Raw genomic sequence first — 57,671 nt, 5'->3', positions numbered from 1 at the left:
AATATATCAGATTTATAAAGAGCAAGAAATGCTTAAGAGTAAGCTAGAGGAACAATTACAGAATATGATCAATACTGATGACCGTAGATTAGGAGAGAAGTTAATTAGGCAGATGGAGGATTTTCTGAATAATTTATTGGAAAATGGAGTGACTAGAAGTACTATAGATAAGGCGACTATCATTCAATATCAATTACTGAAATTGGAAGGCGCTGCTATGAAGCAAGGAAAGAAAAATGAAAGAGAAAGCAACAGTAATAAAAATCAATTTGTAAATCCAATATTGAGTCGACCTGATGTATTTGAGAATTACAGGAATGAGAATGAAATTTTAAATAGACAAGTATTACCTTTGCGCCAAAATTACCAAGGAAGAATTAAAAAGTATTTTGAGCAAAATGATTGATTTTAATTACGAAGTAGATTTTGAATTGTCAGATATAAACTATTATTCCGATTGGTTAAGTAGAGTTATTACATCTGAATCTAAATTGGAGGGAGATTTAAATTACATATTTTGTGATGACGAATACTTGTTGGGTATTAATCAGCAGTATTTAAATCATGATACCTATACAGATATTATCACTTTTGATTATTGTGATGGTAATACTATCTCTGGTGATATATTTGTTTCAGTAGAGCGAGTTAAGGATAATGCGCAAGAATACAGTGTTAGTTTTGAAGAGGAATTACATAGAGTAATGGCGCATGGTGTATTGCACCTGTTAGGGTATAAAGATAAAAACGACCAAGAAGCGCGTGTAATGCGAGAAAAGGAAAACGAGAAAATTAAATTGTTCCACGTGGAACATTAGAAATTATGTTTGATAAAGAGTATGATGTTATTGTAGTAGGCGCAGGTCATGCAGGATGCGAGGCTGCTGCTGCTGCCGCAAATATGGGATCTAAAGTGTTGTTGGTAACGATGAACTTGCAGACTATTGGACAAATGTCCTGTAATCCTGCAATGGGAGGAATTGCCAAAGGACAAATAGTTCGTGAAATTGATGCTTTAGGCGGGTATAGTGGTATTATTTCAGATAAATCTGCTATACAATTCAAGATGTTAAACAAGTCTAAGGGTCCTGCTATGTGGAGCCCAAGAACACAAAACGATCGAATGCGTTTTGCTGAAGAATGGCGTTTAGCATTGGAAGATACGCCGAATGTAGATTTCTATCAAGAGATGGTTTCTGGGCTTTTAGTAGAAAACAATAGAGCTGTTGGAGTTACAACTTCACTTGGGATTGATATACGTTCCAAGTCGGTAGTATTAACTAATGGTACTTTTTTGAATGGATTGATTCATATAGGAGATAAACAATTTGGTGGCGGCCGTGCTGGCGAAAAAGCAGCAACGGGTATTACAGAACAACTCCTAACTTTTGGATTCGAATCGGGAAGAATGAAAACAGGAACCCCGCCAAGGGTAGACGGTAGATCATTGGATTATTCTAAAATGATACCACAACCTGGTGATGCTATTCCAGAGAAATTTAGTTATTCGCCCACAAAGGTTCTAGCGCATCAACGTGATTGTCATATGACACATACGAGCGAATTAGTACATGATTTGTTGCGTGAAGGATTTGATAGGTCACCAATGTTTAATGGAAGAATTAAAAGTCTAGGCCCAAGATATTGTCCATCTATTGAGGATAAAATCAATCGATTTGCAGATAAAAACAGTCATCAATTGTTTGTAGAACCAGAAGGTTGGGACACTGTGGAGGTTTATGTAAATGGCTTTTCAACTTCATTGCCAGAAGATGTTCAGTTTAAAGCGTTGCGATCTGTAGTAGGTTTTGAAAATGTAAAATTCTTTAGACCTGGTTATGCTATCGAGTATGATTACTTTCCCCCAACACAATTAAAGCATACATTAGAAACTAAGTTGGTTTCTAATTTGTATTTCGCTGGGCAGATTAATGGTACAACAGGTTATGAAGAAGCAGCTTCGCAGGGATTAATGGCAGGCATAAATGCACATTTAAAAATTAATGAAAAAGAAGATTTTATCCTTCAAAGAGATGAAGCATATATTGGTGTTTTAATCGATGATTTAATTACCAAAGGTACAGAAGAGCCTTATCGAATGTTTACTTCTAGAGCAGAATATAGAACCTTATTACGACAAGATAATGCGGATTTAAGACTAACACCTAAGGGTTTCGAGATTGGTTTAGCTAAAGAGGATCGCTTAAAAAGAATGGAGGAGAAGTTGGAAAAATCAGAAAAATTTGTCCAGTTTTTTAAGGATACAAGTGTCTTACCAGATCAAATAAATCCTATTTTGGAGAGTGTAAACTCTGCTTTGGTTTCACAATCGGATAAAATGTTTAAGTCTTTTTCTCGTCCAAATGTTACGATGGATCATATGTTGACTTTAGATGCTGTGGCTAATTTTGTGGAAGAAAATGATATCGATAGAGAGGTATTAGAACAGGCAGAAGTACAAGTAAAGTATTCTGGTTATATTGCTAAAGAAAAGAACAACGCAGATAAATTACATCGTTTAGAAAATGTAAAAATACCAGCTGGCTTTGATTATACAAAGTTGAAATCTTTGTCTACAGAGGCAAGACAAAAACTAACAAATATACAACCAGTGACTATATCGCAGGCATCACGAATTAGCGGTGTTTCACCAAGCGATATAAGTGTACTTTTAGTATTTTTGGGAAGATAATTATGAAAGTAGTATGTAAACAAATCAAGCCCCTAACTGTAAAAATTTTAGGGGCTTTTCTTTTCATATTAACCATTTGGATGATGGTGCAATACCAGCCACCTACAAGCCAAATAGTGGTAATGTTTTTAATTTCGTTTATTCTTTTAGGCTATCAAGTAAGTTTTGAATTTAATAAAGCCTATAAAAACAAACGCTTATTAAAGTTGTTTGGCATAGTGGTTTGGTCGTCAAAACTGGATAGCTTATTCCCAGATTATATTAAAATATATTCGGGGCATTACAAACAAGATAGCGAATTTGGACCAGTATCAGCTTTAGGGAATAGTAGACAGTACGGCTTTTATGCTGTACGCTTTTTTAAGGGAAATAAACATTTTACACTGTTTAAATCTACTCGTATGGAGGAGGCTTTGAGCAAAGCAAAAGAATTGTCAGCACTTCTAGAGGTGGAATTATTGGATAGGTAATCAAAATGTTCCACGTGGAACATTTGCAAATTTTTGTTGTGAAAATAAGATATTTTGTTGTTTCAAGTTTTTAATCATAAGTGATTATTTGGTTCAATTTTTGATGCCATCAGTACTAGCGAACCTATCTAATTCTTATGAAAAAACAATTACTTGTAGTTATTTTAGCAATAGTAGTTCAATCGTGTATTCCATTACGTATTGCTCCAAACATAGAAGATTACAAAATTACTAAGGGTAAAAAATTTAAACGTAGTTTACCAAAAAGACAAATGTTTATTTTTGAGGATTCAAAAGAAGCTCAGGAATTTTATAATTACGTAAACACTAAGTTTCAATTAGATCATATTGATGTGTATGATAATGTCCCTTTTACAATTTTAGATAAACAATATTTTTTCTCTTTTTATGAAGTAGAAATTGTAGACAAAGGGATCAATATAGCAGGTCCAATTTTGGCAGCTGTTGGAAATAAAATGTTACAAATAGGAGATGAACCATCCGAAATTTTTAATACCGATTCTAAGACCTATCGTAACGGAAATTATTATATCGCTGTAGAAGTGTATAGCGATGCTGAAAAAGATTGTCTAGCAGAAAATTCACTTTCTCGTGATGTGGTTTTAGAGTATCTTCGTCAACTTAAAAAAGAATATTTAGCTACGCATAATTACAATGAAATTTTATTTAAAGACTAAAGACCATTCTGTAAGTAAGGAAAATTTTGAATTGCATCTAGATGATAATTTAGACATGTTGGTGACACAACCACAGCCCGAAAATTTAAATCCGTATTACGATAGTGCAGCGTATATTTCGCATACCGATGCTAGCGAATCTTTTGTAGATAAAATTTACCAAGGTGTAAAAAAGATAAACCTTAAGAACAAACTTAAAATAGTTCAGAAGCACAGCAGCGGAAAAAAGCTTTTAGATGTTGGTGCTGGTACCGGAGACTTTTTAGTAGTAGCAAAAGAAAACGGATGGAGTGTGCATGGCGTGGAGCCCAATTCAAAGGCCAATGCTAAAGCTTCCGAAAAAGGACTAGAATTAAAAACTACACTAGAAGATTTCGCTAACCAAAAATTTGATGTCATTACCTTGTGGCATGTTTTAGAACACATGCCCAATTTAACCGACCAAGTAACTAGACTATCAAATTTACTATCCGAAGATGGAATAATAATAATTGCCGTTCCCAATTTTAAATCTTTTGATGCGCTGCACTATAAAAATTTCTGGGCAGCTTTTGATGTACCAAGACATCTTTGGCATTTTTCTAAAACAGCTATTTCAAAATTATTTCAAAAAGAAAATATGCAATTGCTAAAAACCTACCCATTGGTTTTTGATGCATTTTATGTTTCGTTATTATCCGAAAAATATAAAACAGGAAAACAAAACTTTATTGCTGCATTTTGTATTGGATTACGCTCCAATCTAAAAGCTTGGCGAACCAAAGAGTATTCATCACTTATCTACGTCTTAAAAAAGGCTAAATAATCGTTTTAGGCAGTTTTAAGAGCACTTTACGGCGCAAGACTTATAAGTTGTTGTTTGTTTTTAGAACCTTTAAAATAGGGGTGTTTTAGAAAGGCTATTTTGATAGCGATTGTCAATTGTTAAAGATTTATATATAGATATTCCTTATGGCGGTCTTTTTACACTTTTTTAGCCTAAATTTATTTTCTTACAATTCAATACTTCTTACAAAGAAGTTGTAATTATATTAAAACCTAATTCATTTATAACAACGAAAGGTATTAGAGCGTTTGTAAAATGTAGATTGAAATTTTGGAGATTTTTAGGAGCGGCGGGAAATTGGTATTATGTAGATTTAGAGTAATTGGGGACTCCATTAAACTAAAAATTATGAAAATTATAAAACCAGAGGAGTTTCCAATAGAAATGACATTAGAAAATATAAACATCTTAGCCAATATGGCTATGCAAAATATTATTTCTGATGAATGGAGAGAAATCACTCTGAATTTATTAACAGATAAGCAAAATATTTTGATAAATAATAGAATTTGTGAAATTCAAGAAGAACAAGAAAAAATACGATGGAATTCATTAACTCTAGAAGAACAAGAAGATGAAAAACGAAAACTAAAAAAAAGTTACAATGATACAACTAGTTTTAGAGGCAACATTTTGGAGCAAGAGCGTCATTCTATAGATATTGAAAACAAGCGTAAAAAGAATAATTCATAGAACCCCCCTCTAGCGCAAGCTTCACGCTCGTGATACTATTCTAGATCTTTAAATCATGAAGTATTATAAATTAGAAATGGAAAGAAGATTTCCAGAACAAGATCAGGTTCTAGGTCATGCCAACGGCCAGTATGTCCCTAACGGCAAAATGTATTTTGATAAAATTGGCAAGAGAGAAATACTTTTAAACACCCCAATTTTTGATCATTTTCATTTACAAAGTTATGGCCCAGAAAATGAATGGGAATGGAGACTACAAGATGTGCATGGTGGTATTGGTGTTTATCCAAGGGGCGGTTATTGGTACATTTCTAATGATTTTAAATTACTGTTAGAAAATTTTAGCATAGCACCATCTTATCATTTTTATGAAACTAGACTTTTGTACAAAGGAAAAAAATTAGTGTATTGGATATTCCAATTTCCTATAAATCCGTTAGAAAATTATAACTATAAAAAAAGCGAATATTATTTAGACGGGGAAAGAGTAACTGGTTTAAAAAATGCAGATGAATATGATGCATACGATGATGATATTTGGAAAAAAACAAAGAAAAAAATTGAATGGAAAAAATTAGTATTACAAGATACTTATGATTTTTCTATTGGTATTGATGGTAGCAAAATAGTATCAGAAAATTTAAAAGACGCCATTGAAAAAATGCAATTGAAAGGTTTTATTTTTTCAGCCTTAGCTTATGAGGTTGTTGCGCCTGCTAGCGAGGCAATAAAGTAATAAAACAAAAGATTGATTATATTCACAATAATCCATTTGAACAAGGTTTTGTTACCGACCCAATTGATTGAAAATTAGTAGCACAAGAAACAATGCAGATGCCTGTCCTGAGAGTAGTCGAAGGGATGAAACTGTACCAAAAATAGACAATAAAGGAATGCATTTAGGAATGCTTGTCTTGAGCGCAGCCGAAAGGATGGAATTATGAGCGTATGAACTAAATATAGTAGCTGTAACGGCACGAGCGTGACGCTCGCGCTAGCGGGGGAACAAAACTAGTAAGTTGAAAATAAGTACAAATAATAAATATAAAGCAGAACACCCCTATGGTCTGCAGCTCCGTAATAAATGCTTTAAAACCAAATTCGTTTTTAAATTATGAAAAGTATTAGCACATTTAAACATAATAGCCTCAAAGTCAGGAGACTTTGCGGAGCGGGATATTGGTTCGATTCAAAAAAGAACAACAATAGCCCAGATCCAACACCATTTAAAGAAAAGTTTAAACAAATGCTTTATAATTCAAGTACAAATACGTTAACCTTCAAAGGAGAAACCATTTTTAATACTATTTGGGGGAATATATCCCTAAGAGAGAATTTGTTCCCGAGAGCAAATTATCCAAATTTAAATGATAGGCAATATCAAAGTGCTTCAAGATTAGATTTTGGTACATTAATCAGTGATACAAGTAGCAATATAATTAACACTTTTTACAACTTTATCAAAGTAAAATAATATGTTTAAATCCGCAGGCATCAAGAAAGGAATAGAAGAGTTTAAAATAATTACAGATAAATTATTTTATAAGAAAAATGAAAACCATTATCATTTATATGCTGATAAATTAATAGTTGATAGAGAAAATTATGGGTTTTTTTCGTTTGATGATTATTTCGGGTTAAATCACAAAGATAGCACTGACATAATTAATTTAGTATCTGGTTCTAAAACAACAATTCCTACTACTTTTTTTGGAATGGGTTATTATGATAATAATTTTATTACTTCTAAAAATTCAATAAGGGAAGGTGCAGGTTTGTATTCAAGTAATTATCTGATTTGTCAATTATTTCCATTTAAGGAATTGTACGAACTCCCACACAGATATTACGGATCAGGCGATAGATTTAAAAATCAATACATCCAAATACAAAACGAAAGAAAATACATTAAATCTTTATCCCTACTCACAGGGAAATACGAGTGGGAAACCAACTTAGAAAACTTCGGAGAAATACGCAAAATATTAGGAGTAGTTGAAAATAAACTTTGGGTATCATTATATAGGGCGGGTAATGAAAAAAATGAAACCAGATTACTTGCTCTAGACATAGAATCAGGTAAGGTAATCTTTGAATTAGATCATCAATATCCAATCTCAGATTGGTTTATAGAGTTATTGGAAGAGGATAATAGTCTTTTAAGTATATATAGTGGTATTGGCACACAAGCTCTTGATAGCCCTTTAGTAGAAATAGATGCAATAACAGGAAAAGTTTTGCGTAGCCAAAGAATAGAAAGCTTATACAATCAAAACTTAAAAATTGGTTTTTGGAAAGTGCTAGAAAATAAGATATACTTTACAGCCAACCAAGACTATTTAAGCGGAACACATATTGGAGTATTAGATTACAATACCCTAGAATTACTTTGGGTAACCAAAGTAGAAAATCAAAAAGGAGGTTTTAAAGATTTCCAAGTAAATCATAATAATATTTATGTCTTAGACCAAGGAAATCAATTACACATTTTTGAAAAAACAGAAAAAATATAATAAGAACTATGAAAAAAAACCGCTAGCGCGAGCGTCACGTTCGTGCCGGCAACAGTAAGTTAGTATAATATGAAAAATAGTGAATAATAACCATGCGTAAAACACCCCTATAATCCCCTCAAGGGGATAATTGTTAACGTATAAATTCCCCCTTACAAGGGGGTGCCTGAAAGGCGGGGGATGTAAAATGGTGAACAAAACTAGTAAGTTGAAAATAAGAACTAATAATACAAATAGCTCATAATACAACTTCAAGCACTACCTTTAAATGGGTAATTAACTATAACAATTCCTCTGCTCTTAAAAAACAACCATGGCCGAAAATACCCTAATTCGTTTTTTAGAATCTAACATTCCAATTGAAAAGAGTGCAGTTAGCGCCTATGTAAGTACTTTAAAAATTAGAAAAGTAAAAAAGGGCGAACAGCTTTTAAAACAAGGCGATATTTGCCAACATACTTTTTTTGTGGAAAAAGGCTTGTTACGCTATTTTTCTATCGATAAAAAAGGGAAAGAAAATGTGTTACAATTTGCACCCGAAAATTGGTTTATTACTGATCGTGAAAGTGTGTATTTTAACCAACCGTCGAAATATTATATAGATGCTCTTGAAGATTCTGAAGTGCTGGTTTTAGAGAAAAATTTTGTCGAAAAAATTTCAGAACAAAACAATTCGTTCGAAGAGTTTAACAACAAACTTTTACACAACCATATTAGAAGCTTGCAGAAGAGAATAGAACTACTTTTAAGCGCTACTGCCGAAGAACGGTATTTAGATTTTATAAAAGTATACCCCAATCTGTTATTGCGAGTGCCCCAAACATTAATTGCTTCTTATTTAGGGATAACGCCAGAAAGTTTAAGTCGGGTTAGAAAAGAACTGGCGACCAAACACAAAAAGTAACTTCTTACCATACATCAATGCACAGCTTTTAAAGCATAACTAAATTTGTTAGTATAAAAATCAAGGTTATGATTACAAAAAAAGTAGAGCTAGTGGTAGCACCAAAAGAACCGCATTTTGTGGGCGACGGGTTTAGAGTTCATAATTTTATACCGAGCGGTTTTAGATTAGACATGAAACGCATGGATCCCTTTATAATGCTGGATTATAACTCAAAATATAATTTTCCACCAAGTAAAGAACCAAAAGGAGTAGGTGTACATCCGCATAGAGGTTTTGAAACTGTAACTATTGCCTACAAAGGCAAGGTTGCACACCACGATAGTAGTGGTGGAGGTGGCGTTATTGGTGAAGGCGACATTCAATGGATGACGGCCGCATCTGGAGTATTGCATAAAGAATACCACGAAGAAAATTTTAGCAAAGCTGGCGGAATTTTTCAGATGGTGCAATTGTGGGTAAACTTACCAGCAAAAGATAAAATGTCAGCACCAAAATATCAGGCAATTCAGAATAAAACCATAAAAAAATATCCTATAGCAAACAATGGTGGAGAAATAGAGGTAATTGCTGGAGCGTATAAAAATATAAAAGGCGTTGCCAGTACGTTTTCTCCAATACACATGCTGAATGCTAAATTAAAAACAGGCGCAAAGGCAGATTTTAGCTTCCCTAACACGTATAACACAACACTTTTAGTTATAGAGGGCAGCATCACAGTAAACGGCTTAGAAAAAGTGCCTACAGACCATTTAGCGTTATTTGAGAATACTGGGGAGCATTTTGAAATTGAAGCAACGGATGATGCTATTGTTTTGGTTTTAAGTGGCGAGCCTTTAAATGAACCTATTGCAGCACATGGTCCGTTTGTAATGAACACAAAGCAAGAATTAATAGATGCTTTTAACGATTTTAATAATGGAAAATTCGGATATTTAGAATAACAAAATCAAAAGCCATGACAACCAATAGATTAGAAGCATTTAGCGATGGTGTTTTAGCAATAATTATTACCATTATGGTGTTAGAAATGAAAGTTCCTGAAGGAGCGGAATTTTCAACTTTAGCACCAATTTTCCCTGTATTTTTAACCTATTTAGGCAGCTTTGTATATGTGGGTATTTATTGGAATAATCACCACCATTTAATGCAGGCTACAGAAAAAGTAAATGGTAAGGTTTTATGGGCAAATTTACACCTACTATTTTGGTTGTCTTTGTTTCCTTTTGTTACCGGTTGGATGGGGGAAAACCATTTTGAAAATAATCCGGTAGCGTTATATGGTTTGGTTTTAATGATGGCGGCAATAGCCTTTAAAATTTTAAGTAATTCGGTTATCAAGGCAAATGGAACGGAATCTGTTTTAGCAATTGCTTATCAAAAAGATTATAAAGGAAATGCTTCAATTTTAGTGTATTTAATAGGGGTAATCATATCGTTCTTTATCCCTTTAATTAGCATTATACTGTACATAGCGGTAGCCATAGTTTGGTTAATACCGGATAAAAGAATTGAAAAATTATTAAAATAGTAGCACATGGAAAATAAAGAATATTCCAATGGAGAAATTACAGTTTTATGGCAACCTGGCATTTGTATTCACTCGGGTGTTTGTGTAAAAATGTTGCCGCAAGTTTATCATCCTAAAGAGCGCCCTTGGATAAAAATTAATAATGCCGAAACTTCCGAAATTATAAAGCAAGTTGCAAAATGCCCTTCAAAAGCCTTGAGTATTATAGCTAAATAGCCTTTAAATGAAAATTATACAATCAGAAAAAAATACAGCCGGAAAATTTACTGCTTTTATAAACGAAACAGAAGTAGGCCATATTACGTACTCTTGGAGTGGACCACAAAAATTAACTATTCTTCATACCGAAGTACATTCTGAATTTGGAGGACAAGGTATAGGCAAAAAACTGGTGTTACATATAGCTGAATTTGCTAGAAAAAGTAAAAGTAAAATAAAACCCATGTGCACTTATGCAAAAGCCGTTTTTGACAAAACTCCTGAAATACAAGATGTATTAGGGTAAATAGGCATTATCATCTGGTAAACCTCTGCTTTGATCGTTTAGAAAATGTGTTTAACAGTAACTTTTGACAAATAATCCAAAACCTTTTCTATTTTTGCGCAACATTATTAAAAACAAAAGATGAAAAAAATAGTAATGGCTTTAGCAATACTAAGTGTTTTTGCTTGCCAAGAAAGTAAAATTGGTTTTGTTGATAATCAAAAACTAATGGATGATTATCAAGAAAAAGTAGATGTTGAAGCAAAACTTAAAGTAAAAGCAGATGCTTTAACTCAAAAAAGAGATAGTATTTCTCAAACTTTTCAAATGAGACTTCAAGCGTTCCAAGCAAAGGCTCAGAAAATGCCACAAGCGCAAGCGCAAGAAGAGTACGGACAGTTGCAACAAGAAGGTCAATTTATTGGTCAACAATTACAACAACAAGAACAGCAATTGCAAATGCAAAGCCAAACTGAAATGGATAGCATTATCAGTAAAGTAAAAAGAGAAATTAAAGCTTACGGTAAAGCTAACGGTTACACCTATATTTTAGGCGGTGGCGATGGTGGTAGCGTTCTTTATGGAGCAGAAAGTCAAGATGTGACTGCTCCAATTCTTAAAGTTTTAAACGATAAGTACAAGAAGTAATTCTTAGATCACGATAAAAAAAAGCCTCAAGTATTTGAGGCTTTTTTTATGCGGATAAATCAAATTTATTGCAGTAAAAAAAGTAAAAACATGGCAGGTATAAAATAGATGGCAATGGTTTTTGCTCCTTCGTAATCTTTAGCCATGCGCTGTCCAAATAGCAGCATTAATAATGATATGCATGAAAATAATGCTCCATAAAAAGCAAATTGCGTTTTGTTGTGAGCCAAAATTTGATAAATACCTCCTATAGATAAAAATGCTGCAATCATTTCCATGATTAGTAGTATTACCAACAGCATTGGAACCATGTTTTTTAATGGACTTTTAGAAAAATGCTCTTTTAGCCAAGATAAATTACCTTTCCAGTCTACAAGCTTGTCTATGCCACTTTGCAGAAAAGTAATGATTAAAAAAAGCAGTAAAATAATCTCGGTAGCATTGTTTAAAAATGGTTTCATACGTATCGTTTTTTGGGGTTAAGCTACAGTAGCTTTTTTATGTAATAATCGAGTAAGTTTTATAGATAAATCAGTAAAAATAATTTTGGCATTACCGTTTCTTTCAATATGATAACTAGCGCGTTCTAATTCTTCAACAATCTCTTGAATATTGTTTTCGTGAACAAAAGGAGCAAATTTATTCAGGTCAAAACCATCCATATGAATTTTCATAAAGGCCAGCTCGTGCACATTGTAGTTAATAAGCAATGCTTGGCGCATAATGGCAATACAGTATAAAATAAATTTTTTCTGTGTTTCTCTACCTGTTTTGGCAAGTTCCGCACTCCATGAAATTAAATCGTGAATGGCTGCTTTATTTCCTTTGGCTTTAAAGGCACTACGTACCCAATGCACAAACCATTTTTCAAAAACTAAATCTTCAGAATCGTTATTAATTAAATCTAAAGCTTTGTTATAATTTCCATTGGCTTCATGTGCTATTCTCAAAGCTTGTTCTTTGGCGATACCTTTTGCTATTAATCCGTCTGCAATATCATTTTCGGCTAATGGAGGAAAATGCAAAACTTGGCACCTAGATCGTATGGTTTGTATAATCTGCTCCTCATCTTCAGCAATAAGTATAAAAACGGTTTTGCTAGGCGGCTCTTCAATTAATTTTAGCAATTTATTAGAGGCAGAAGAGTTCATTTTATCCGCCATCCAAATAATACAAATTTTATATCCTCCTTCGTATGATTTTAAGGCGAGTTTTTTAACTATTTCCTGTGCTTCATCCACACCAATCTGACCCTGCTTTTTTTCAATATCAATTAATCGATACCAATCAAACAAATTACCATAGGGTTGTTCTTTTACAAAAGATCTAAAATCTTCAATGTAATTATCACTTACAGCATGACTTTTTGCCTTATCGGAGTTAGCCACTGGGTAAGCAAAATGCATATCGGGGTGTGTAAGCGAATTACACTTTAAATTACAAGCCTGTATGGCCTGTTCATTTTTTTCATCGGAAGTAGAGCAGAGTATGTATTGCGCATAGGCGATGGCCATAGGTAATGTTCCACTTCCTTCGGAGCCAATAAACAATTGTGCATGCGGAATCCGACCTGCATCTGCACTAGAAACTAAATGGTTTTTTATGTGAGCTAAACCAAGAATTGAATCAAATAACATACGCCAAATATAATGCATTTAAACGTATTGCTTTCGAGCTAAAATGGCACTTATTTTTTGTGTACCGTACGATTTACGCTTCAGAATTCTTAAAACTTTCTGGAATAAAAAACAATATTGTTAAATCGCACATAATTAGCACCTTTGAATTATTTAGGATAGCTATTAATTTTTACATTTGCGGCTATTCAAATAATCATTCAAAATGAAAACTGTAGACAATTTTAATTTCAAAGGCAAAAAAGCATTAATACGTGTAGATTTTAACGTGCCATTAGACGGAGACTTAAAGGTTTCTGATGCTAGTAGAATTGAGGCGGCAAAACCAACAATTATAAAAATCTTAGAAGATGGCGGTAGTGCAATTCTAATGAGCCACTTAGGAAGACCAGATGGTAAAGTAAATGCTAAAATGTCTTTAAAGCATATTGCAGATAAAGTTTCGGAAATTATTGGAGTAAGTGTAAAATTTGCAGAAGATTGTGTTGGTGAAAAAGCAGAAACAGCTGCTGCAAATTTAAAAAGCGGCGAAATTTTATTGCTAGAGAATTTACGTTTTCATGCTGAAGAAGAGAACGGCGATAAGGCTTTTTCTGAGCAACTATCTAAATTAGGCGATATTTATGTTAACGATGCTTTTGGTACCGCACATAGAGCACATGCTTCTACCACTATAGTGGCAGATTTTTTCCCAGAAAACAAATGTTTCGGTTATTTATTGGCCAAAGAAATTGAAGCTATAGATAAAGTAATGGCTACGGGTGAAAAGCCTGTAACTGCAATTTTAGGAGGATCAAAAGTATCTTCTAAAATCACCATTATTGAAAACATACTTGATAAAGTAGATCATTTAATCATTGGTGGTGGAATGACTTATACTTTTATAAAAGCACAAGGAGGAAAAGTTGGCGATTCTATCTGTGAAGATGACAAACAAGAATTGGCATTAGAAATATTAAAACTAGCTAAGGCAAAAGGGGTTCAAGTTCATATACCTGTGGATGTTTTGGCTGCTGATGCTTTTGATAACAATGCAAATACGAAAGTAGTTCCTGTAACTGATATTCCAGATGGTTGGCAAGGGCTTGATGCCGGACCAAAGACTTTAGAAAATTTCAAAGAAGTTATTTTAAAATCTAAAACCATACTTTGGAACGGACCTATTGGTGTTTTTGAAATGCCAACTTTTGCAAAAGGGACTATTGCCATTGGAAATTATATTGATGAAGCCACAAAAAACGGTGCATTTTCATTAGTTGGTGGTGGCGATTCTGTAGCCGCGGTAAAACAATTCGGCTTTGAAGATAAGGTAAGTTATGTGTCTACTGGAGGTGGTGCAATGTTGGAAAGTTTAGAGGGTAAAACTTTGCCTGGGATAGCTGCAATACTTTAACTACAAAGACGTTATCGATTAACGGACCTTTAATATTTAGGTCAATTTAGAGGTGAAAAATTTTATTTTTTGTAAAAAAAAGTCGATTTTCGTCGACTGCTTTCTATTAAAGGTCTTGTTATGATATATAATCTAAGTAAAAAACTCACGGTATTTTCTCTAATAATTGGTTGTGCTGGTGCATTTGCCCAAACCACGCCAACAGAGAAAAATATTAGAATAATCGAAGCTAAAGATATTCCTTTAGACACCACTGCTCATATAAAAGTTAAAAAGAAAAAGCAGCACAATGTGGTTACTGTAGCAGCTGTTGGCACTACAGACAACCCTAGCATGGTGATTAAAAAAGACGATAAATACAATTTAGAAGATCATGCATTGGCTGCAAAATATGATAGCCTTTGGTTAAAAGAACTTGCGGAGAGCGCTTCACTTTTTGATGAAATGTATGATGAGGTTACTAACCTTGAAATAGACGAAAATTTTATAGGCACGGTAGATACCGAAACCTTAAAAATTCGATTGGAAAAATTAAACCAGAAAACACCTTTTAACGTAGAATATAACCCATCTTTAGAAAGTGTTATTCAGTCTTTTTTGAAAAGAAAAAGAGGACTTATGGAGCGCATGCTTACGTTAAGTCAGTTTTACTTTCCAATGTTCGAACAAGAACTGGCTAATTACAACATTCCGTTAGAGTTAAAATATTTAGCTATAGTAGAATCTGCATTAAACCCAAGAGCAAAATCTAGAGTAGGCGCAACAGGCTTATGGCAGTTTATGTACCCAACAGGTAAAATGTACGATCTTGATGTAAGTAGTTATGTAGATGAGCGTAGTGATCCAATTAAAGCAACCAAAGCCGCTTGCGAATACTTATCTAAATTATATGATATTTTCGGAGATTGGGATTTAGCATTAGCTGCTTATAATTCTGGACCAGGTAATGTAAACAAAGCCATAAGAAGATCAGGCGGACATAAGAATTACTGGAATATTAGAAATAACTTACCAAGAGAAACAGCAGGTTATGTTCCTGCGTTTTTAGCAACAATGTATTTGTTTGAGTACGCTAAGGAACACGGATTACAGCCTAAAAATATAGAGCGCCCTTATTTTCAAACCGACACTATCCATGTAAAAAAACTAATAACCTTCAAACAAATTTCAGAATTAGTAAATGTTGATGTTGAAGAATTAGAGGTGTTAAACCCATCTTATAAACTAAATATTATTCCGTTTGTAGAAAATAAAAATTATGCACTGCGTTTGCCAATTGATGCTATTGGAAAATTTGTAACGAACGAAGAAGCAATATATGCGCATGTAGAAGAAGAGCTTAAAGTAGAAGAAAAGCCGTTACCACAATTTGTAAATACAAAAGACCAAATTAGGTATAAGGTAAGAAGTGGAGATTTCTTAGGAAAAATTGCTCAAAAGTACCATGTGGGCGTAAGTGATATAAAAAGATGGAATGGCCTTCGAAGTAATAATTTAAAGGTGGGTCAACGTTTAACCATCTATACTAAAAACGCACCAAGTACTTCAAATAATAGTGCTGTTGCCTCAACTTCAAAGACAAATGCTAGCGCTTCAAAAGTGCATACGGTGCAACAAGGAGATTCACTTTGGACAATTTCAAGAAAATATCCTGGAATTTCTGTTGAAAATTTACGAAAATGGAACGGTATTAGTGGTAACAATATAAAGTTAGGCACGAAATTAGTTTTGTGCGACTGTCAACCCTAAACTAAGTACACCATTATGAAAAAATTATTAGGTCTTTTAACACTTGTTTTAATTGTAAATAACTCTTGTAAAGATGATAAGGAGGCTAAATATCTTCCAGAATCTATTGGAGCAATTAATTCCTTAGCCGTTGTTATGGATAACCAACTTTGGCAAGGAGAAGCTGGAGATAAAGTAAGAGAGTATTTTGCAGCGCCTGTGGCTGGATTAACCATGGAAGAACCATTGTTTACCATAAATTTTATGCCGCAATCCGTATTTACGGGAAGTATTAGAAATACAAGATCAATTTTATTTATTACCAAAGACAGCACGAGCAAAACGCTTATTAAAACCGATGTGTATGCAAAACCACAAAAGGTTGCGGTAATTTCAGGAACTAATGTTCAAGATATTATAAAAAATATAGAGGCAAGTGCATCAGAGATTATTAATGCGTTTAAAGGCTTAGAAATTACGGAAGCACAAAAGCGTTTCCAAAGATCCTTAAATAAAGAAAAAGTACTTTCAGATAATTTTGGAATTACATTAGATATTCCTTCAGCCTACAAAGTGGGCAGACAAGAACCAAATTTTGTGTGGTATTCTCGTCAAGTACCAAAAGGTGAAATGAGTGTAATTGTGTATGCAATGCCTGAAGATTATTTTAAAACAGACACAACGTTTGTTAAAGACATCATTCGCATGAGAGATTCTATTGGTTCTGTGTATATACCAGGAGAGGATATAGCCGGAAAGCAGAATCATATGATTACTGAAAAGTATTTAGCACCACAAGTATACCCTACCGAAGTTGGTGGCCAAAAAGCTGTAGAAGTTAGAGGATTGTGGGAAATGAGCGACTATCCAATGGGAGGGCCATATCTTCTGTACATTATAAACGATAAGGCTAAAAATAGAAAATTAATAGTAGAAGGATTCACCTTTGCACCTGCCACTCAGAAAAGAGACAATATGTTTGAGTTAGAGGCAATAATTAAATCTATAAAGTTTAATTAAACTATACTATTCAGAAAATAAAAAACCCCTATTGTGTTTAAGCAATAGGGGTTAATTTTTGTAGAAATTTATTTTTATTGAAATGCAAATCCTGTTGATACTCTAAATACAAAAGCAAATACAGAAACAGCAATTAATACAAAACAAAACCAAGCAAAAACCTTTAAATAGTTTTTTATTAAGAAATTCCCCAAGTTCTTAAATGCTTCAAAATAAATCTCTTTCACGAGTAAAATATTCCTCATAATCCCCAAATTAAAAATTAACAATGGTGCAATATCAAATAAACTAATTGCCTATTGAATTAAACTGGTTAAAGTGAGTATTTATTAGTTGAAAAAATCTACCTAGTATTTGTTTGCCATGAAGTGCTTTTTTATTCGATAAAATGCATGGTTACATTTTAGTTATTCTTTAACTTTTCTATCTTATTTTTCAATTGCACTATAATTGGATTTTGCTGAATAAGTGCAAAGGCCCACTCGTAGTTCTTAAGAGCTAGATCTTTTTGTCCGGAGTTGTCATAAGCCTCTGCTAGGCTATCGTAAGTATTAAAGTTATTTGGAAAAAGTAGCTTGTTAATAGTAAAGACGGTAATGGCCTTGTTAAACTCTTTATCATTTAAATAGAGATACCCAAGACCATTAAATACGGTTTCACTTGTAACTATAGTTTTTAATTGTTCTGCTATTTGTGATTGGGTTTGATTAGGGTCATTCAGCAGTTTTTGCAAAATTTCAATGGCGTAATAATTGGGAGTGTAGGTATTTGAAGTGAGAATGTTTTTAATATCCAATTCTAAAGATTCAATAGGGTGTTCAATAATTCGGTTTACTTCTTTACCATCTTTATAGAAAATAAATGTAGGTACACGGTGTATGTTTAAGCCTTTTTCCTCCCCTGTTGGACTTTTTTTATAATTGCTACGCTCATTATCCACAGCAATTACTTTTAATTGATGCATAGGATAATTGGCAGCTTCCAAAAGTTTATAAAATCTTGGCACTTCTTTTTTGCTATCGCCACACCAAGTTCCCATAAAAACCAGAATGGAGTACTGGTTTAATTCGTTGGTAATTTCTGAAATAGTTTTAGCGTTTGGAAGATAAGCATCGTATTCAGTAGTAAACCAAGTTGCATAGGGCAAACTGGTTAAATCATTTTTAGATATTTCACCAAGTAGTTTAGTTGAGGTTTCATTGTTTTGTCCTTGGCCGTTAACCATAACAGTTAAAGTAAAAAAAATAGCGAATGCAAATTGGAGTTGTTTCATTATAATTGATTTTAGTTTATTATCAAACATAATAGCAAAACAGCCTCTTAGAGAAGTCAATTCAACACACAACAATAATAACCATGCAAAAAACACAAAACAAGGCGTAAATGGCTTAAAAGCGCCAAATATGTTGTTTGTACCGTCAAACGGTTCGTTAGTATATAATAGTTAGGGGAAATCATAGTTTTTAAGTACTTTTCTCTTTTATGAGTATATGAAAATTAACAGGCATTATATTTCTAAGGTTTTTATCCATTTGCTTTTTTGGGCCTTGTTTGTATTTGTTTCTTTATTTGTTTTTTCAAGTTATTATTGGAAAGAAAACCCTTTTCTGCAGTACTTTTTTATTCTGGTTGGAATTGTTTATTTCAACAATGGTATACTACTACCATACTTTGTAAAGCGTAAATGGTATTTTTTGTATGCTATAATCATAGGATTTATTGCTTTTTTAGGAACCCAAGCCTATTGCAACTATTTTGCTGAATGTGGTTGCTCTATTATGAAATGTTTGTCGGATTATTTGTGGCAAACCTTAGTTCCTATTGTATTTTTTTCTTTTCTGTGGATGTTATATTCTTATTTAGAAAAACAAGATGAAATAGAAGTTATAAAAAAACAACATATAGAAATGGAATTGCAGTTTTTAAAATCGCAGATAAATCCGCATGTGTTGTTTAACAATTTGAATACGGTATATGCCTACGCATTAGAAAAGCCTAATGAAGTGGCTGACTTAATATTAAAGCTTTCTGACAATTTAAAGCATGTATTATATGAAAGCGCAGCGGATAAAATTTCCTTAGAAAAAGAACTGGATTATATAGACAACTACCTGGCATTTCAAAAAATACGAACCGAAAACCTTAAATCAATTATATACACAAAAGACATTGATAGCAGCGATCATGAAATTGCTCCTTTGTTATTAATAACCTTAATAGAAAATGCATTTAAGCATAGCAGTGCCAAATGCACAATACACATTTCTATAAAGGTGAGTGGCAATGTTTTGTATTGTATTTGCGAGAATGATTATAAGATTACAACCCAAGAAGAATTACGCCCAAAAATTGGATTACAGAACTTAAACAAAAGATTAAAGCTTTTGTATAGAAATAAGTTTAGCATGAATATAGAACAACTCAACAGTTATAAAGTAAGCTTAACAATAGAATTAAAATGAAATGTGTTATTATAGAAGATGAATTACCGGCACAGCGTGTGCTACATAATTATATTTCTAAATTAGTAGATTGCACTATTGTTGGAAGTTACCAATCTGCCTTGGAGGCAAATACAATATTGCAAACAAAGCAAATTGATGTTTTGTTTCTAGATATTAATTTATCCGATATTTCAGGTATTCAGTATGTAAAAACACTATCAAATCCACCAAAAATTATCATTACTACAGCATATCATGAACATGCTGTTGAAAGCTTTGAGTTAGATACCATTTGTGATTATTTGGTAAAACCTTTTTCGTTTGAACGTTTTTTAAAGGCTGTAAATAAAATTAAGCGAGAGGAATATAAAGCAAAAAATAGTAGTGTAATTAATGAGCAAGAAGAACTGGTTTTTTTAAACATTGATAAAACACTTCATAGAATAGCTGTAAATGATATTCAATACATAGAATCTGATAAGAATTACGTTACGTTAAAAACAGCAAAAGGCACTTTTACATATATTGATTCGTTAAAGAATTGGCTAGTCAAACTGCCAGAGGCACACTTTATTCAAGTACACAAATCATATATTATTAACTGCAATTATGTAAATAAAATTACTGGAAATGTATTAGTTATTAATAATCAGAAAATTCCAATTGGCAGATTATACAAAGCTAATTTTCTAAAAAAATTAAAGTTATAATAAGGCATAAAAAAAGAGCGATAAATTAATTTATCGCTCTTTTTTAAATTTTAGAGTCGGAATTTATAACATGAAAAGCTTTTGAGCTAGTCTAATAATTCCGCTTAAAAAATTGTTTCTGTACACTTGAATTTCTTCTTGAGTTGAAGAATGGCTAATTTGTGCTTCCATAGATAAGAGGTTGTTTTGAAAATTAAACTTGGGGTTTATTTTACTTGTTCCGTAAACTTAATAAAAAACGTTTGATTATTATAAATATTGTTGTGAAATAATCAAAAATAGTTGCGAAGGTTATAGTTCATATATGCTATGAAATTAAAGTTGCATTTCAGGAATATTTCCATCGATAATTAAGGTCCCTTCAGTGGCTTCTTTTATTTGTTCTATAGTTATTCCAGGAGCGCGTTCTAACAGTTTAAAGCCATCTTTAGTAACTTCAAGCACTGCTAAATTTGTAACTATTTTTTTTACACAACCCACACCTGTTAAAGGGAGGCTACATTTTTTTAATAATTTAGATTCTCCTTCTCTGTTTGTATGCATCATGGCCACAATAATATTTTCTGCCGAAGCTACAAGATCCATTGCACCACCCATACCTTTTACCATTTTACCGGGTATTTTCCAGTTGGCTATATCGCCGTTCTCAGAGACCTCCATAGCGCCTAAAATAGTAAGATCCACATGTTGACCTCTAATCATGCCAAAACTCGTTGCGGAGTCAAAAAAAGAGGCTCCAGGCAATGTAGTTATGGTTTGTTTTCCAGCATTGATAATATCGGCATCTTCTTCACCATCAATAGGAAATGGACCCATACCTAACACTCCATTTTCACTTTGGAATTCAACACTAATATCATCTCGAACATAATTAGCCACTAATGTAGGAATCCCGATTCCTAGGTTTACATAGTAACCATCTTTTACTTCTTTTGCGATTCGTTTCGCTATACCTGTTTTGTCTAACATTTTTTTATTTGAAAATTTGAAAATGAATTAATTTGAAGATTTTATACGTGAACTTTTTTACTTGTCGAAATAATCTTGGCAATAATTAAAATTATAGAATTTAATTTTTTAATAAGCTTTTCTTCTGGATTTGGATAATGTTCTGAAGATTTGCATAATTCTAACCAATACTGGAGTTCATCTGCTTCTTTCGCTGAAATTTTAAACTTATGAATAAAATCTCTTTTACTTTCTGCATTTTGAGCTTCTCTAATATTTGCACCTATTGATGTTCCACTTCTAAAAATCTGTGAAGCCATTTCAAATCGATTATTTGCTCTTACTTTTTCAGAAAATGAAACGACTTCAAGGGCTAATTCAAATGATAATTTAACTATTAAATTTTCTTTATCGTTCCTCATTTTTATTCAGGTTTCAGCATCTTCAAATCATATCATTTTCAAATTAATTAATTCTTTTTTCTAGTCGTGCGTTGCTCAATTCTTTTCTCGTAGTTCTTTCCTTGAAAAATACGCTGTACAAATATTCCAGGCACGTGTATTTCATTTGGGTTTAATTCACCAGCAGGAACCAATTCTTCTACCTCAGCTACCGTTATTTTAGCTGCGCCACACATACATGGATTAAAGTTACGTGCGGTACCTTTAAAAATTAAATTTCCTGCCTCGTCACCTTTCCAAGCTTTAACAAAAGAAAAATCAGCTTTATAGGCTTCTTCTAACACATACATTTTACCATTAAATTCTCGCGTTTCTTTTCCTTCAGCAACTTCAGTTCCGTATCCGGCAGGAGTAAAGAAAGCCGGAAAACCTGATTGTGCTGCTCTACATTTTTCGGCTAATGTTCCTTGGGGAGTTAATTCCACATCTAATTCACCACTGAGCATTTGTCGTTCAAATTCATCATTTTCACCCACATAAGATGATATCATTTTTTTTATTTGACGCTTTTGTAATAATAAGCCAAGGCCAAAATCATCAACGCCAGCATTGTTAGAAATACATGTTATATTTTTTACTCCTAGCGTTACTAAATGTGCTATCGCATTTTCAGGAATACCACATAGTCCAAAACCGCCAAGCATAAAAGTCATACCGTCATTAACGCCTTTCAAGGCTTCTTGTACATTTGATACTGTTTTTCTAATCATTGTATTATAATAAATTTGATATGCCTCTAAATTACCGATTAAAAAGGAAAAAGCCCTTAACTTTTTCATGAAAAGAGAAGGGCTTTTTAAAATTTTCTTGCTAAAGGTATTAAAAATCTATATCGTCTAAATCGTCTTCAGCAGGTTTACTATTTGCTCTATCTTCCTCACGAACTTTTGAACAATCTAAATTGATAGACATGTTAGCCGGACTTTTAAAATTGCCATCAGATACACCAATTTCCTTATTCGCATAATTTTTGGTCATGTATAGTCCCCAAATAGGTAAGGCCATAGAGGCTCCTTGTCCGTATGCTATACTTTTAAAGTGAGTAGCACGTTCCTCGCCACCTACCCAAACTCCGGTTACCAAATTAGGTACCATTCCCATAAACCAACCATCACTATTGTTTTGTGTAGTACCTGTTTTACCAGCAATAGGATTATTTAAGTTGTAAGGATACCCTGTTATGATTTCTTTATACAAATAATTGTTTTTATTATAACTACCCCTTAATCTTCCTCCGGATCCACCTTCTACAACACCTCGTAATAAATCTACCATAGCAAAGGCCACATCTTTACTTAAAACATCTTTGGTTTCTGGCACATATTCATATAATACTGTTCCGTTTTTATCTTCTATACGAGTAACTAAAACTGGTTTTACATAAACTCCTTCATTTGCAAACGTTCCAAATGCGCCTACCATTTCATAAACATTCACATCAGGAGTACCTAAAGCAATTGATGGCACTTCTGGAATTTCTGCACTAATACCCATGTTTTTGGCCATATTTACCACAGTTCTTGGACCTACTTTATCCATTAACTGAGCAGTTACAGAGTTTACAGACCCTGCCAATGCTTGTTTTAACGACATGTTTTTTAAAGAAAATTTACCATCCGAGTTTTTAGGGCACCAAGCGTCAATATTTCCATGTTTACCAGGTTCAATACAATATTCGTCGTCAGGAAATTGATCGCAAGGAGATAATCGTAATTGATCTATAGCCGCAGCGTAAACAAAAGGTTTAAAAGTAGAACCAGCTTGTCTTGCCCCTTGTATCACATTATCATATTGAAAATGTTTATAATTAAGCCCACCAACCCATGCTTTTACATGACCTGTTTGCGGTTCCATAGACATCATTGCGGTTCTTAAAAACGATTTATAATAACGGATAGAATCTAGCGGTGTCATTAAGGTATCTTTCTCATTTCCTACGCTATTCCAGTCAAAAACAACCATCGGTGTTGGTTTTTTAAAGGAAGCTCTAATTTCTTTTTCAGATTTACCATTACTTTTCATGATTCGCCAACGATCAGAAACTTTCATAGCACGTTCTAAGATTCCATTAATTTCATCAGAAGAAATATCTAAAAAAGGAGCTGTTTTATTTCTGTCTGGTGTATTCTGATTAAAAAACTCAGCTTGTAGGCGCTTCATGTGTTCCTTAACAGCATCTTCTGCATTCTTTTGCATGCGCGAATCTATGGTGGTATAGACTTTTAGTCCGTCTAAATAAATATTCCATTTATCTCTTTCACCTTTCAAAGCGGGCTTTGGATTTTTGCTAATCCAGTCGTTTAAGAATTTTTGTAAATGCATTCTAAAATAAGTAGCCAATCCATCGCTATGAGATTCAGGTGAATAACGCAGTGCTAATGGCGTTTTTTGCAGCGAATCTTTTAACTTTTCATCTATATATTCATATTTAGCCATTTGTGCTAAAACTACATCTCTTCTGTTTTTGGTACCTACAGGATTTCTTTTAGGCAAAGGATTATAAAGAGAGGAGTTTTTAAACATACCAACCAACATGGCGGATTCTGAAACATTTAACTCTTTTGGTTCTTTACTAAAATATATTTTAGCTGCAGAACGTATACCATCTGCGTTATTACCAAAATCGTAAATATTAAAATACATGGCAATAATTTCTTCTTTGGTATACTGGCGCTCCAATCGTGTGGCAATAACCCACTCTTTTATTTTTTGTGTATAACGTTCCCAACCTCTTGCGGCAGTTCCCGTAAATAACTGTTTTGCTAATTGTTGCGAAATGGTACTGGCACCACCCTTAGAGCCTAAATAGGCAAATGCTCTTATGGTACCTCTAGCATCAACACCAGAATGCTCAAAATAACGAGCATCTTCAGTTGCTACTAAGGCATCAACTAAGTTTTTTGGTAATTCATCAAAAGGTATTGGAGTACGGTTGTCATCTAAATAGTACTTACCAAGTGTTTCACCATCAGATGAAATAATTTCTGTTGCTAAGTTTGTTTGTGGATTTTCTAAGCGCTCAAAAGTAGGTAATTCGCCAAACCAGCCCCATGAAGCGGCTAAGAATATAAAAACAACAGCTAAAATACCTGTTGTAAATAAAATCCAAAACCACTTTATAAATTTAGAAAAATTGTTTGTTTGTTTTTTTTTCGGAGCCGTTGCCATAGCTTATTTATTGCTTTTTTCTATTTGATACCCAACATCAGTGATGCCTTCTAAATCTACTATCCCACTTACTTTGCCATTTTTTCGCATGGCATGTGATAGCTTTAAATTATATACGCCTTTTACGGGTAAAACGATGTTTTCCTTATACCATAACTTATTTTCTTTAAGACTTCCATGACCTTTTCCAAGCCATTGTCCATCAGGCAAAGTCATTTCATATTCCAAAGTGTCTTTTATTGATGCGCCATTTGGGTATTCTAATTCGGCGATCAAGAAAATATTACTGTATAGGTAGGAATCGTTATTTCTAAGATTGATAAAAATATTATAAGGTTGTACCGTATCTAATTCTGCGATAGTAAACGCCATGATGGCGTCTTTTTCCCAATTACCAGATGAGGTGGTTTTGTACTCGGATTGTACTATTGAAGAGTCGCAAGATGCTAAAAGCATAAGCGAGAAAAGACATAAAATATACTTAGCCATTATTTGTTGGTCTCTTTTTATTATTTCTTCTTTTATTGTTTCTTTTCGGGTTATTTGCCGTTTTATTTTGCTGATTATCTGGCGTACCTGATTCGTTTTGCGCTTGAGGTTTTTTAGCTTTTGGTCTGTTAGGTTTTACTTTTTGCTGTTCGTTGTTTCTACCTTTTTGACCTTCATTGTTCGCATTAGGATTGCCGTTTGGATTGGGTTTTCTTTTTTTATTGCGATTATTTTTGCTTTGTTTTGGTCTATCAAATCGGGTAAGACTGTCTTGGCCTACAACATTTTCAAAAACTTTTTCTTTTTCTTTCTCTTCAGAAGGTAAAATAGCATACTCTTCTAAACCACTAATTTTTTCGTTCTTTTTGTTTTTTTCAAGTAAAATATTCACTTGCTCTTTGGAAAGGGCATGCCAATTGGCCCAATCGTCTTTATAACAAAACCATAGTGTGGCTTTAAAAATATCTACCTTTTGACAAAGAGCCACTCCTTTTTCGGTAATAATTTTTGTGTCTGAAGCAGGAAAATCTTTTAATGCATCTAAATAAACATCTAGTTCATAATTTAAACAACATTTAAGTTTTCCACATTGACCCGCTAATTTTTGCGGATTTAACGATAACTGTTGGTAACGTGCCGCTGAGGTGCTTACCGATCTAAAATCTGTAAGCCATGTAGAACAACAAAGTTCACGACCACAAGAGCCAATACCCCCTAAACGCTGTGCTTCTTGACGGTAACCAATTTGGCGCATTTCAATACGAATACCAAATGCTTTGGCCATATCTTTAATTAACTGTCGAAAATCTACACGTTCTTCGGCTGTGTAATAAAAAGTTGCCTTAGAACCGTCCCCTTGAAATTCCACATCTGAAAGTTTCATCTGAAGGTTTAATGCAATGGCTAATTCTCTAGAACGCTTTTGAATTTCTGCTTCACGATCTCTACACTTTTGCCAAATATCGATATCTTTCTGAGACGCTTTTCTATAGACTTTTGGTAATTCTTCATTGGTATAATCTTCGTTTTTCTTTTTCATTTGAACTTTTACAAGTTCACCGGTTAAAGTAACCATACCAATATCATGGCCAGATTGTGCTTGTGTAGCTACAACATCACCAATTGAAAGAGATAAATTTTCTGAATTTCTAAAAAACTCTTTTCTACTATTTTTAAATCGGACCTCAATGCAATCAAATGGTTTTTCACCATTTGGAAGTGACATATTCGAGAGCCAATCAAAAACCGTTAATTTATTACAACCATCTGTTCCGCAAGTACCATTATTCTTACAGCCTTTTGGTTGTCCGTCTTTACCAGTTGAACAACTGCTACAACCCATATTTTTTATATTGATTTCTTGTAAACTAGGGGTTCACAAGAAAAAAGGTTCATACTAAAATTTAATAACCGTAAAGATAGTGATTTTTCAATGCGACGGAAATTTTAAAAATGGTATTGAGTTGTGATTACAAAGTATGGAGATCGATTTTAAAAATTATAAGTGAAAAAATGCAAATCTACCAGGCGTCAACCATCAACCAAACACCATCAATTTTTTGAACTTAAAAACCTCAACATAAAATAATTTTACCCAACAATAAGAATCAATATACCTAAGAGCTACTTCTTATACTTCAATACTTCAGATCTACCTTTTTTGAATATAAGATTGCTAACTGTTTTGCCTTTACGTAGTGCTTTTTGCTCTTCGTAGGGTAATGCATGTATGTCTTTACAATCTGTTGAGCAACAATTATCCATGGCCTCAGCACAATCATCACATTGAATAAATAATAGGTGACAAGCTTCGTTAGCGCAATTTACATGGTTGTCGCATGGTTTTCCGCACTGGTGGCAATTGGCAATAACATCTTCAGTAATACGTTCACCTCGTCTATGGTCAAAAACAAAATTTTTACCCATAAACTTATTCTCTAAGTTTTTGTCTTTAACTTGTCTTGTATACTCAATAATACCGCCTTCTAGTTGGTAAACTTGTTTAAAACCTTTGTGTTTGTAATACGCACTAGCTTTTTCACAACGAATTCCTCCGGTACAGTACATGACTAGTTTTTTGTCCTCTTTATGATCTCTTAAATCGTGTTCAATAATATCTAAAGAATCTCTAAAAGTATCTACATCTGGTGTAATGGCATTTTTAAAATGTCCTATTTCACTTTCGTAATGGTTACGCATATCCACCAAAACAGTATCAGGATCCTCAATAAGCTCATTAAATTTTTCGGCATCTACATGAATGCCTTTTTTAGTGACATCAAAAGTGTTATCATCCAAGCCATCAGCTACAATTTTATCACGAACTTTGACTTTTAATTTTAAAAACGATTTGTTGTCTTGTTCAATGGCGATATTAAGGCGAACATTTTCTAAAAATGATATGCTATCTAGATGTTTTTTAAAAGCTTCAAAATTTTCGGCTGGAACAGAAAGTTGTGCATTTATACCTTCAAAGGCTACATAAATACGACCTAAAACATCTAGCTCATTCCAAGCTATGAAAAGATGATTTCTAAAAAGTTGTGGATTTTTAATATGCGCATATTGGTAGAAAGATATTGTAAGCCGTTCTTTTCCGGCCTCCTCAATAAGTGCTTCTCTTTCTTTTGCGCTCAAGGTATTGTACAGTTGCATGCTATACTAATATTTAAGGTTAAAGATATAATTAAGGGGCAAAAATAGGATTTTTAAAGGGGCTGAGCAAAGGATAACTTATTTTAACTATTTTTAATAACGCGAAAAAAATTAAAATGAAAAATCCTATTTTAAAAATATCAATATTCTTAATCCTCATTAGTTCATGTAATAAAGATGACTCAAAAATAGAAATTCCTATTACTCCGGTATCTGATTACGAAATCTTGTCAGAGCTCTATAAATCCAATCCTGAAAGTTTGCTAAATTGGGATTTAGACGATAAGTCAATGGCAACTTGGAAAGGCGTTTATGTAGAAAATGGTAGGGTAAATTGGTTGACTTTTTACGGTTCAAATATTACAGTTTTTCCTAGCAATATGGAAGGACTAACGGAATTAAGAATATTAAATATTCAGCATAATAATTTAACAAGCATTCCAAATTTTATTTTTCAATTAAAAGACCTTCAAAATTTATCATTAGCTAGTAATTCTCTAGAAGAGGTCACTGACGAATTATCTAAATTAAATAAACTTGAGTCACTTTCTTTTTATGAAAATAAATTAAAGGTATTTCCAAAAGTAGTTTTTGATCTTAAAGAGTTAAAGGAATTACATTTAAATTTTAATTCTATTAAAGAAATTCCAAATGAAATTGGAAGTATGGCTCAGCTCACAACGCTATATTTAAAATTTAATGAAATTTCTAGCGTTCCAGAAGGTATCGGGAATCTCAAAAACCTAAAAAAGCTTGCAATTGGAGATTTTCTAGATCATATCCCATTATTTATTTTTGATTTAACTTTGTTAGAATATCTTGATTTAGCAGGCAATCGAATTACAGTACTCCCTAGGGAAATAAATAACTTAAAAAATTTAATAGGATTAAACTTGGGATTTAATAAAATTCAAAATGTTCCTGTAGAAATAGGCAATCTCATCAAACTACGTATTATTGATCTTGGTGACAATCAAATTTCAATACTTCCCGAAACAATGGCTACGTTAAATAATCTAGATTACTTAAGACTATCTAACAACATGTTAATGGGGGATCTTCCAATCGATTATAATAACACTAATCTATTATGGATGTATTTAGATGGTAATATGTTTTCTAATATTGATAAAAATATTGGAAACCTTTCTAATTTAAAAGATTTGTTTTTATATGAAAATCCAAATTTGAAAGAATTGCCTACAGAATTGGGAAATTTAGTTAAACTAGAAAGACTCAGTGTTTACAATACCGGACTTACTTTTATTCCACAAGCTATTTGTGATTTAGAAAAAAATGGGCTTACAATTATTAAAGGAGACAATGTAATCTGCCAATAAAAAAGACCTTGATAGTCCAAGGTCTTTTAAAGGCCACTTTAATTTTTCTTTTTCACAGAAATCTAAATTAATAATAGTGACCACCACTGCCCATTTTCAGAAGAATAATGGTATGTGCTATTGAGTTAGTTTTATGTAAGATGCAGGTTTTCTAAAAAGGTTGCTTTTCAAATTGTTATATGCGAAAAGAATTGGTAATTTAGCCTTTCTAATACAGAAAAAATGAGCGCAGAAAAAGAAGCAAAACTAAAAGCACTAAAACTTACACTAGACAAACTTGATAAAACTTATGGCAAAGGTGCTGTAATGAAAATGGGAGATAGCGTTGTTGAAGACGTTGAAGTAATTCCATCAGGATCTTTAGGTTTGGATATTGCATTAGGCGTAGGAGGTTATCCAAGAGGAAGAGTTATTGAAATATATGGACCAGAATCATCAGGTAAAACAACCTTAACGTTGCATGCCATTGCAGAAGCCCAAAAAAACGGAGGAATTGCTGCTTTTATTGATGCGGAACATGCATTTGATAGGTTTTATGCTCAGAAATTAGGGGTAGATATAGATAATTTAATTATTTCGCAACCAGACAATGGAGAGCAAGGTTTGGAAATTGCAGATAACTTAATTCGTTCCGGAGCTATTGATATTGTTGTGATTGATTCCGTTGCAGCTCTAACTCCAAAAAGTGAAATTGAAGGCGAAATGGGAGATTCTAAAATGGGTCTTCATGCGCGTTTAATGTCTCAGGCTTTAAGAAAACTTACAGGTTCTATTAGTAAAACACATTGTACTGTAATATTTATTAACCAGTTGCGTGAAAAAATTGGCGTAATGTTCGGTAATCCTGAAACTACCACGGGTGGTAATGCTTTAAAGTTTTACGCATCGGTACGTTTAGACATTAGAAGATCTACTCAAATAAAAGATACCGACGGAAATGTTCTTGGTAATAAGACTCGAGTAAAAGTTGTTAAAAACAAAGTTGCTCCACCATTTAAGCAAACGGAGTTCGACATAATGTATGGTGAAGGAATTTCGAAAGTGGGAGAAATCATTGATTTAGGAGTGGAATTCGAAATTATTAAAAAGAGCGGTTCTTGGTTTAGTTATGGCGATACTAAACTAGGTCAAGGTCGTGATGCTGTTAAAAATTTATTATTAGATAATCCCGAGCTCTTTGAAGAACTCGACGGTAAAATAAGAGAAGCCTTAACAACTGTTAAAGCATAGTAAAAATCCCGATGTAAATCGGGATTTTCTTTTTTTAGACGCAACCATTCCCTACTACTCACATCTAACTAGAAAAAATTTGAATCATGAAAAAAATAATAGCCTTTTCATTAATGCTTTTTACAGCATTAACATTTCTAGGATGTAGTTTAGGCGACGATCAAGAAAACTTTCATTTTGTTGCTTTACCAATTACAAGTGTTGAAATGCCAGACTCTTTTGTGTTAAATGAAACCTATCAGATAAAAGTTAAATATCTTAGGACTTCTGATTGTGAGTATTTTGAAGGTTTTGATATTGTAAAGGAAGAAACAACTGTTCGCAACGTTGCTGCAATTGGTTCTAAGTTAAGCGATTCTGATGATTGTCAAGAAATAGAACAAGAAATAGAAACTTCATTTAATTTTGTTGTACTCTATAATCAAACCTATACTTTTAAATATTTTACAGGAAATGATGAAAGTGGTGAGGCACAATATTTAGAAATAGAAGTACAAGTTACAGAATAACAAAAAAACCTCTTAATAAACATAACCAACATTTTGAGTCTAGAAGAACTCATAAAAAATTGCGAAAAAGGCAATAGAAAAGCACAAGAGCAATTGTACCGAGATTATTCTCGTGTGCTCTATGGCGTATGTCTTAAATATTCGCGTAATAAAACCGAAGCAGAGGATAATTTGCATGATAGTTTTATGGTTATTTTTAATAAAATAGGTCAGTTTAAACATAAAGGTTCGTTCGAAGGCTGGCTTAAAAGAGTTACGGTAAATACGGTTCTTCAGAAATATAGAAAAGAAGCTGCATTAAGCATTGTATCAGACACAATAGAGGAAGAGGTTGAGGTTGAGTCAGGGTACTTAGATATTAGCTTACCAATATTGTTAAAACACATTCAAGATTTGCCAAACAAGTATAGAATTACATTTAACATGTATGTTTTAGATGGTTATTCACATAGCGAAATAAGCGAAGCCTTAGGCACTTCTATAGGAACGTCTAAGTCTAACCTTGCTAGAGCACGAATGATTTTAAAAGAAAAAATAGAAAAAGAGTACAAACAAGATAGTATTTCACAACCGATGGAATAATGTTTTGTAAAGAAATAGTAAATAGAATAATTGCATAATTTTTTGCAGGATGAGTAAAAAAAGTATTGATGAATTGTTTAAAGAACGATTCAATGATTTTGCTGAAACTCCGGATCCAAAAGTCTGGGGTAACATTGAAAAATCATTAGACAAGAAAGCTTCAAAAAGAGTAATTCCTATTTGGTGGAAATTAGGCGGAATTGCTGCAGCTATTGCTGTATTTTTATATGTAGTAAATCCGTTTAATACAGTTACTGATAATAACATACAAATTAGCAACACACAAGAACAAGCTAAGGATAGTACAGATAGTAGTATTAAAACAAAAGCACCAAATCAAGAAGGGTATACTCATTCAGATTCACAAAAAAATGATGTTTTAGAAACAGAACAGCAGGTACAGGAAAATGTATCTAACACACCTTCTTATGTTCAAGAGAATAGTTCATCAAAAGAACAGGAAAATAACACTTCAAAATCAGCGTCTAAAAATAAGATAAAACAACAATTTAACCCTTCAAATGATGCTTTGGTTCAGGAATCACAAAAGCCTAAAACCAATACAGATTTAACAGCTGTGGCTAAAAATAACATTCAAGACAAGAGTAATGAAAACAAAGGCTTAGTTGCTAACAAAGAAGAAAGCGCAGTTGCTACAGCAAATGAATCAAAGAATGGAAAAACCATTGAGCAAAATAGTGGTACTCTAACCAAAACACCACAAGAGAAAAATATGAATCATGAGCAAAGCCAAAATGCCATTGCTGAGGTAGCTCAAAAAGAACTATTAGAAGCAAAAAAACCTGATGAAAAGAAAAAATCTATTTTAGATGAACTTGAAAAAGAAAAAGAGGTAATTGCTGAGAATAAGAGCAATAAATGGTCTGTTGGTCCAAATGTAGCTCCAGTGTATTTTAACGGAATGGGTGAAGGTTCGCCCATACACTCGTCATTTGCCCCAAATTCTAAATCTGGAGATGTAAATTTGAGTTATGGTGTTTCCGTGGCTTACGAGGTAAGTAAACGATTAAAAGTTCGTTCTGGCGTGTACAAAGTAGATTATGGTTACAATACAAATGAAATTGAGTTTAGTTCATCACTTGGCTCGTCATTCGCATCAAATGGTGACCCTCAAATAAGTAATATTAATTATAAGAGTACCTCAAAAAGTATTGTTGTACAAAGTACTGCTTCCGAACGCGTTAATTCGCTTTCTACACCTTCCTTTGCAAGTGATGCAACAGCAAAAAGTGCAGCACTACAGGGTAGTTTAACACAGCAATTCGGATATATAGAGGTACCTTTTGAACTTAATTACACAGTGCTAGACAAAAAATTTGGGGTTAATTTAATTGGTGGAATGAGTTCTTTATTTCTTGTGAATAATGATATTTTATTAAATTCTGGAGATCAAACTACAGAAATGGGAGAGGCCAATAATATTAATTCGGTGAATTTTAGTACTAATTTTGGTTTCGGGATTAATTATAAATTCACACCAAAGCTTCAATTTAATGTGGAGCCGTTATTTAAATATCAGTTAAATACATTCTCTAACAGCGCGGGTAATTTTCAGCCTTTTTCTGTTGGGGTGTATAGCGGAATTAATTTTAGGTTTTAATAGGCAATTACTACTGTTAGTTTTGAGTCAAATCATGCAAAATAGTTTCACGAATTTCTTCTCGTAAACTAGCTTTATGAGCTTCGTCTAAGTTTTCAGTTTCAAAAAAGCGATGCACTTTTACTCTTGTTTGCCCTGGCTTGCCTTTTGTTAAAGTAAATGGCAAACGTTCCTTATTATCAAAAAATGTCATTGGAACAATTGGTATTTTATGCGCAATAGCCATTTTAAATGCACCGTCTTTAAATTCATCAAGTAGCACATATTCTTCAGGCACTCCGCCTTCAGGAAAAATACAAATACTCAAACCTTGGTTCAGACGTTTTTGTGCTCGGCGGTATACTGCAGTTCTACTTCTACTATCTCCACGGTCTACCATAATGCAAACTCGTTTATAAAAAAACCCAAATACCGGAATTTTCACCAATTCCTTTTTACCTACAAATACAAAAGGATTGGGACTTACTTTCAACATGAGCATAATATCAAGCATGCTGGTATGATTTGCTACTAGCATATAACTTTTGCCTTTTACTAATTGTTGCTCTCTTTTTATTTTAGGCATGCAGCCCATGCCATATAAAATAAAATTAGCCCAAATATTGCGGGCAACCCAGAAAAATTGAGGATACCATTTTTCTGATGCTGATAGTAGTATAAGCAGCGGAAGAAAAATAAAAATTGGTATGGCAACTAAAATATAAAACCAAATTTGAAATAAAACACTGCCAGTTTTTTTGAAAATCGAAATCATAAAAGTAAAAATAACAATTTTACTAGGTTCTAGGATTTGTTTTACCTTTGCTTCTTAATTTTTTATTTAAAATGGCTCGAATTTTAACAGGAATACAAAGTACAGGTACTCCACATTTAGGAAATATTCTAGGCGCAATTATCCCTGCAATTAAAATGGCGAATGATCCAAAAAATGAATCTTTCCTTTTCATTGCAGACATGCATTCGCTAACACAGATTAAAAATGGCGAAGAACTTAGAAATAACACCTATGCAGTTGCAGCAACATGGCTTGCTTTTGGTTTAGATATTAGTAAAACTGTTTTTTATAGACAAAGTGATGTGCCGCAAACGGCAGAGCTAGCTTGGTATTTGAGTTGCTTTTTTCCGTATCAGAGATTAACACTTGCACATTCTTTTAAAGATAAAGCGGATCGTTTGGAAGATGTCAATGCCGGTTTGTTCACGTATCCAATGTTAATGGCGGCAGATATTTTGTTATATGATGCTAATGTAGTTCCTGTCGGAAAAGATCAATTGCAGCATATAGAAATGACACGAGATGTTGCTTCACGTTTTCATGCTCAATTGGGCGATACATTTGTACTACCGGAAGGGAAAATCCAAGAAGAAACCATGTATATTCCAGGTACAGATGGTGCAAAAATGAGTAAGAGTAAAGGCAACTTAATCAATCTTTTTCAGACCGATAAGCAGTTGCGGAAGCAAATTATGGGAATCCAAACCGATAGCACACCAATGGAGGATCCTAAAGACCCAGATACGGATACTATTTTTGCACTTTACAAAATATTGGCTTCTGAAGCTCAGATTGCTGAAATGCGCGCTAATTATCTTAATGGAAACTATGGATATGGTCATGCAAAACAGGCATTGTATGAAGTGATTGTTGAAAAATTTGCCGATGCTCGCGAAAAGTTTGATTATTATATGAACCACAAAGATGAAATAGATAAAGCCTTACAAATAGGTGCTGAAAAAGCACGAGGTGTTGCTAATGAAGTACTAAAAAGAGTTCGTACCAAAGTCGGATATTAAAACTACATTGCTCAATCACCCTAAAATATAAAACCGACTCGCAAGTCGGTTTTTTTTATTTGTAATCTTGATTTTACGCTTCTAAAATTTGATTTGCGTTGTTTTTTTATCGTTGTATGGTTCATAAAACTACATTTTATCTTAAAATTTAAGGTCAACAAACCCATTGGTTTGTTTAAAATGTTTAAAGTCAAGGGTAAATTACAGTTTAAAACCTATTATTTCATGCTTTTAGACAAAGCTAATAGCGCATCGATGGCTTTTTGTGCATCTTTCTGTGCTACAAAAATATGATCGTGAAAATAAGCCGCTATAACATTACAACTTATCTGGTGTTTGGCTAATTCATTAGAAAACGCAGCTGTTAATCCAACAGCATCTAAAGAAGAATGTACCATTAAAGTAATCCATGCGGCAACGTAGTCGTATGCCAGATGTAATTCATCTGCTGTGCTTTTTTCAAGAATTAATGTGGTGCCTTCAGGTTCTTTAAATTCACATATAATAGCAGTTCTATCAATGGCAATGGGTTCTTTTACTGTTACAAAAACATAGGATCCTTCATTAAGTTTCGGAGTCATGTTTTTAATTAATTCCTCTAAATTAGTTGTGCCTGCCATGGGGTATAATTAATTTGTTGCTACCATTTTTAATCCCACAATTGAAATCACTAAGGTAGAGATAAAGAACAACCTCCAAAAAGTAGCCGGTTCTTTAAAAACCAGTATTCCCACTAAAACAGTTCCCACGGCACCAATACCTGTCCAAACAGCATAGGCTGTACCCATTGGTAAACTGCGTGTGGCATAAATAAGCATTAGAAAACTAATGGTGGCACACACTAAAAACCCTCCAAACCATAAATACATTTCATTGTCGGTTGTTTCTTTGGTTTTTCCTAAACAGTACGCAAAAGCAACTTCAAATAAACCTGCAAAAATTAAAATAATCCAATTCATAATTTTGTTTATAAAGCTTCAAATAATTTTCCTGGTAAAGGTCGTATAACTCCTTTCATCTCCATATTTAATAGTGTTGCGGAAATTTTAAAAATAGGCATTTTACAATCCAACGCAATACTATCAAGAAGTTGCTTACCGCTTTTTTGCAAATAAGTGTAGATTTTTTGTTCGTCTTCGTCTAGATCAATAAATAATTGTTTTTGTACTGTTTTGGTTTTATTATCTTCTAATTCCCATCCTAAAAGATAAATTAAATCGGCCGCTGAGGTGAGCATATGAGCCTTTTGCTGTTTAATTAAATTATTACATCCGGTACTATACTTGTCTTCAGCGCGACCTGGAACCGCAAATACATCTCGATGGTAACTATTGGCAATATCTGCAGTAACTAAACTTCCGCCTTTCTCGGCAGATTCTATCACAATTGTAGCTTCACTCATACCAGCAATAATTCTATTTCTTTTTAAAAAATTCTCGCGTTCAGGATTACTCGTTGACCAAAATTCGGTGTAAAATCCACCATTTTTTTCTACATCCTTTACATACTTAGCATGTGCTTTTGGATAAATCTGATTAAGACCGTGGGCTAAACAACCTATAGTTTGCAAACCGTGTTTAATGGCTGCTTTCTGCACACAAATGTCTACTCCATAAGCAAACCCACTAACGATTATTGGGTTTAAAGGCGCTAAATCTTCAATAAGTTTTTCGCAAAAAGCACTACCGTAACTGGTGATATTACGTGTTCCGACAACGCCAATTATTTTTCGATTCTCTAAGTCTATATTCCCTTTTTTGAAAAGTATAATCGGGCTATCTATACAATGTTTTAAATAAGATGGGTACGCTACATCATTAAAAGTGACAACTTCTAGGTTATTTTTTTTGATAAAATCTAATTCCAATTGTGCTGCTTCAAGATAGGCAGCATCATGTAAATTTTTTAAAGTAAACTGGCCAATCCCGTCAATTTTTAATAGATTTTGCACTTTATCTTCAAAAATTGCGTTTGCACTTCCACAGTGTGCAATGAGTTTTTTTGCCGTTACATCACCAATATTCGGAATTTGCTGTAATCTTAAGGTTGAAATAAGCTCAAATTCAGTCATTTATAATTTTTTAGATGCGTTTACAAATTACAGGAAATAAAATGTTAATAAAAAGTAATGTGAATGGTTTTAAACCCTGTGTTTTTTTATAATATTTGTTCCAATGAGATTAGAACACTACATAGAAGAATTACTTTACCGATATAATTGTGTTATAGTTCCGGAATTTGGGGCATTTTTAACGCAATCCAAAGCAGCTTTTATTAAAGAAGAAACACATACTTTTTACCCACCATCAAAGGTAGTTTCGTTCAACGAACAATTAGTATCTAATGATGGCTTATTGGTTTCTTATGTTGCCGAAGCCGAAAAAACCACTTATGAAGATATGCTGCAACGTTTATCTGTTATAGGTAAAAATTGGAAAAAACAACTTTCCAATGGGGAACGATTAGTAATAGGTACTATCGGAAAGCTTTGGTTAAATACTGAAGGAAAAATTCTTTTTGAACCATCTGGTCAAGTAAATTATTTAACAAGTTCTTTTGGATTATCTTCATGTATTTCAGGTAAAATTACTCGTGAAATTTTAAAGACTGAAGTTGAAAAATTAGAGGAAGAAATTCCGTTTATTATTACCCCAGAGCAAAGAGAGAAAAAAGAGTTTAGACCCTATTTGAAATATGCAGCTGTAGTTTTCTTAAGCCTAGCTATGGGATTATCTGGTTATAAATTTTACCAACAGAATACAACTACCGATCAATTAGTGCAGCAAGATGCGCAAAAACAAGTATCTAAACACATAGAAGAAGCTACTTTTTTTGATACTACTCCATTAGAATTACCGGCATTAAACTTAAATGCTTCGGTAGTTGCAAAAGAACCAAAGACAATGTATCATATTATTGCTGGTGCTTTTAAGGTGAAAGAAAATGCCGACAAGAAAATTGAGCAATTAGTAGCAAAAGGATTTAATGCATCGTACATTGGTGTAAATAAGTTTGGTTTTCATGTGGTTAGTTTTGAAAGTTTTACAGAAGCAGACAAAGCGTTGAATTATTTACGTACCATTAAAAGAACAGAGTCAAACGACGCTTGGTTATTTCAAGAATAATCTACAATTTTTCATTATAGCAATTTAAGGGCTTATCTTTGCGCAAAAAATTAGCATATGAATTCTAAGACTCCGAGCGAATCTAGAACGGTAATGACCGATATGGTTTTGCCAAGTGAAACAAATCCATTAAATAATTTATTTGGAGGAGAATTATTAGCACGTATGGATCGCGCGGCTAGTATTGCGGCACGTCGTCATAGTAGACGAATTACGGTTACGGCATCTGTAAATCATGTTGCCTTTAATCAGTCAGTACCTGTTGGTAGTGTGGTAACTGTAGAGGCAGCCGTTTCTAGAGCCTTTAAAACTTCAATGGAGGTTTATATAGATGTTTGGATGGAAGATCGTTTTACAGGCACTAAAACAAAAGCCAATGATGCGATTTATACTTTTGTTGCTGTAGATGATACGGGTAAACCAACTGAAGTACCACAAATAGTACCGGAAACTGCTCTTGAAAAAGAACGATATGCTGCAGCTTTGCGAAGAAAACAACTTAGTTTAGTGTTAGCCGGTAAAATGAAACCTCACGATGCAACAGAGCTTAAAGCTTTGTTTATGGAGGGTTAAAAGATATTATTTAATAAGCCTTAAAGCTTCTCTTTTACTTAGGGGATTTAAGGCTTTTTTTTGAGTAAAATTCACCACCCATTCTGGATTTGTTCTGCTATATTCTCGCAAAACCCACCCTATAGCTTTATTTATAAAAAATTCTTTGGAGCCCAATAAGCTTACTATACACTTACTTAATAGTTGAGTATCTAGCCCCTCTTTATATTTTAACTGAAATAATAATGCTGATCTCTGTAGCCAAATATTATTGGATTTTAACCATTTGTCTACATACATTTCCTTTAGTTCAGGGAAGGTTTTAAAGTAATTGCCCATAAGTTTTACAGCAATAAAATCTACTGTTTCCCACCATGATTTGTTTACAACCATGTATTCATAAATAACAATATCTTGTTTTTGTACTTGCTTGGCGTATTTAAACACTAATTCTTGGGTAAAATACTGGTATTCGCGTTGTTCTTTTTGCCAAAGTTCTTGGGTTAAGACAAACAAATCTTTTTTTGGAGGTAGAAATTCTTTGATTAAAAAAGGACGTTGAATTGCTCTTCTAATAGTGGTTGTTAGTCCATAATATTGAAATTTATTACGAACATATGCTTGTTGGTTCGCGGCAATATGTGGGTTGGCATAAGATTCGAATTCATGTTTTAATGAATCAATAAAATCTTTACTTGTAAAATTAGCCATCGGTAACTGATTAAAAAACGCTTAGCAATGAAAAAAAAGCGAATAGAACTATAGCTGATAAATCCATTCTTCCGGATTTAATTTTGACGTATCTTGATACAAGTAAAATTTTAAAAGAGTTTGATTGTTTAGAACGTTGGTAAAAATTTCACCTAATTCCTCTTTGGTTTTAACTTTATCTCCTTTTTTCACATATACCTTAGAAAGATTGTAATAGGTGCTTATAAAGTTACCATGTTTCATTTGTACACCTTTATTTCCGCCAGGAACACTTATAACAGCAATTACTTCACCTTCAAAAATTGCTCTTGCTTTTGCGCCTTGGTCTGTTGCAATGATAACTCCGTTGTTCTGATGCTTAATACCAGGGTAAACAGCATCGTTATAAACACCAAAACCAATGCTCTTTATACCTTTTTCAACAGGCCAGATTAATTTGCCTTTGTTCGCCGAGAAATTGTTTGCAATTAATTTAGCTTCAGGTGTTAAAACAAACTTATCGGTTTTAGTGGTATTTCCTGCCTTTTTGTTAGAACTAACAATAGCACTACGGATTAAACTTTCTATTTGTCGATCTATTTCACGAGCTTCTTTTTGCTTTTTTTGAATCGCTGCGGTGTATTGACTTTCATTTTTTCGGATAGTAGCCAATAATTCGTTTTGCGTACTTTTTTCGGTTAAAAGTTGTTTTTTGGCTTCCGTATTTTCAGCGATTAAGCGGTCTTTTGTTTTACGCTGTTCCGTAAGTTCAATATTTAATCTTTTTAGTTCATCAGTCTTAACAACAATTTGTTCCCCTTGTTCTTTTCTGTATTTGGTGTATTGCTTCATGTATTGAAGCCTTTTAAAGCCTTGGTAGAAACTTTCTGAAGAAAGTAGGAACATGAGTCTACTTTGTTTTGATTTGTTCTGATATGACTTCTGAATCATTGTGGCGTAATCTTCTTTCAGCAGTTCTAGTTCCTCCCTTAGCTTACTAATATTTCTAATATTTGCATTAAGTTGGCGATTTAAAAGGTTGGATTGTTCATTGGTAACCCTAATCAATTGTTGCCGCACAGAAATTTTCTTATCTAAAGCATTCATTTGATCTAAAACATTCCCTTTTTCTTTCTTTTCCTTGAATAAGAGTTGGTTTATTTGTTGAATTTCTTTCTGCAGTTTTTCGCGCTTAGCTTCCAAGTTTTTTTGCTCGGTAGTTTGACTAAAACCAATTGAAGAAAACAGCAAAAAAGCAGTAAAAACAGCAAAAAGTCGATATGTTTTTGTTGCCAACATATTATTCTAGAATAATTTCTTTAAATCCTTTTGGGATATCATAAGGGAATTTTAAACTTCGGTTGAATTCTATATTTTTATATTCAATAGCAATTATACTCTCGTTACCATCCATAATTGCAGAAATATTTATTTCATTAGGAATTATTTTCTGATCTATTTCTTGATAATTTTTATAAGTGATATCTAATAAACGTCCTTTTTCTGGTTGGGAAATTTGTTGTGTACCAATTTTATAATGCTTGGGTTCTATTTGAAATAATATTTTAAATAAATCTAGTGCTTTTTTTGGTTTTAACTCGTAGTTTTCACTAGCAATAGAAACATCATATTTGTCTTTTCTTAAATCTAAAAGTGCTTCTCCCAAAAGTAAATTTTGCACCTTTTCAAAGTCTAATTCAGTGCCTAATAATTTACTTAAATATGAAAAATCACCATCAAAATACGTATTATCTAGCCTGTTGTAAAACGATACTCTGTTAGGTGTTATATACGCTTTTACCACTCCTAACGTAGCACTAATCCATATGGCTTTATCTTTTTCCATTCTTAGACTAACACTAAAACCCTGTGATGCATTTTTATCTTCGTAGTCTATTTTCATTTTGCCAGAAATAGTTTTAAAAGCTAATGCATTGGCATAATGCGACTTAATTACGGCTTTAGAGCTTAAATTGGTATCAACTTCACCACTGGTAATTATTTTTGTTGATTTACAGGAAGCGAATACAACAAGTAAAATACTAAGTACAATTTTTTTTATCACGCTAGTTTAAATTTAAAATCCTGGTCTAATTTTTCTTAGATATATGTTTGCTTTTACGCTGTTGTTTAATCCAGTATAAGCAGTTGAAAGTTCTTTATAAATTTTATTGGCTAATGAAATGTCATCTAGCATATAATCTAATGATTCTTCTAAAATACTTGCCGCTTCACGGTATCTCTTTTTCGTGTTTAAGGCCAATCCGCGAGCGTAGTAAAAATAAGGCTGCGCAGGATAATTTTCTAGAGCCTCTTTTGCAACCGTATCAAGTATTAAAAAGTTTTTAGCACGAATGATGTTTTCTATATTGTATCTATAATGGTCAATTGTACCTGTTTCATTAGTGGTAGAATCTGAATTAACAGTTGTGCTAAACGAAAATGTTTCGGTATTTTCTTCTTGCTCTTTTAATCCCATTTTTAATTTGGAATTAAGGTTTTCGGTAAATGCTGAATTTTTTAATGTATTTAAAACCTGAATGGCACTTTGGTAATTTTCCATCTGATAATACACTAAAGCTAAATTTTGTTTAAGATTAATATCTTCACTCGGAATTCTTGAAGCCACTTCAGAAATTCCACTTTGCTTTAGATTTAATATCGTAACAAGATTTTGTAAATACCAGATGTTTTCAGGATCGGAGTTTACAGCGTTGATTGCATAATCTTGAGCTAAATCTAGTTGTTTTGTTTCTCGGTATACCTTGGCCAATTCGTGGTCAACAGCTTTGGTCTCAGGATCTAGTTTTTTACAATCTAAAAATAGATGTATAGCTTTATCGTAGTTTTCGATCCCTTTTTGCTTCAGAGCTTCAAAGAATTTTTCTTGAAATTCATCAGAATAATCCTCAAGGTAAACAGAGGCGTTATCTTCTTCAGCGGTATTTTGTTCTTGAGAATAAGAAAGACTTGAGACTAAAAATAGCCCAAATAATAGAGGTGTTATGTATATCTTTCTTTTCATAAGTCTTAAAATCTGACCTTCCGTGTTCAAGAGAAGGCCAGTTATTCTTAAAGTTATTTTAGACTATTCTAAAATAGAATAATCTCCAATGCTAATGGACTCAAAATTTCCATTATAATGCACATGATTACCAATCATAGCATTGTCTAAATTAGCATTCATAATTTTAGTATTGGTCTGAATTAAGCTATTCTTAACAGTTGAATTCTCAATTACGGTATTTTTACCGATAGATACATAAGGACCAACAGTCGTATTTTTTAAAACTACATTTTCACCTATAAAGCAAGGTTCTATAATATTGGCATTTTCTAATTTTGCTGATTTAGCTATTAATTGCTCACCATCTGCAGCTAAAAACCCTAACATTCGCTGATTGGTTTCTATAGTAACTTCCTTATTTCCGCAATCCATCCATTCGCTAACGGTACCTGTTTTAAATATTTTACCGTTGGCCATCATACGTTTAATACCATCGTTAATTTGATATTCCCCGCCATTAATAATGTTGTGATCTAACACATACTGCAGTTCTTTCTTTAAGACAGCAACATCTTTAAAATAGTAGATACCAATTACGGCTTGGTCACTAACAAAAGTTTCAGGCTTTTCTACTAACTCTATTATTTCATTTTTGTCGTTTAAATTCACCACGCCATAAGCAGATGGGTTATCAACTCTTTTCGTCCAGATTACGCTGTCTGCCTCTTTGTCTAAATCAAAATCAGCACGAATTAGGGTATCTGCATAGGCGATAACAGCAGGGCCACTTAATGAAGGTTCTGCGCACATAATGGCATGTCCAGTACCTTTTGGTTCTAATTGACGATAAATACTACATTTAGCTCCTAACTCGGCGGATAGGGTTTGTAAATGTTCTATAACATCATCTCCGAAAAATGCAGGATCTCCTAAAATAAATGCAATTTCTTCAATTTTTTCATTTAAAACTCCTGCAATATCAGACACCAATCTATGAACAATTGGTTTTCCTGCAACAGGAATAAGCGGTTTTGGTACTGTTAAACTATGTGGTCTTAATCGTGAACCACGACCTGCCATGGGTACAATAATTTTCATTTTTAAAATATCAAATATGTTAATGTTTGTGCTTTGCTGTTATTGATAACGGTAGCATTGTATAAATATTTCCTTTTATTTCTCCATTGGAGTACATAGAATATTTATTTTAAACCAGTGCTTCCAAAACCACCTTCACCTCTTTTTGTTTCAGATAGGGAATCCACCAAATTCCAATCGGCACGTTCATGTTTTGCAATGACCAATTGTGCAATTCTTTCTCCATTTTCTACAACAAATGGTTCGTTAGATAAATTCACAAGAATCACGCCAATTTCTCCTCTGTAATCGGCATCGATAGTGCCTGGAGAATTTAATACGGTAATTCCTTTTTTAGCCGCTAACCCACTACGTGGTCTTACTTGCGCCTCGACACCAACAGGTAATTCTATGAATAACCCTGTTTTAATTATTGCGCGCTCTAAAGGTTGTAATGTAATTGCTTCTGGAATATACGCACGAAGATCCATTCCTGCTGAGGCATTGGTTTCGTAATGCGGTACATCGTGATTAGATTTATTGATAATTTTTATATTCATTTTTTAAATAGTATTTGTCTAAGTTTTTCATGTTCTAATTTATATACTAATGCCAGGAAAAGGATCAAAAATACGAGTCCGACTATAAAATGCTGATTGAAAACATAAAATGAAAGAATAGAAAAAAGAATAGAAACGGATAAATAGAATGTTATTTTGCGCGTATTATATGGAATAGGGTAATGTTTTTTACCGATGGAGTAAGAAAGCATCATCATTGTACCATACGCTAATAGTGTTGCAACTGCTGAAGCCATGTAACCAAATTTAGGGATGCCAAAGAAATTAATTAAAAGTGTTATAATTGCTCCAATAAGCGAAATAAAGGCTCCATAGCGTGTTTTATCAGTTACCTTATACCAAACCGATAAATTGTGATAAATACCAAGAAAAAAGCTCGCTAATATTAAAATTGGCACCACGGGCATTGCCTCCCAATAGGCCTCGTTTTTTACAATTAGTATTTTTAGTAAATCGGCAAAAACCACTACGCCTAATAGAATAATGCTCCCCAGAATTACAAAATAGTTGGTAATTAGGGCGTATGCTTTTTTAGGGTCTTTAGAGTCTGCATGGCTAAAGAAAAAAGGTTCAATACCCAATCTAAAACCTGTGGCAAAAAGCGTCATAAAAACAGCAATTTTATAACAGGCCGAATATTTACCAATTTCAGATTCTGCAATATTTTCAGGAAGGAGCCACTGAAGTAAAATTCGGTCGAATACTTCATTTATGGTAAATGCTATTCCAGCAATTAAGACTGGCATAGCATAATTAATCATTTTTTTCCAGAGCTCTTTATCAAAGTCATACTTGTTTTTCAGATAAAGTTCTAGCATTAATAATAGCGTTACTCCACTGGCAATTAAATTTGAAATAAAAATATAAGATATTTGATAGTCTAGTTTATACATCCAAGCGAAAACACTTGAAGGATTGGCAGTGACTATTTTTGGTAGATAAATTAGAAAAAAAACATTTAGACCTAAATTAATAGCAACATTACCAATTTTAATGATGGCGTATTTTGTGGATTTTTCGGTAGCTCTAAGCCATGAAAAAGGAATAATTACCAGCGCATCTAATACCAAAATGTAAATGGTAAACTGAATATACTTGACATCAATGCCACTCCAATTTGCCAATTGCTGTTGTAAAATTAAAGCCAATATAAAAAACACTACCGTAGAGACGATGATGGAGATGAGCGATGTAGAAATTACTTTATTCTTGTCTTCCGCTTTATAGAAAAACCTGAAAAAAGCAGTTTCCATTCCGTAGGCTAAAAACACATTAAAAATAGCTAGCCAAGAAAAGATTATAGAAACTTCGCCATACAATGCCGGATTGGGCATTACAGCGGTGTAAATAGGCACCAGAATAAAGGAAAGCATTCTTGGAAGAACGGTTGCTAAGCCGTAAACAAAAGTTTGCTTAAAGAGTTTTTTAAATGGATTCAACCTATGAAAATTAGGCCTTAAAAGTAGGTATTAATAAGGTGTCTACAAAGTTAGTTTTTTGGTTTGCTAGAATAAATTAGCGGCTGTAGGTCTTTTATACCTGAAATTTTTGTGTATTTCATAGTTTTCCCATCACCAATGATATATGAAATTACTGCTTCGTCGTTTTTTAATTCAAATGGAAATTCTGCTTTTTCACCAGTTTTTAATTTAGGAGGCTGATTACCAAACTCCTTTTTTGGATCGGCGTGCATGATAATGTCTGGTTTCTTTAAGTTTCCATTAGAAAATCTACCAATTGCAAAACGTTGACCATTTACTGTTTCAGTAGAAATATCTGTACTATCACCTCTAAAATAAAGTTGTTGCATTAAAATGGATTCTGTTTCTAAGTTGGTTAAAGGTATTCTAACCTCTAAACCAGAACCACTGCTTTCCATTCCACCAGTCCATTTTTGACAAGTTGGCCCATCAACAGTAAAAGGAGGGTTTGTTTGTAATTTTTTTTGCGAACTACAACTACTTAATCCCATTATTGCAAGTATCGTTAAGTAAAGAAATTGTTTCATGGTACTGTAAATTATGTATTGTAAAGGTATTATTTCAAAAGTAATGCCAAAAAGTCAAGGATAAAAGGTTTAAGCGCGATCAATTTGATGAAATACGTTTAGATCGATACTTTCTTTAAAGCATTTCTTCTCCAATTTTTGCATTCTCATCAGCTAACTTCATTTTTTTCATAGCAGATAACGTAATGATAAACGCAATAAATAAAAACAAAGCAGCTAGGGCGTAGGGGGCGCCTGGAAAATAGACATTCTGATTTGGACGTATAAAAAAATAAAAGACAGAAGAGAAAATTAATTGGCCTAAAATAGCAGTAAGGCTTAACAAACTTGTAATAGCGCCTTGAAGGTTTCCTTGTTCTTTTTCAGAAACTTGATTTGATATAACGCCTTGTACAGTAGGACCGGCAATGCCACCCAATGCATACGGAATAAGGAAAACATAGAGCATCCAAGGGGAACTGGCTATAGAGAATAAGAACATACCTATGGTCCAGAGTAGAAATCCGAAAGTGATAACTTTTCTTTTTCCAAATTTTTTGACAAGAACCCCAACTAAAAAGCCTTGAACAAAAGCAACTAACAGGCCAACAATCATTAACGATATTCCAATTTGTTTGGGATTCCATTGATAGCGTTCAATACCATAATAAGACCAAACCGATGGTAACGATTGCCCTGCGAGGTTAGCTAGAAAAAACGCTAGAATTAATAAAAGAACCCCTTTGTAATTTTTAAAACTTAATAATGAAACGCCTGGAATCATTTTAAATAATTGTGCGGGTCTTCTATTTTCCGAAATTAATGATTCAGGAACCAAAAATAGCCCAAATAGAAAATTGGCGAAAGTTAGTCCAGCGGCAATATAAAAGGGTAGGCGGATATCTATATTCCCAAAATATCCTCCAATACCAGGACCAATAATAAACCCTAATCCGAATGCTGCTCCAATTAGTCCAAAATTCTTAGGTTTATTCTCTTTGGTGCTTATATCAGCAATATATGCTGAGGCTACCGTAAAACTCGCACCCGTAATACCAGCTAAAAACCTGCCTAAAAATAGCCAAAAGATAGAAGGAGCCCATGCGTGAATAAGATAATCAATGGTGAGTCCAAATAACGCTAGTAATAAAATAGGGCGTCTGCCATACTGGTCCGATATTTCTCCAAGAATAGGGGAGAATAAAAATTGCATGCCAGCGAAAGCAGCAGTCAGCCACATGCCGTAAATAACTGCCTTATGAATGCCCTCTCCAGTTAGTTCCATTATTAAATCGGGAATTATGGGAAGAATGATTCCTATTCCAATAACATCGACTAATATCGTAATGAATATAAAAAGTAGTGCGCTTTTCTTTGGTTTCATAAGTGCCACAAAAGTCGATTAATTTCTGCATTTCTTTAGAATTAATCAATTTTTTTAAAGGTAAAAACCTCCCAAATTGAGAGGTTCTCCAAAGTTAATTATTCTAAAACAAAGATTTAAGTATATTTTATACTAGCTTTTAAGTTCTCTTAGAATAGCAAGTTCTTTTCTTATTTGTGTAAAAATTAGCATACCTAACAAAAGCAACATTACTAATGCCGAAACGATAATGTAGTTATAGAAACCTGATGATAGGTTGGCCTTAAATGCTGGCAGAAGGAGTATAAATCCTATGCTATAGAGCAGAATGATTATAGGGGTCCAAATTAAATGTGTATTAACCCTTGTTTTATAGTAGTTAATCATTCTTATTTTAAAATTTTCTACCGTAGTACTTACATTAAGATTATTGAGCATTTTAATACTCCGCATTTCCAAAGCTACTCGTGTTGCTAAAGATATAATCATTAAAAGCAACGAAAATGTTACTAGCAAATCGTTATAAGCTGAAATGTAAATGAAAAAGAATATAAGTACTATGACCGTTATGACTAATATAACATTAGTAAGCTTTTGCTTTTTTTTAATAGTGTTAACCTTTCTAATAATTAGTTCATGCCCATTTTCAGCTGGAACTTGACTCTTCTGAGAGTTCCATTGCGATTGTATTTCATCAAATGATTTCATTTTTGAACACATTTAGTTAATTCATTTTTAATTCTGTGTATTCTAACACGGATAGCTTCGTGATTTAAGCCCATTATTTCAGCAATTTCTTTTTGTGGAATTCCTTCTAATTCTAATAAAACGATACTTTTATTTTCCTTATTTAAGTTTTCAATACAGCGGTATAGACTGGCTAATTTTTGCTCTTTTTCTACTGTAGAATTTTGTTCTTCTTCAGGATGACTTTCAAGATTGTTTAACAGTTTTAATACCGGAATATCTTTCTTTTTTCTTAAATATAATAAGCATGTATTCACAGTTATTCGATATACCCAAGTTGAAATAGCTGATTCTTGTCTAAACGATGATAAATTTTCCCATGCTTTTATAAAAACCTCCTGACATAGCTCATTAGCTTGTGTACTATTTCCTTTCATATAACCAAGACATAATCTATATACCTTTGTATAATTCGTCTGATAGAGGTCTTTAAAAAGGGATTCTAAATGGGTCATATTTCTTTATAAAGCCGTTTTTATTTCGTTTAATAACCATACAGGTTGGTCATACATAATAAAATGTGCTGATTTGGGTGCAAATTTTATGGTATACCCTTCTAGATTTTTATACTGTTCTTGATAGGTCTGTTTTACGGTAGTTTCTCCATAAGGTTCTGTTGCAGCTAAAATAGTTAATGGAGATTTAATACTGGAAATAGAATCTCTTAAGTCTAATTTAAGTAAATCGGTATATCCATAAACATACGTTTCCCTATCAGATTGAAGTATCCAATTTTTTATTTGCGCTCTTTTGGATTCCGTTAATGTCATTCCTTGTGCCATTTGATCTGCCATTTTTTCAAAGTTAGCTTTGTCCATGTTAAGAAGCTGAGTGTTGTAAGGGTTGTCATATACCATATATTCGCTTTTAAAATTGGGCATCATTAAAGCTCCTGTTGAGGGTAACGCATCTACGACAATAATTTTGTTGTAATTGTCATGTTCTGAGGCTAACCATAGCGCTAGTGCCCCTCCTAGGCTGTGACCTATTAAGGTGGGTTTATGAAGTTTTTCTTTAAGAATATAGACTTCTATACTTTCCTTTATTTTTGATAGCCAAGGTTTTTCTATTGCTGGTACTTCGCCAAAACCAGCAAATGTAAATACATGACATTCGTTCGTTTTAGAAAGTTCTTGCACAACATCGGTCCATACCGCTTCAGTGCAGGTGAATCCAGGGAAGAGTAAGATAGGTTCTCCTTGGCCAATAACAGACACTTTAAAAGCCTTGTCTTGGGCATTACCTGTTGATGCCAAAATTAATAATACTAATGCGGCAATAGTTTTAAAAGTTTTCATGGTAATTAATTTAAGTTGTTTCCCTTTAGATGCATATAGAAAAAAATGTTACATTAATTTGAAGTAAATAATGAAAAAACCCCGCATTTGCGGGGTTTTTAAATTGTAAAAAGCTTTTCTTTTCTAAGAATATGACTTCGCTATCGCTATGTCTAATTGTTTAACGCTTCTGCTATTTTCTAATTTGACTTCGCTATCGCTACGTCTAATTGTTTAATGCTTGCGCAATTTTTAATTTGACTTCGCTATCGCTACGTCTAATTGTTTAATGCTTCTGCACCACCAACAATTTCTAAAATTTCGTTGGTAATAGCTGCTTGTCTCGCTTTATTATAGGTTAATTTCAACTGATTTCTTAATTCTGTTGCGTTATCTGTTGCTTTATGCATAGCCGTCATACGTGCGCCATGTTCACTAGCAAAAGAATCACGGATACCTTTGTATAATTGTGTTTTTAACGATTTAGGAATCAATTGCTCAACGATTTCTAATTTAGAAGGCTCGTAAACATAATCAGTGTTATTATTTGCCTCACCTTCCATAGGAACAATTGGTAAGAATTGCTCAGTCATTACAATTTGAGTTGCTGCATTCTTGAACTTGTTATACACAATTTCAATCTTATCATAAGTGCCATTCGTAAATAATGCCATTAATTCTTCAGCAATAGCAGAAATAGCATCAAAAGTCAAATCTTCATAAACTGAGCTATGATTTTCGATAACGGTATATTTCTTTTTAAGAATATCATTGGCTTTCTTTCCGATCGCCATAAATTCTACCTGCTTACCTGCATATGTTTGGTTTGCTAAAAGCATACTCTGCTTGATAATGTTGGTATTGAAAGCGCCACATAAACCTCTGTTTGAAGTTATAGCTACTACCAATACTTTATTTACCTCACGGTTTTGTGCATATACACTACCAGCATCACCTTCAAGACTAGCACTTAAACTTTGTAAAAGCTCAGTAAGCTTGTCGGAATATGGACGCATAGCAGTAATAGCATCTTGGGCTTTCTTCAATTTTGCAGCAGATACCATTTTCATGGCACTAGTAATCTGCATTGTGGAAGATACCGAAGCTATTCTGTTACGTATTTCTTTTAAGTTTGCCATATATTTTAGTATTTAGTATTGCCTACAAAATAGTTAGAGAAAATCTGAACTTTTTGTACGCAATACTCTTGACTCAATACTCAGTACTAATTTTTATATTTCGCTGATAGATCTTTGCAAACTGAAGTTAATACATCAATAACTTCATCTGTTAATTTACCTGCTTTTAAAAGATCTAAAGAATCTCTATGCTTTACATTTAGGTATTCAATAAAATCTTTTTCAAATTCTTTTACTTTCTCCACAGGAACATCTCTTAACAAGTTCTTAGAACCTGCATAAATGATTGCTACTTGGTCTTCTACAGTAAAAGGATCGTTTTGTGCTTGCTTTAAAATTTCAACGTTACGACGTCCTTTTTCAATTACGTTTAAGGTAGCCGCATCTAGATCAGATCCAAACTTAGCAAATGCTTCTAATTCACGGAACTGAGCTTGATCTAGTTTTAAAGTACCAGCAACTTTCTTCATGGATTTAATCTGAGCGTTACCACCCACACGAGATACTGAAATACCTACGTTAATAGCTGGTCTAACACCTTGGTTGAATAAATCTTGTTCTAAGAATATCTGACCATCAGTAATCGAAATTACGTTGGTTGGGATATAAGCAGAAACGTCACCCGCTTGCGTTTCAATAATCGGCAATGCAGTTAATGAACCACCACCTTTTACGATAGGCTTTAAAGCATCAGGAAGATCGTTCATGTCCTTAGCAATCTTATCATTAGCGATAACCTTTGCAGAACGCTCTAACAAACGAGAGTGTAGGTAGAAAACGTCACCTGGATACGCCTCACGTCCTGGTGGTCTTCTTAATAAAAGAGAAATCTCTCTATAAGCAACCGCTTGCTTCGATAAATCATCGTAGATAATTAAAGCTGGTCTACCAGTATCTCTAAAATACTCGCCAATTGCAGCACCTGCGAAAGGAGCGTATACTTGCATAGAAGCTGGGTCAGATGCATTAGCAGCAACTATTGTTGTATATGCTAAAGCTCCGTTATCTTCTAAAGTTTGTGCAATGTTTGCTACTGTAGATGCTTTTTGACCTATAGCAACATATATACAATAAACTGGCTCACCAGCATCGTAAAATTCTTTTTGATTTAAGATGGCATCAATACAAACTGTTGTTTTACCAGTCTGACGGTCACCAATAACCAACTCACGTTGGCCAAGACCTACAGGGATCATAGCATCAATAGCTTTAATACCAGTTTGTAATGGCTCAGTAACTGGTTGACGATAAATTACACCAGGCGCTTTACGCTCTAATGGTAATTCATACAATTCACCAGAGATAGGACCTTTACCATCTATTGGCTGCCCTAATGTATTTACAACACGACCAACAATACCTTCACCAACTTTGATAGATGCAATTGTTTGGGTCCGTTTTACTACTGTTCCTTCTTTAATATCTCTAGATGGACTCAACAATACAACACCCACGTTGTCTTCTTCTAAGTTAAGAACGATACCTTTTAATCCGCCTTCGAATTCAACTAACTCACCATATTGTACGTTAGATAATCCGTAAACTCTTGCGATACCATCACCAATCTGTAGAACTGTACCTACTTCATTTAAAGAGGCTGTTGCTTCAAATCCTGATAATTGCTTTTTTAAAATTGCTGATACTTCAGCGGCTTTTACTCCTGCCATGATATTAAAGATATAAGGTGTAGTACAAAGGTAAATTTTGTAACCACGTTATTTTATTAATTATAAACTGTTTGTAAACTCTCTTTTTAAATTTCCTAATTTACTTGAGATGCTTGCATCATACTGTAAATCTCCTACGCGAAGCACAAAACCTCCAAGAATAGTAGCATCAACTTTATTTTCAATAACTACTTTTTTACCCGTAAGTTCAACCACTTTTTGAAGGATTTTTTTCTCCAAATCTGCAGTTAAAGGTACTGCCGTAGTAACAAATGCTACACCCTGTCCTTTTAAATCTTCGTTTAAGATGATGTATTTCTGAGCTACTTCGTACAACAAACCTATTCTTTTATTGTCTAACAAAGCTGTGATTAAACCTTCTGTAATTTGGTTAGATCCCTTAAAAACTTCAGAGATAACATTTTTCTTATCAGAACTTTTTACTACGGGACTGTTTAAATAATCAGAAAGTTCTTTACTCTCCGTAATTGTTTCTGCAATAGAACGCATATCTTTTTCTAAAGCATCCAAAGCCTTATTTTCTTTGGCTAGGTCTAAGGTTGCTTTTGCGTATCGTACCGCTGCTCTAGATTCGCTCATGGTTCTAATTTAATTTGATATCACCTAACATGTCTTCAACCAATTTTAATTGCTTGTCTTTGTTAGCTAATTGTTCTTTAATTACTTTTTCAGCGATTTCTACAGATAATGTAGCTACTTGATTTTTGATATCAGCAACGGCAGCTTTTTTCTCGCTAAGAATAGCTTCTTGGGCTTGAGCTAACATCTTGTCGCCTTCTGCTTTAGCTTGTTCTTTTGCATCAGCAAGCATATTATCTTTTATTTCACGCGCTTCTTTTATCATTGCTTCTCTTTCTGCACGTGCTTCTTGTAATAAACGCTCACTATCCGCAGTAATGTTCTGCATTTCTTTCTTTGCATTTTCAGCTGCAGCTAAAGCATCAGCAATACCAGTTTCTCTTTCGTTTAAAGAATTCAATATTGGTTTCCAAGCAAATTTAACCATTAATGCAATTAAGATTAATAGGATAAAAGCTTGCATGAAAAATAAGCCTATTGGAAAATCGTTAAAAATATCCATACGATGTTATTCTGTGTTATTTATTAGTTTACTTTTTAAAGCACAGTAGTAACCAACCGTTAATACTGTGCTTCAATTTGCTTTGATTGGAAATTATTATTTTCCTAAAAGTAAAGCACCGAATGCTAAACCTTCTAATAATGCTCCAATAATGATCATCGCAGTTTGGATTTTACCAGCTGCTTCAGGTTGACGAGCAATACCTTCCATTGCTTTACCACCAATCATACCTAAACCGATACCACCACCGATTACGATTAATCCTGCTCCAATTAAATTGTACATACTAAATTGATTTATATTAAATTAAAAAATAAACTCTGATTAAATAAAATCGCCTCTTACATCTTCTGCATCACTTACTTCGTGTCCATGAGCATCATGCGCATGCTCATGATCGTGTTCAGCTACTGCCATTCCAATAAATAGTGACGACAACATGGTGAAAATATATGCTTGTAAAAAGGCAACTAAAACTTCAATTACTGTTAAAAATAAGGTTAGTAATACAGATATTCCGGTAGCACCAGCTGTTCCGAATTGTGCTTTTAATAAAATCATTAATGCAGCGATACCCATTACTACAGAGTGACCCGCAGTGATGTTGGCAAATAAACGAACAAATAGTGAAAACGGTTTTGTTAATATACCCAATAATTCAACTGGAATTAACGCTATTTTCATCAATACAGGAACTCCTGGCATCCAGAAAATATGCTTCCAATAATCTTTATTTCCATTAAATTGGATAATCAAAAATGTAAATAACGCTAAACATACGGTAACTGCAATTTGTCCAGTCACGTTAAACCCAAGTGGAGTTAATCCTAATAAGTTTAGAATCCAAATAAAGAAAAACACTGTTAGTAAAAAACCCATGAATTTACGGTAGTGCTTGTCTCCTATGTTTGGTCTTGCTATTTCGTCGCGCACATATAATACTAACGGTTCCAATACACGAGCAAATCCTGTAGGGATTGGGCTTTTCTTATAACCGCTAGCTAAGGCTCTAAAACCTATAATCATTAACAAACCAGCTAATAACATTCCGAAAACACTTTTAGTGATTGAGAAGTCTAATGGTTTATGTACATTTTCTGGGTGATGGTGTTCATCGAAGCTAATTGCAGTTGCATTAGCGTCTAACTCGTATATTACACTATGTAATTTTGTGAATTTAGAACCACCGCGATTTACGATAACTTGACCGTTATCATCATGATGAAATTCTGATGACATAAAAGTAACTAATCCATTACTTGACCATAAGATTACAGGTAGTGGAAAACCAATATGTTTTGTCTCCCCAGCATCATTTGTATAAGAAAATAAATGAAAATCATGAGAATCTTTAAGGTGATGTTTGATATAATTGTCAATCCCCTCCTTAGTATTAATCTTGCCTTCATTTGCTTCAATTTTCTCTTCATGTTCTGGATCAGACATGGAAAACCCTTCAAATGAGAAGGTAAGGATAAATAATAAAGCTACTCTACTAATATATTTTAATGCTATATTCATTATAAATAATTCGAAAATTGACTCCTTAAAATTTTGCGCAAAGGTAGTTATTAAAAATAAAAATCAAATATTTTTCATGTAATAATTACTGCACTAGATTTTCTTTAGAATTTTTGAAATAAATATGACCTCTACAAATAGAAATAGAAGCAATGGAATTAACATTGAAAAGCGTTCAATGCGAGGAATTATAATATCACTAAAAACCGCATTTTTAAAGAGTATTGTAAAGAAGATGAGCTTTAAAAATAGCGCTGCTAAATAGACTAAGCCAAGCTGTGTTTTTAATAAATCAGCAAATGCTAGATAAGCAAAAAGAATACAGATACCTAAAGAAAATAGGTAATGGTACAAGTACATTTTACCTAATGGGAAAGCTATTTCGTTATTAATAATTAGCAAATGAACGTATTTACCTATGAAAAATAAGAGCGTAAATACGATGAAGTATTGTAGAATAGATTTAAGCAAAACATTATTTGTTAAGGTTATTGGCTTGACGTATCATGGAATACATAGATGCAAATATAGCAACAAGTGTTATAGAAATTTCTAAATAATTGGTGTCATATTTTTTGTCAAGCCAAGAACCTAATAGATTACCCAAATAGATAGTTAACCCCATTTGAATACCAATACCTGAAAGTTTTGCTGCTGTTTGTAAGCCTTTATTTATTTTTTTATGAGGCTTTTGCGGTTCCATTTGCCGTATTAACTGGTTTGTTCTGTGCAGGCATTTTGCCACCGCCCATTGTACACGACGCATTAAAAGTTGCGCCAGGTTCTACCGCTAGTTTAGAAACAGATACGACACCTTCAATAACTGCAGACGATTTTAAAGATAATAAATCTGAGACGATAAGTTCGCCATTAAAACTACCTTCAATATCTGCATTTACACATTCAACTTTACCATGAATATAACCATCTTTACCAATGACTACTTTACCTGAAGTTTTAACATTGCCATCTAATTTACCATCAATTCTAAAATCTGCTTCTGAGATAATATCACCTTTAATTCTGGTGTTTTTTTCAATCCTGTTTGGTTGTCCTCCTAGTTCTGTCATTGCTTTAGGTTTTTTGTTGTCTGAAAACATGTTCTACGGTTTTGGGGTTGTTATGCGATTTTTATAAGCTGTCAAATTCTTATGTACTTGAAGAATTTGATAGTTAGAAGATAAAATTACGAAATTCTCATTCGCGATGCTATAGTCTTTGTTGTTTTTTATCAATTCTGCAAATCCTAATGTATAATCTTCTGATTTGAAACCATGAACAACTACAAATTTATTTTCTAAATCATAAATATCTATAGAAACGGTATTTCTATATTTTAAGTCTTTAATTGCTTTTTCTAATTTTATTTTTAAATCTTCAGCCTTCTGAGTATCTGATGTTTTAAACGGAAATATTAATTTCCAGTTTTCTGCTTTCTTAGAAACATTGGCATCAACAAACTCTTTCGCTGCTAATTTTGGTAATTGGTCCGCTATAATTTCTTTGGCTTTTTTTCCTTCAGGATTGTTAGGATAATTTAATGCAACATAATTTAATGCTTCTTCAAAAGCCGAATATCCCTGTATACGTCCAATGGCATTTGCTTTTAATAATTCCAATTTCGGCACAATAGGATCGCCCGTAAATTTGCTAATATTTTCTTCAGAACCTGTAATTACTTTTAAATACTCTTGATTGATAAATTGTCTATATAGTTCTGCATATTTTGCATCTGGACTATCTGTATCGCCTTCTAAAACAGCTTGCGGATTTAATAGTATTTCTGCATATCTAGAATCTGGATGATTGGTAATGATATTATTTTTCATTTGTGCCATTAACGGACTACCAGATTCTTCATATATTTTGTAAAGGTTGTATTTAGAAGGAAGTATTAGGCGTTCTTCGGGATCAGAATTTAGTACTTTTTCTAATTTTCCTGCCGCCAAAAGGTTTTCTTTAAATTTCTCTTTATAAATTAATCCTAATTGATAATTGGCTAAGTTTCTTTCTGTTTTTAAGCTGTCTATTATAGCAATATCTGTTGGTATTTGTTTCATATAAAAATCAACAGAGTATTTTTCTTCTTCGGTAATAGGCACATTTTCTTGTGTTGCATTATCCGCCAATTGTTCTTCAATACCTTCCGAACTATTTTTATTCGCCCAGCGCCAGTTATCCTCTAAACCACGATCTCCCCAACGGGTTTTAAAATCGGTTTTCCCATAACCCAAACTTGTGATGTTGTAGAAATAGAATTTACCTTTGTTTTGTTTTCCCGCCTTAGTTTCTGCAAAAGCGTTAATGCCTTTGGTTTGGCGCTCAAACTCCCTTTTGCTGGCTAAAGAATCTTTTTCTTTTAATTGTTTTATATACGCTCCAAAATAGGCAAATTGCTTGTCTATAGGCATATTGTACAGTGTAATTACGCTATCCGCTTTTTGCACAATGTCTTCGTAGCTAATAACGTCTTCTAAATTATCAAGCTTCTTTTTTATAGCTCGATATTTTTTAGTGTTTTCGTTTAAATTAGTTAGGGTACTATCGTAATATGCTCCTGCAATTTTATATTCATTTTTATCAAAATTAAACTCCCCAAGATTTTCATAATTCAAGGCATTTAATTGAGGTTTGTTTTGAGTATTTCT

Annotated in this window: 66 protein-coding genes (2 of these 66 cut by a window edge); 29 read left to right on the top strand and 37 right to left on the bottom strand. The window is 33.3% G+C overall.

Features of this window, described 5'->3' with window-relative positions:
• From B8963_RS04105 to B8963_RS04030, 16 genes are all read left to right on the top strand, one after another.
• A protein-coding gene (locus tag B8963_RS04105) for a hypothetical protein (protein WP_084060139.1) crosses the window boundary here: on the top strand, nt 1-406 show its end. The gene continues 3,050 nt to the left of window position 1, outside the view; only the last 406 of its 3,456 coding nucleotides appear in the window; its start codon lies off the left edge, out of view; it ends in the stop codon at nt 404-406.
• A complete protein-coding gene (gene ybeY, locus B8963_RS04100; RefSeq protein WP_084060138.1) occupies nt 399-818 on the top strand; it encodes an rRNA maturation RNase YbeY in 420 nt (139 codons plus the stop codon). Before B8963_RS04105 ends, ybeY begins: the two co-directional genes overlap by 8 nt.
• A gap of 5 nt (nt 819-823) precedes the next feature.
• The gene (gene mnmG / locus B8963_RS04095; protein ID WP_084060137.1) at nt 824-2,692 is read left to right on the top strand and encodes a tRNA uridine-5-carboxymethylaminomethyl(34) synthesis enzyme MnmG; all 1,869 of its coding nucleotides are present in this window, start codon (nt 824-826) and stop codon (nt 2,690-2,692) included.
• A 2-nt stretch (nt 2,693-2,694) separates the two neighbouring features.
• A complete protein-coding gene (locus tag B8963_RS04090; RefSeq protein ID WP_084060136.1) occupies nt 2,695-3,162 on the top strand; it encodes a hypothetical protein in 468 nt (155 codons plus the stop codon).
• Between the two features lie 137 nt (nt 3,163-3,299).
• Nucleotides 3,300-3,860 (top strand): hypothetical protein, encoded by a 561-nt coding sequence (locus B8963_RS04085; RefSeq protein ID WP_084060135.1) that lies wholly within the window; start codon nt 3,300-3,302, stop codon nt 3,858-3,860.
• Nucleotides 3,838-4,665, top strand: a complete 828-nt coding sequence (locus B8963_RS04080; protein WP_084060134.1) for a class I SAM-dependent methyltransferase — start codon at nt 3,838-3,840, stop codon at nt 4,663-4,665. Before B8963_RS04085 ends, B8963_RS04080 begins: the two co-directional genes overlap by 23 nt.
• 369 nt (nt 4,666-5,034) lie before the next feature.
• Nucleotides 5,035-5,379 carry a hypothetical protein gene (locus B8963_RS04075; RefSeq protein ID WP_084060133.1) on the top strand — a complete coding sequence of 115 codons (345 nt, stop codon included), beginning with the start codon at nt 5,035-5,037 and terminating at the stop codon, nt 5,377-5,379.
• A 55-nt stretch (nt 5,380-5,434) separates the two neighbouring features.
• Nucleotides 5,435-6,115: a hypothetical protein gene (locus B8963_RS04070; RefSeq protein WP_084060132.1), complete on the top strand. Its 681-nt coding sequence runs from the start codon at nt 5,435-5,437 to the stop codon at nt 6,113-6,115.
• 378 nt (nt 6,116-6,493) lie between these two features.
• A complete protein-coding gene (locus B8963_RS04065; protein ID WP_084060131.1) occupies nt 6,494-6,853 on the top strand; it encodes a hypothetical protein in 360 nt (119 codons plus the stop codon).
• 1 nt (nt 6,854) lies between these two features.
• Nucleotides 6,855-7,892 carry a PQQ-binding-like beta-propeller repeat protein gene (locus tag B8963_RS04060; protein WP_084060130.1) on the top strand — a complete coding sequence of 346 codons (1,038 nt, stop codon included), beginning with the start codon at nt 6,855-6,857 and terminating at the stop codon, nt 7,890-7,892.
• A gap of 313 nt (nt 7,893-8,205) precedes the next feature.
• Nucleotides 8,206-8,796, top strand: coding sequence for a Crp/Fnr family transcriptional regulator (locus tag B8963_RS04055; RefSeq protein WP_084060129.1), 591 nt, complete (start codon nt 8,206-8,208; stop codon nt 8,794-8,796).
• A 68-nt stretch (nt 8,797-8,864) separates the two neighbouring features.
• Nucleotides 8,865-9,740 carry a pirin family protein gene (locus B8963_RS04050; RefSeq protein ID WP_084060128.1) on the top strand — a complete coding sequence of 292 codons (876 nt, stop codon included), beginning with the start codon at nt 8,865-8,867 and terminating at the stop codon, nt 9,738-9,740.
• 14 nt (nt 9,741-9,754) lie between these two features.
• The gene (locus tag B8963_RS04045) at nt 9,755-10,327 is read left to right on the top strand and encodes a TMEM175 family protein (RefSeq protein WP_084060127.1); all 573 of its coding nucleotides are present in this window, start codon (nt 9,755-9,757) and stop codon (nt 10,325-10,327) included.
• A gap of 6 nt (nt 10,328-10,333) precedes the next feature.
• Nucleotides 10,334-10,543, top strand: a complete 210-nt coding sequence (locus B8963_RS04040; protein WP_084060126.1) for a (4Fe-4S)-binding protein — start codon at nt 10,334-10,336, stop codon at nt 10,541-10,543.
• A gap of 7 nt (nt 10,544-10,550) precedes the next feature.
• Nucleotides 10,551-10,832 (top strand): GNAT family N-acetyltransferase, encoded by a 282-nt coding sequence (locus B8963_RS04035; RefSeq protein WP_084060125.1) that lies wholly within the window; start codon nt 10,551-10,553, stop codon nt 10,830-10,832.
• A 120-nt stretch (nt 10,833-10,952) separates the two neighbouring features.
• Entirely contained in the window at nt 10,953-11,459 is a 507-nt protein-coding gene (locus tag B8963_RS04030; protein ID WP_084060124.1) for an OmpH/Skp family outer membrane protein, read from the top strand.
• A 65-nt stretch (nt 11,460-11,524) separates the two neighbouring features.
• Here the strand turns inward: B8963_RS04030 and B8963_RS04025 are convergent, their stop codons facing one another.
• Nucleotides 11,525-11,920 (bottom strand): DoxX family protein, encoded by a 396-nt coding sequence (locus B8963_RS04025; protein ID WP_084060123.1) that lies wholly within the window; start codon nt 11,918-11,920, stop codon nt 11,525-11,527.
• Between the two features lie 18 nt (nt 11,921-11,938).
• Nucleotides 11,939-13,096 (bottom strand): DNA polymerase III subunit, encoded by a 1,158-nt coding sequence (locus tag B8963_RS04020; RefSeq protein WP_084060122.1) that lies wholly within the window; start codon nt 13,094-13,096, stop codon nt 11,939-11,941.
• Between the two features lie 205 nt (nt 13,097-13,301).
• Between B8963_RS04020 and B8963_RS04010 the strand changes: the two genes are divergently transcribed.
• From B8963_RS04010 to B8963_RS04000, 3 genes are all read left to right on the top strand, one after another.
• On the top strand, nt 13,302-14,489 hold the full coding sequence (locus B8963_RS04010) for a phosphoglycerate kinase (RefSeq protein ID WP_084060120.1): 1,188 nt from the start codon (nt 13,302-13,304) through the stop codon (nt 14,487-14,489).
• 120 nt (nt 14,490-14,609) lie between these two features.
• On the top strand, nt 14,610-16,238 hold the full coding sequence (locus B8963_RS04005) for a lytic transglycosylase domain-containing protein (RefSeq protein ID WP_084060119.1): 1,629 nt from the start codon (nt 14,610-14,612) through the stop codon (nt 16,236-16,238).
• Between the two features lie 15 nt (nt 16,239-16,253).
• Nucleotides 16,254-17,237, top strand: coding sequence for a DUF4837 family protein (locus B8963_RS04000; protein WP_084060118.1), 984 nt, complete (start codon nt 16,254-16,256; stop codon nt 17,235-17,237).
• Nucleotides 17,238-17,311: 74 nt separating this feature from the next.
• On the opposite strand, the gene B8963_RS16180 is transcribed toward B8963_RS04000, so the two are convergent.
• The gene (locus B8963_RS16180) at nt 17,312-17,482 is read right to left on the bottom strand and encodes a DUF6747 family protein (RefSeq protein ID WP_317043687.1); all 171 of its coding nucleotides are present in this window, start codon (nt 17,480-17,482) and stop codon (nt 17,312-17,314) included.
• 158 nt (nt 17,483-17,640) lie between these two features.
• A complete protein-coding gene (locus tag B8963_RS03995; protein WP_084060719.1) occupies nt 17,641-18,510 on the bottom strand; it encodes a thioredoxin domain-containing protein in 870 nt (289 codons plus the stop codon).
• 421 nt (nt 18,511-18,931) lie between these two features.
• Between B8963_RS03995 and B8963_RS03990 the strand changes: the two genes are divergently transcribed.
• Entirely contained in the window at nt 18,932-19,699 is a 768-nt protein-coding gene (locus B8963_RS03990) for a sensor histidine kinase (RefSeq protein ID WP_234989605.1), read from the top strand.
• Nucleotides 19,696-20,391, top strand: coding sequence for a LytR/AlgR family response regulator transcription factor (locus B8963_RS03985; protein WP_084060116.1), 696 nt, complete (start codon nt 19,696-19,698; stop codon nt 20,389-20,391). The genes B8963_RS03990 and B8963_RS03985 overlap by 4 nt, the downstream gene beginning before the upstream one ends.
• Nucleotides 20,392-20,706: 315 nt before the next feature.
• Here B8963_RS03985 and B8963_RS03980 read toward each other — a convergent pair whose 3' ends face one another.
• From B8963_RS03980 to trhO, 7 genes are all read right to left on the bottom strand, one after another.
• Complete coding sequence (locus tag B8963_RS03980) at nt 20,707-21,360, bottom strand: CoA transferase subunit B (RefSeq protein WP_084060115.1); 654 nt, start codon at nt 21,358-21,360, stop codon at nt 20,707-20,709.
• Between the two features lie 41 nt (nt 21,361-21,401).
• The gene (locus B8963_RS03975) at nt 21,402-21,761 is read right to left on the bottom strand and encodes a four helix bundle protein (RefSeq protein ID WP_084060114.1); all 360 of its coding nucleotides are present in this window, start codon (nt 21,759-21,761) and stop codon (nt 21,402-21,404) included.
• Nucleotides 21,762-21,808: 47 nt separating this feature from the next.
• Complete coding sequence (locus tag B8963_RS03970; protein ID WP_084060718.1) at nt 21,809-22,510, bottom strand: CoA transferase subunit A; 702 nt, start codon at nt 22,508-22,510, stop codon at nt 21,809-21,811.
• 109 nt (nt 22,511-22,619) lie between these two features.
• Complete coding sequence (locus B8963_RS03965; protein WP_084060113.1) at nt 22,620-24,968, bottom strand: penicillin-binding protein 1A; 2,349 nt, start codon at nt 24,966-24,968, stop codon at nt 22,620-22,622.
• 3 nt (nt 24,969-24,971) lie between these two features.
• Nucleotides 24,972-25,457 carry a gliding motility lipoprotein GldH gene (locus B8963_RS03960; protein WP_084060112.1) on the bottom strand — a complete coding sequence of 162 codons (486 nt, stop codon included), beginning with the start codon at nt 25,455-25,457 and terminating at the stop codon, nt 24,972-24,974.
• Nucleotides 25,450-26,799 (bottom strand): PSP1 domain-containing protein, encoded by a 1,350-nt coding sequence (locus B8963_RS03955; RefSeq protein WP_084060109.1) that lies wholly within the window; start codon nt 26,797-26,799, stop codon nt 25,450-25,452. Before B8963_RS03955 ends, B8963_RS03960 begins: the two co-directional genes overlap by 8 nt.
• Before the next feature lie 281 nt (nt 26,800-27,080).
• Nucleotides 27,081-28,112, bottom strand: coding sequence for an oxygen-dependent tRNA uridine(34) hydroxylase TrhO (gene trhO, locus B8963_RS03950; RefSeq protein WP_084060106.1), 1,032 nt, complete (start codon nt 28,110-28,112; stop codon nt 27,081-27,083).
• Nucleotides 28,113-28,228: 116 nt separating this feature from the next.
• Between trhO and B8963_RS03945 the strand changes: the two genes are divergently transcribed.
• From B8963_RS03945 to B8963_RS03925, 5 genes are all read left to right on the top strand, one after another.
• On the top strand, nt 28,229-29,452 hold the full coding sequence (locus B8963_RS03945; protein WP_084060103.1) for a leucine-rich repeat domain-containing protein: 1,224 nt from the start codon (nt 28,229-28,231) through the stop codon (nt 29,450-29,452).
• Nucleotides 29,453-29,674: 222 nt separating this feature from the next.
• Nucleotides 29,675-30,682 (top strand): recombinase RecA, encoded by a 1,008-nt coding sequence (gene recA, locus B8963_RS03940; protein ID WP_084060100.1) that lies wholly within the window; start codon nt 29,675-29,677, stop codon nt 30,680-30,682.
• Nucleotides 30,683-30,768: 86 nt separating this feature from the next.
• A complete protein-coding gene (locus B8963_RS03935; protein WP_084060097.1) occupies nt 30,769-31,191 on the top strand; it encodes a hypothetical protein in 423 nt (140 codons plus the stop codon).
• A gap of 33 nt (nt 31,192-31,224) precedes the next feature.
• Nucleotides 31,225-31,773 (top strand): RNA polymerase sigma factor, encoded by a 549-nt coding sequence (locus B8963_RS03930; protein ID WP_084060095.1) that lies wholly within the window; start codon nt 31,225-31,227, stop codon nt 31,771-31,773.
• A 49-nt stretch (nt 31,774-31,822) separates the two neighbouring features.
• Complete coding sequence (locus B8963_RS03925; protein ID WP_084060093.1) at nt 31,823-33,394, top strand: hypothetical protein; 1,572 nt, start codon at nt 31,823-31,825, stop codon at nt 33,392-33,394.
• Nucleotides 33,395-33,410: 16 nt separating this feature from the next.
• On the opposite strand, the gene B8963_RS03920 is transcribed toward B8963_RS03925, so the two are convergent.
• Complete coding sequence (locus B8963_RS03920; RefSeq protein ID WP_084060090.1) at nt 33,411-34,148, bottom strand: lysophospholipid acyltransferase family protein; 738 nt, start codon at nt 34,146-34,148, stop codon at nt 33,411-33,413.
• A gap of 71 nt (nt 34,149-34,219) precedes the next feature.
• Between B8963_RS03920 and trpS the strand changes: the two genes are divergently transcribed.
• Nucleotides 34,220-35,188, top strand: a complete 969-nt coding sequence (gene trpS / locus B8963_RS03915) for a tryptophan--tRNA ligase (protein WP_084060088.1) — start codon at nt 34,220-34,222, stop codon at nt 35,186-35,188.
• 218 nt (nt 35,189-35,406) lie between these two features.
• Here trpS and B8963_RS03910 read toward each other — a convergent pair whose 3' ends face one another.
• From B8963_RS03910 to dprA, 3 genes are read right to left on the bottom strand one after another with little or no spacing between them, the layout of a single operon-like run.
• Entirely contained in the window at nt 35,407-35,808 is a 402-nt protein-coding gene (locus tag B8963_RS03910) for an ACT domain-containing protein (protein WP_084060085.1), read from the bottom strand.
• A gap of 9 nt (nt 35,809-35,817) precedes the next feature.
• Nucleotides 35,818-36,147 (bottom strand): DMT family transporter, encoded by a 330-nt coding sequence (locus B8963_RS03905; protein WP_084060083.1) that lies wholly within the window; start codon nt 36,145-36,147, stop codon nt 35,818-35,820.
• Between the two features lie 8 nt (nt 36,148-36,155).
• Nucleotides 36,156-37,259, bottom strand: a complete 1,104-nt coding sequence (gene dprA / locus B8963_RS03900) for a DNA-processing protein DprA (RefSeq protein ID WP_084060081.1) — start codon at nt 37,257-37,259, stop codon at nt 36,156-36,158.
• Nucleotides 37,260-37,362: 103 nt separating this feature from the next.
• Here dprA and B8963_RS03895 point away from each other — a divergent pair, with 103 nt between their 5' ends.
• Nucleotides 37,363-38,313: an HU domain-containing protein gene (locus B8963_RS03895; RefSeq protein WP_084060080.1), complete on the top strand. Its 951-nt coding sequence runs from the start codon at nt 37,363-37,365 to the stop codon at nt 38,311-38,313.
• A 57-nt stretch (nt 38,314-38,370) separates the two neighbouring features.
• On the top strand, nt 38,371-38,886 hold the full coding sequence (locus tag B8963_RS03890) for an acyl-CoA thioesterase (RefSeq protein ID WP_084060079.1): 516 nt from the start codon (nt 38,371-38,373) through the stop codon (nt 38,884-38,886).
• 6 nt (nt 38,887-38,892) lie between these two features.
• Here B8963_RS03890 and B8963_RS03885 read toward each other — a convergent pair whose 3' ends face one another.
• From B8963_RS03885 to porW, 22 genes are all read right to left on the bottom strand, one after another.
• Nucleotides 38,893-39,576, bottom strand: coding sequence for a DNA alkylation repair protein (locus B8963_RS03885; RefSeq protein ID WP_084060076.1), 684 nt, complete (start codon nt 39,574-39,576; stop codon nt 38,893-38,895).
• A 48-nt stretch (nt 39,577-39,624) separates the two neighbouring features.
• Complete coding sequence (locus tag B8963_RS03880) at nt 39,625-40,854, bottom strand: murein hydrolase activator EnvC family protein (protein ID WP_084060074.1); 1,230 nt, start codon at nt 40,852-40,854, stop codon at nt 39,625-39,627.
• A gap of 1 nt (nt 40,855) precedes the next feature.
• The gene (locus B8963_RS03875) at nt 40,856-41,620 is read right to left on the bottom strand and encodes a lipoprotein insertase outer membrane protein LolB1 (protein WP_084060072.1); all 765 of its coding nucleotides are present in this window, start codon (nt 41,618-41,620) and stop codon (nt 40,856-40,858) included.
• Between the two features lie 12 nt (nt 41,621-41,632).
• Entirely contained in the window at nt 41,633-42,580 is a 948-nt protein-coding gene (locus tag B8963_RS03870) for a tetratricopeptide repeat protein (protein ID WP_084060071.1), read from the bottom strand.
• Between the two features lie 63 nt (nt 42,581-42,643).
• Nucleotides 42,644-43,660 (bottom strand): sugar phosphate nucleotidyltransferase, encoded by a 1,017-nt coding sequence (locus B8963_RS03865; protein ID WP_084060070.1) that lies wholly within the window; start codon nt 43,658-43,660, stop codon nt 42,644-42,646.
• Between the two features lie 104 nt (nt 43,661-43,764).
• Nucleotides 43,765-44,199 carry a dUTP diphosphatase gene (gene dut, locus B8963_RS03860; protein ID WP_084060069.1) on the bottom strand — a complete coding sequence of 145 codons (435 nt, stop codon included), beginning with the start codon at nt 44,197-44,199 and terminating at the stop codon, nt 43,765-43,767.
• A complete protein-coding gene (locus tag B8963_RS03855) occupies nt 44,196-45,659 on the bottom strand; it encodes a lipopolysaccharide biosynthesis protein (RefSeq protein WP_084060068.1) in 1,464 nt (487 codons plus the stop codon). Before B8963_RS03855 ends, dut begins: the two co-directional genes overlap by 4 nt.
• Before the next feature lie 50 nt (nt 45,660-45,709).
• Entirely contained in the window at nt 45,710-46,228 is a 519-nt protein-coding gene (locus B8963_RS03850; RefSeq protein ID WP_143312467.1) for a hypothetical protein, read from the bottom strand.
• Between the two features lie 115 nt (nt 46,229-46,343).
• Entirely contained in the window at nt 46,344-47,591 is a 1,248-nt protein-coding gene (locus B8963_RS03845) for a TCR/Tet family MFS transporter (RefSeq protein ID WP_084060066.1), read from the bottom strand.
• Between the two features lie 132 nt (nt 47,592-47,723).
• Nucleotides 47,724-48,278, bottom strand: a complete 555-nt coding sequence (locus B8963_RS03840; RefSeq protein ID WP_143312465.1) for a hypothetical protein — start codon at nt 48,276-48,278, stop codon at nt 47,724-47,726.
• Nucleotides 48,275-48,772: an RNA polymerase sigma factor gene (locus B8963_RS03835; RefSeq protein WP_084060064.1), complete on the bottom strand. Its 498-nt coding sequence runs from the start codon at nt 48,770-48,772 to the stop codon at nt 48,275-48,277. Before B8963_RS03835 ends, B8963_RS03840 begins: the two co-directional genes overlap by 4 nt.
• A gap of 6 nt (nt 48,773-48,778) precedes the next feature.
• The gene (locus B8963_RS03830; protein ID WP_084060063.1) at nt 48,779-49,615 is read right to left on the bottom strand and encodes an alpha/beta hydrolase; all 837 of its coding nucleotides are present in this window, start codon (nt 49,613-49,615) and stop codon (nt 48,779-48,781) included.
• A 257-nt stretch (nt 49,616-49,872) separates the two neighbouring features.
• The gene (atpG, locus tag B8963_RS03825; protein ID WP_084060062.1) at nt 49,873-50,733 is read right to left on the bottom strand and encodes an ATP synthase F1 subunit gamma; all 861 of its coding nucleotides are present in this window, start codon (nt 50,731-50,733) and stop codon (nt 49,873-49,875) included.
• A gap of 86 nt (nt 50,734-50,819) precedes the next feature.
• Nucleotides 50,820-52,400, bottom strand: coding sequence for a F0F1 ATP synthase subunit alpha (gene atpA, locus B8963_RS03820; protein WP_084060061.1), 1,581 nt, complete (start codon nt 52,398-52,400; stop codon nt 50,820-50,822).
• A 60-nt stretch (nt 52,401-52,460) separates the two neighbouring features.
• Nucleotides 52,461-53,000 carry an ATP synthase F1 subunit delta gene (gene atpH / locus B8963_RS03815; protein WP_084060060.1) on the bottom strand — a complete coding sequence of 180 codons (540 nt, stop codon included), beginning with the start codon at nt 52,998-53,000 and terminating at the stop codon, nt 52,461-52,463.
• A 4-nt stretch (nt 53,001-53,004) separates the two neighbouring features.
• A complete protein-coding gene (locus tag B8963_RS03810; RefSeq protein ID WP_084060059.1) occupies nt 53,005-53,502 on the bottom strand; it encodes a F0F1 ATP synthase subunit B in 498 nt (165 codons plus the stop codon).
• Nucleotides 53,503-53,598: 96 nt separating this feature from the next.
• Nucleotides 53,599-53,787: an ATP synthase F0 subunit C gene (gene atpE, locus B8963_RS03805; RefSeq protein ID WP_013550335.1), complete on the bottom strand. Its 189-nt coding sequence runs from the start codon at nt 53,785-53,787 to the stop codon at nt 53,599-53,601.
• A gap of 39 nt (nt 53,788-53,826) precedes the next feature.
• A complete protein-coding gene (atpB, locus tag B8963_RS03800) occupies nt 53,827-55,023 on the bottom strand; it encodes a F0F1 ATP synthase subunit A (protein ID WP_084060058.1) in 1,197 nt (398 codons plus the stop codon).
• A gap of 93 nt (nt 55,024-55,116) precedes the next feature.
• Nucleotides 55,117-55,494: a DUF6168 family protein gene (locus B8963_RS16230; RefSeq protein ID WP_394334730.1), complete on the bottom strand. Its 378-nt coding sequence runs from the start codon at nt 55,492-55,494 to the stop codon at nt 55,117-55,119.
• Nucleotides 55,495-55,498: 4 nt separating this feature from the next.
• The gene (locus B8963_RS03795; RefSeq protein ID WP_084060057.1) at nt 55,499-55,726 is read right to left on the bottom strand and encodes an AtpZ/AtpI family protein; all 228 of its coding nucleotides are present in this window, start codon (nt 55,724-55,726) and stop codon (nt 55,499-55,501) included.
• Complete coding sequence (locus B8963_RS03790; RefSeq protein ID WP_084060056.1) at nt 55,704-56,123, bottom strand: bactofilin family protein; 420 nt, start codon at nt 56,121-56,123, stop codon at nt 55,704-55,706. Before B8963_RS03790 ends, B8963_RS03795 begins: the two co-directional genes overlap by 23 nt.
• 3 nt (nt 56,124-56,126) lie before the next feature.
• Nucleotides 56,127-57,671 carry the 3' portion of a type IX secretion system periplasmic lipoprotein PorW/SprE gene (porW, locus tag B8963_RS03785; RefSeq protein ID WP_084060055.1) on the bottom strand. 1,005 nt of this gene lie beyond the right edge of the window, so 1,545 of the gene's 2,550 nt are visible here — the last part of the coding sequence; its start codon lies beyond the right edge, outside the window; its stop codon occupies nt 56,127-56,129.

The sequence above is a fragment of the Cellulophaga tyrosinoxydans genome (genome assembly GCF_900176415.1).
Classification (GTDB): Bacteria; Bacteroidota; Bacteroidia; order Flavobacteriales; family Flavobacteriaceae; genus Cellulophaga; species Cellulophaga tyrosinoxydans.
This window is presented reverse-complemented; position numbering and strand designations above follow the sequence as displayed.

Coding starts and splice junctions, on each gene's coding strand:
- ybeY (WP_084060138.1), top strand. CDS start 399: ATGATTGATTTTAATTACGAAGTAGATTTTGAATTGTCAGATATAAAC.
- B8963_RS03795 (WP_084060057.1), bottom strand. CDS start 55,726: ATGGAACCGCAAAAGCCTCATAAAAAAATAAATAAAGGCTTACAAACA.
- atpH (WP_084060060.1), bottom strand. CDS start 53,000: ATGAGCGAATCTAGAGCAGCGGTACGATACGCAAAAGCAACCTTAGAC.
- B8963_RS04065 (WP_084060131.1), top strand. CDS start 6,494: ATGAAAAGTATTAGCACATTTAAACATAATAGCCTCAAAGTCAGGAGA.
- B8963_RS04030 (WP_084060124.1), top strand. CDS start 10,953: ATGAAAAAAATAGTAATGGCTTTAGCAATACTAAGTGTTTTTGCTTGC.
- B8963_RS03910 (WP_084060085.1), bottom strand. CDS start 35,808: ATGGCAGGCACAACTAATTTAGAGGAATTAATTAAAAACATGACTCCG.
- B8963_RS03840 (WP_143312465.1), bottom strand. CDS start 48,278: ATGAAATCATTTGATGAAATACAATCGCAATGGAACTCTCAGAAGAGT.
- B8963_RS03925 (WP_084060093.1), top strand. CDS start 31,823: ATGAGTAAAAAAAGTATTGATGAATTGTTTAAAGAACGATTCAATGAT.
- mnmG (WP_084060137.1), top strand. CDS start 824: ATGTTTGATAAAGAGTATGATGTTATTGTAGTAGGCGCAGGTCATGCA.
- atpE (WP_013550335.1), bottom strand. CDS start 53,787: ATGTACAATTTAATTGGAGCAGGATTAATCGTAATCGGTGGTGGTATC.
- B8963_RS03895 (WP_084060080.1), top strand. CDS start 37,363: ATGAGATTAGAACACTACATAGAAGAATTACTTTACCGATATAATTGT.
- B8963_RS03985 (WP_084060116.1), top strand. CDS start 19,696: ATGAAATGTGTTATTATAGAAGATGAATTACCGGCACAGCGTGTGCTA.
- B8963_RS03845 (WP_084060066.1), bottom strand. CDS start 47,591: ATGAAACCAAAGAAAAGCGCACTACTTTTTATATTCATTACGATATTA.
- atpB (WP_084060058.1), bottom strand. CDS start 55,023: ATGAATATAGCATTAAAATATATTAGTAGAGTAGCTTTATTATTTATC.
- B8963_RS03835 (WP_084060064.1), bottom strand. CDS start 48,772: ATGACCCATTTAGAATCCCTTTTTAAAGACCTCTATCAGACGAATTAT.
- B8963_RS03955 (WP_084060109.1), bottom strand. CDS start 26,799: ATGGGTTGTAGCAGTTGTTCAACTGGTAAAGACGGACAACCAAAAGGC.
- recA (WP_084060100.1), top strand. CDS start 29,675: ATGAGCGCAGAAAAAGAAGCAAAACTAAAAGCACTAAAACTTACACTA.
- B8963_RS04045 (WP_084060127.1), top strand. CDS start 9,755: ATGACAACCAATAGATTAGAAGCATTTAGCGATGGTGTTTTAGCAATA.
- B8963_RS03970 (WP_084060718.1), bottom strand. CDS start 22,510: ATGATTAGAAAAACAGTATCAAATGTACAAGAAGCCTTGAAAGGCGTT.
- B8963_RS04070 (WP_084060132.1), top strand. CDS start 5,435: ATGAAGTATTATAAATTAGAAATGGAAAGAAGATTTCCAGAACAAGAT.
- B8963_RS04020 (WP_084060122.1), bottom strand. CDS start 13,096: ATGTTATTTGATTCAATTCTTGGTTTAGCTCACATAAAAAACCATTTA.
- atpG (WP_084060062.1), bottom strand. CDS start 50,733: ATGGCAAACTTAAAAGAAATACGTAACAGAATAGCTTCGGTATCTTCC.
- trpS (WP_084060088.1), top strand. CDS start 34,220: ATGGCTCGAATTTTAACAGGAATACAAAGTACAGGTACTCCACATTTA.
- B8963_RS03810 (WP_084060059.1), bottom strand. CDS start 53,502: ATGGATATTTTTAACGATTTTCCAATAGGCTTATTTTTCATGCAAGCT.
- B8963_RS04050 (WP_084060128.1), top strand. CDS start 8,865: ATGATTACAAAAAAAGTAGAGCTAGTGGTAGCACCAAAAGAACCGCAT.
- B8963_RS04085 (WP_084060135.1), top strand. CDS start 3,300: ATGAAAAAACAATTACTTGTAGTTATTTTAGCAATAGTAGTTCAATCG.
- B8963_RS03790 (WP_084060056.1), bottom strand. CDS start 56,123: ATGTTTTCAGACAACAAAAAACCTAAAGCAATGACAGAACTAGGAGGA.
- B8963_RS04005 (WP_084060119.1), top strand. CDS start 14,610: ATGATATATAATCTAAGTAAAAAACTCACGGTATTTTCTCTAATAATT.
- B8963_RS03920 (WP_084060090.1), bottom strand. CDS start 34,148: ATGATTTCGATTTTCAAAAAAACTGGCAGTGTTTTATTTCAAATTTGG.
- atpA (WP_084060061.1), bottom strand. CDS start 52,400: ATGGCAGGAGTAAAAGCCGCTGAAGTATCAGCAATTTTAAAAAAGCAA.
- B8963_RS03965 (WP_084060113.1), bottom strand. CDS start 24,968: ATGGCAACGGCTCCGAAAAAAAAACAAACAAACAATTTTTCTAAATTT.
- B8963_RS04055 (WP_084060129.1), top strand. CDS start 8,206: ATGGCCGAAAATACCCTAATTCGTTTTTTAGAATCTAACATTCCAATT.
- B8963_RS03880 (WP_084060074.1), bottom strand. CDS start 40,854: ATGTTGGCAACAAAAACATATCGACTTTTTGCTGTTTTTACTGCTTTT.
- B8963_RS16180 (WP_317043687.1), bottom strand. CDS start 17,482: ATGAGGAATATTTTACTCGTGAAAGAGATTTATTTTGAAGCATTTAAG.
- B8963_RS03980 (WP_084060115.1), bottom strand. CDS start 21,360: ATGTTAGACAAAACAGGTATAGCGAAACGAATCGCAAAAGAAGTAAAA.
- B8963_RS03975 (WP_084060114.1), bottom strand. CDS start 21,761: ATGAGGAACGATAAAGAAAATTTAATAGTTAAATTATCATTTGAATTA.
- dut (WP_084060069.1), bottom strand. CDS start 44,199: ATGAATATAAAAATTATCAATAAATCTAATCACGATGTACCGCATTAC.
- B8963_RS03995 (WP_084060719.1), bottom strand. CDS start 18,510: ATGAAACAACTCCAATTTGCATTCGCTATTTTTTTTACTTTAACTGTT.
- B8963_RS03885 (WP_084060076.1), bottom strand. CDS start 39,576: ATGGCTAATTTTACAAGTAAAGATTTTATTGATTCATTAAAACATGAA.
- B8963_RS03960 (WP_084060112.1), bottom strand. CDS start 25,457: ATGGCTAAGTATATTTTATGTCTTTTCTCGCTTATGCTTTTAGCATCT.
- dprA (WP_084060081.1), bottom strand. CDS start 37,259: ATGACTGAATTTGAGCTTATTTCAACCTTAAGATTACAGCAAATTCCG.
- B8963_RS03865 (WP_084060070.1), bottom strand. CDS start 43,660: ATGAAAATTATTGTACCCATGGCAGGTCGTGGTTCACGATTAAGACCA.
- B8963_RS03935 (WP_084060097.1), top strand. CDS start 30,769: ATGAAAAAAATAATAGCCTTTTCATTAATGCTTTTTACAGCATTAACA.
- B8963_RS04040 (WP_084060126.1), top strand. CDS start 10,334: ATGGAAAATAAAGAATATTCCAATGGAGAAATTACAGTTTTATGGCAA.
- B8963_RS04010 (WP_084060120.1), top strand. CDS start 13,302: ATGAAAACTGTAGACAATTTTAATTTCAAAGGCAAAAAAGCATTAATA.
- B8963_RS03830 (WP_084060063.1), bottom strand. CDS start 49,615: ATGAAAACTTTTAAAACTATTGCCGCATTAGTATTATTAATTTTGGCA.
- B8963_RS03945 (WP_084060103.1), top strand. CDS start 28,229: ATGAAAAATCCTATTTTAAAAATATCAATATTCTTAATCCTCATTAGT.
- B8963_RS04075 (WP_084060133.1), top strand. CDS start 5,035: ATGAAAATTATAAAACCAGAGGAGTTTCCAATAGAAATGACATTAGAA.
- B8963_RS03870 (WP_084060071.1), bottom strand. CDS start 42,580: ATGAAAAGAAAGATATACATAACACCTCTATTATTTGGGCTATTTTTA.
- B8963_RS03905 (WP_084060083.1), bottom strand. CDS start 36,147: ATGAATTGGATTATTTTAATTTTTGCAGGTTTATTTGAAGTTGCTTTT.
- B8963_RS04025 (WP_084060123.1), bottom strand. CDS start 11,920: ATGAAACCATTTTTAAACAATGCTACCGAGATTATTTTACTGCTTTTT.
- trhO (WP_084060106.1), bottom strand. CDS start 28,112: ATGCAACTGTACAATACCTTGAGCGCAAAAGAAAGAGAAGCACTTATT.
- B8963_RS04000 (WP_084060118.1), top strand. CDS start 16,254: ATGAAAAAATTATTAGGTCTTTTAACACTTGTTTTAATTGTAAATAAC.
- B8963_RS04035 (WP_084060125.1), top strand. CDS start 10,551: ATGAAAATTATACAATCAGAAAAAAATACAGCCGGAAAATTTACTGCT.
- B8963_RS04060 (WP_084060130.1), top strand. CDS start 6,855: ATGTTTAAATCCGCAGGCATCAAGAAAGGAATAGAAGAGTTTAAAATA.
- B8963_RS04090 (WP_084060136.1), top strand. CDS start 2,695: ATGAAAGTAGTATGTAAACAAATCAAGCCCCTAACTGTAAAAATTTTA.
- B8963_RS04080 (WP_084060134.1), top strand. CDS start 3,838: ATGAAATTTTATTTAAAGACTAAAGACCATTCTGTAAGTAAGGAAAAT.
- B8963_RS03890 (WP_084060079.1), top strand. CDS start 38,371: ATGAATTCTAAGACTCCGAGCGAATCTAGAACGGTAATGACCGATATG.
- B8963_RS03850 (WP_143312467.1), bottom strand. CDS start 46,228: ATGAAACAATTTCTTTACTTAACGATACTTGCAATAATGGGATTAAGT.